Below are 56,580 nucleotides of genomic sequence, written 5' to 3'. Positions count from 1 at the left end.
ACCGCCCACAGCGCGATGACCACCACCAGCCCCAGCACGATATATGCAGCCATTTTCACCCACCCTCTATTGCTATAGATGCCTGCATCATACCGAGCGCATGAGGCACACCCTAGGGCGTTGCAAGTGCTGTTTTAGCCCACCGTCACAGGGCCGTGGTTGATGGCGCTGAGCGCCTCATTCACCGCAAAGATCTTGGCGCGCAAATTGCGCACACCCGCCTGCGTCAGGCGTGCCGTATGCATGTGCAGGTATTGCTGCGCGTGGGCATGGGTATCAAACAGATAAACGCCTCCGGCCTGCTTGTGGTCAGGGTCTTCGGTCCAGATTTTCCACAGCATGCCGGGTTCTTGGTTGATGCTGTGGGCCAAGCCGTCAAAGGCTTGCACCATGGCCTCACCGTAAGGGCCATCCATTTCAAAATCGACTTGCAGCAAAAAAGGCATGACGCTGTCCTTGTTGAAAACAAACTCAAAACCAACAAGCCTCCACCATACCGGCGAAGGCTTGTCCGCGTGCGCTACAAGCGCTTGCCTGATGGCTTACACGCCTTTGTTGCGCATCCAGTCGGCAGTTTGCATAAAGCTGTTTTTCAGGCGCTCGCGCAAGGCGGGCGGCACCTCGGTTTCGGCCATGGCTTGGTCCATGCAGGCCACCCATTGGTCGCGCTCCAAAATACCAATCGAAAAAGGCATGTGGCGCATGCGCAAGCGCGGATGGCCAAAGCGCTCTACGTAATGGTCAGGGCCGCCCAGCCAGCCGCACAAAAACCAGAACAGTTTTTGGCGCGCATCTTCCAGCGTGCTGCCATGGCTGGCACGCAGCGCGGCATAACCGGGTTCCAGATCCATCAGGTCGTAAAAGCGGTCTACCAAACGGCGCACGGGCTCTTCCCCGCCGATCCATTCAAACGGGGTATCGAAAGGGGGCTTTTCTTCAATCTGCATGCTTCGCTCTGCACAAAATGCCTGCGACATGCGCAGGCGTCACACCACACAAAACGGTGAGTGTGCCAGCCGTGCAAAGCAGTGCGTTGCCCCAAGGTTAAAAACGCGGCATCGCTGTTGATTTCAGGCGCGGCGCTTTTTGTCCTCGTGCAGCGTCTGGCAGGCAATGCAGCGCTTGGCCGAAGGGAACGCCTGCAGCCGCGCCAAGGCAATGCCTTTGCCGCAATCCATGCATTCACCGTAGCTGCCGTCTTCCATGCGCAGCAAGGCAGCACGCACGTCTTTGAGCTCTTGCTGATCGCGCATTTGCTCTGCGTGGCGTACCTCGCGGTCCGAGGTATCGCGGCTCTGGTTGGCATCCGGCTCAGGCGGCAAATCTTCGGTGTCGTGTACGCTTTGCGCCTGTTCACTGCGGGCAGTGTCCAGCTCTTGCAGCAGTTGCTGCGCACGCTGCTGCAAATGGGTTTTCAGGGCTTGGAGATGGGTTTTGGTGATGGTGCTCATGCGTTAAGCATGCGCCGGCCCATGCGGACTGGCAAGAGGGTTGCAATGGGCGGGTCGCACATATCCGCGTTCGTCTGACACAACGCAGCCCACACACTGTTTTTCTAAAAAATGAGCTACTAGCGCCTGATAGTGAATAGCTTCGGATATAAAACTATCTGAAGCCATTCATCTGCATACGCTAGCAGCTATCTTTTTTACTCAGCCGCAGAGCGCAAGGTATGCATGACCGGCCGCTGCAACACTTCGCGCAGGCCCCACCAGCCAGCCAGCAACGCCAGCACAGCGCCCGTCAAAGCGCCTGCCACGGGCACCCACCAGGCCGCCGTCCAGGCAAACTCAAACACCCAGCGGGCCAAGGCCCAGCCGACCGCCATGGCCACCGCGCTGGCCAAAAAGCCGGCCAGCAAGCCCACACCGGCCAGTTCGGCCCGCTGCACCTGGCGCAGCAAGCGGCCTTGGGCGCCCATGGCGCGCATGATGGCGTATTCGCGGGCGCGTTCTTCGCGCGTGGCCGTGACCGCAGCAAACAGCACCACCAGCCCCGCTGCCAGCGTGAAGGCGAACAAAAACTCCACGGCGCGAATCACCTGATCGAGCACGCGCTGCACCTGGGCAATGGTGCTGTCCATGTCCACATTCGTCACATTGGGGAAGGCGCGCAGCAAGCCGTTGTCAAAGCCCGCTTGGGTGGGGGCACGGTAGGCCGCCATGTAGGTCGCGGGCACATCGGGCAACTGCGCCACGGGGAACATGATGAAGAAGTTGGCGCGCATGCTGCCCCAGTCCACCTTGCGCAAACTGGTGATACGGGCGCTGTGGCGAATGCCGCCCACATCAAACACCAGTGCATCACCCAGCTTCAGGCCCAAGGTTTCGGCAATACCTTCTTCGACGCTGGCGCCATCGGCTTCACCCGGCACCCAGGCGCCCGCTGTCACGCGGTTTTTATCGGGCATGTGCTCGGCGTTGGAGAGGTTGAACTCCCGATCCACCATGCGCTGTGCGCGGTCGTCGGCATAGTCGTCCGGGCTGATTGCGCGGCCATTCACCTCCACCAGACGCCCGCGAATCATGGGGTACCAGTCATACTGGCTCACACCTGCTGCCCGCAAATGGCTCTGAAATGCATCCGCTTGATCCGGCATGATGTTGATGACAAAACGGTTGGTGGCATCGGCAGGCGTGGCTTGGCGCCAACTGCTCACCAAGTCCGTGCGCAGCAACACCAGCAGCACCAGCGCCAGCAGCCCCACCGCCAAGCTGCTGACCTGCACCACGGCATAGCCAGGGCGTGCTGCCAGTTGGCGTGTGGCCAAAATCAGCCAACGCGGTGCAGTGTTTTCTTGCACCACACGGCGCAGCAGTTTGACTGCCAGCCACGCCATGGCCGCAAACAACAGCGTGGCCACAGCAAAGCCCCCCACGGCAATGCCGCCCAGCTTGGCATCGCGGCTCACCGCCATCAGCAGCGCGGCAAAACCCAGCACCCCCACCAGCAGCACACCGGCAGACATGGGCTTGATGGCCCCCACATCGCGGCGCAGCACGCGCAGCGGCGGCACTTGTGCCAGTTGCAGCACGGGCGGCAGACCAAAGGCCAGCAGCAGTGTCATGCCCATGCCCACGCCAAAACCCACAGGCCACAGATTGGGCGGCGGCAGCCCATCGGCCACCAAGCCCGCCAGCAGCCAGACAAAACCGTGGTGAACGCCCCAGCCCAGAATCACGCCCAGCACACTGCCAAACAGGCCAACCAGCGCAAACTCCAGCACATAGGCGCAGGCAATGCTGCGCTGGGGCTGCCCCAGCACTCGCAGCATGGCGGCAGCATCCAGATGGCGCTGGGCAAAGGCACGCGCGGCCAAGGCCACGGCCACCGCAGACAACAGCGCTGCCAGCAACGCTACCAAGCTCAAAAATTTCTCACCGCGCTCCAGCGTGCGGCGCATCTCGGGGCTGCCGTTTTCCAGGGATTCCACCCGGCGCCCGCCACGGCCGTGCTCACCCACCTGCGCTTTGGCCCAGGCTTCATAACGCGCCAGCGCCCGGGCATCGTCACCAGCCACCGCCAAACGCCAGGTGATGCGGCTGGCCGGCTGCACCAAGCCCGTTGCATCCAAATCCTGCTGGTTGATCATCACGCGCGGGGCAAAGCTCATAAAGCCCGCGCCGCGATCGGGCTCGGCCGTAATCAGCCGGTCAATGCGCAAACTGGCGTCGCCCAGCAGCAAGGTGTCGCCCACTTGCAGCTCCAGTCCGGAGAGCAAGGCCGCATCCACCCACGCGTTACCGGGGGCGGGAATGGCATCAGTACTGGCATCCGGCTGGCCCACGCCTTGCGACACGTGCAGCGTGCCGCGCAGCGGGTAGCCGCCCTCAACCACTTTCAGCGCCACCAAGCGGGCATTGCCACCACGCTCATCGGTGCCGCGCCCCATGGTGGGAAAGACCAGCGTGGTCACATGGCGCAGACCCTCTTGCTGCGCCTGCTGCACAAAGCTTTGCAAATTGCCATCGTTGCTGGCAATCACCACATCACCGCCCAGCAACTGGCGTGCATCGCGCTCCAACCCGGCTTCCAAGCGGTTGGCAAAAAACGCCACCGACGTCAGCGCCGCCACGGCCAGCGTGACGGCCAGCCACAACAGGCGCAACTCACCCGCACGCGCATCGCGCCACAGTGTGCGCCACCCTAATTTCCAAAAGCTCATCGTCATGCTGTGCACGATACCGCATGCTTTCCATAACAGCTGCGCTTGGGCGAAACCCCTTGCGGGGCAATGCAATCATTTACAAGGGCATGAAATTTTCTCTTCGCCCCCTTGGAACGCGGGTTAAACGCCTAACGCCAGACCACCGCCATCACGACCATTGCTCGGCTTTACACGCTTTCACAAAAAATTGAGAAGAGAATCAAAACGGTTTGGCAACAAATCTACGACCCAATGAACAACATGTGGATCTCCACATTGTTGGCGGCCATTCCGGTCGTGGTCATGCTGGTGGGCTTGGGCTTTTTACACATGAAGGCCCATATTGCGGCAGGCGCGGGCTTGGTCGCGGCACTGATTATTTCGGTGTTCGTCTACAACATGCCCGCAGAAATGGCGGGGCGCGCTGCGCTGTTTGGGGGGTTCACCGGTCTGCTGCCCATCGGCTGGATCGTGCTGAACATCATCTTCTTGCACCAGCTGACCGAGCAAAACGGCAGCTTCAAGGTGCTGCAAGACTCACTGTCGGGCATCACGGAAGACCGCCGCATTCAGCTGCTGCTGATTGCCTTCTCCTTCGGCGCCTTCTTTGAAGGTGCGGCGGGCTTCGGCACACCCGTGGCGGTGACTGCAGCCATCCTGATTGGTCTGGGCTTTTCGCCGCTGGCAGCCTCTGGCCTGTCCCTGATCGCCAACACCGCCCCCGTGGCCTTTGGCGCGCTGGGCACACCAGTGATTACGCTGGCCAAGGTGCACGGCTATGACCTGATGGAAGTGACGGCCATGATCGGTCGCCAACTGCCCTTCTTCTCGGTGCTGGTGCCGTTCTGGCTGATCTGGGCGTTTGCCGGTCGCAAGGGCATGATGGAAGTCTGGCCTGCGATTTTGGTGGCGGGCGTGTCCTTCGCGATTCCGCAGTATCTGGTGTCGAACTTCATCGGCCCCGAGCTGGTGGACATCATTGCAGCCATCGTCTCCATGGCGTGCTTGGTCGGTTTCCTGCGTTTTTGGCAGCCCAAGAAGATTTGGACTTCTGCCTCGCTGCGCGGCAAAGACGTGAGCGCTTCCGAAGTGAAGCCCGCCCAGCCTGCCGTCAAGCACAGCCGCCAAGCGCTGATTGCCGCCTGGACACCTTGGGTGATCCTGTCGGTGTTCGTCTTCCTGTGGGGCATGCCTGCGGTCAAGGCCTGGTTGAACGGCATCTTCGCACCCGCCTTCCCCATGGAAGGTCTGCACCAAATGGTGTAGAAGATGCCTCCTGTGGTGCCGAACCCCACCAAGGAAGGCGCGGTCTACACCCTGAACCTGCTGTCGGCGACCGGCACCGGCATTTTGCTGTCGGCCATCCTCAGCGCGTTCGTGATGAAGTACAGCCCCGTAGCCATCGTGCGCACCTTCTTCAAGACACTGTGGCTGGTGCGCTACTCACTGCTGACGATTGTGCTGATGCTGGCACTGGGCACGCTGTCGCGCTACTCGGGCACTGACACCACCTTGGGTCTGGCCTTCGCCAACACCGGCATGTTCTACCCCTTCTTCGGCACGCTGATGGGCTGGCTGGGCGTGGCGCTGACCGGCTCTGACACCGCATCGAACGTGCTGTTTGGCGGTATGCAAAAGGTGGCTGCGGAGCAGCTGGGCCTGTCGCCGAACCTGATGGGCGCGGCCAATAGCTCGGGCGGCGTGATGGGCAAGATGATTGACGCGCAGTCCATCGTCGTGGCCTCGACCGCCACCCGCTGGTTCAACCACGAAGGCGACATCCTGCGCTATGTGTTCTTCCACTCCGTGGCACTGGCCTGCTTGATGGGCTTGTTCGTCACCTTGCAAGCCTATGTCTGGCCGTTCCATCTGATGGTGAACTAAGCCCTATCAAAACTCAGCTTTCTATAGCTGCTGCCGCTAGTCCACAAAGGGCTAGCGGCATTTTTTATGCTTAATCGCAGCCTGCAGCGAGTCACCAGACTGTCTGCACTACGGCACTACGGCGTTTGCCGGGGGCTGCCCAATACGGCCGGTGGATACAAGGTGTGGTCCGGCTGCGGCGCCGTGGCTGCGTCCGGCTCTGACCACTGCTGCATCCAGACATCCAGCGCATCGTTGGGCGCCGGGGGCGGCGGTGCTGCGGGCGCAGGCAAAGAGGGAATGGACTCCTCAATAGCCTCTGGTGGTAGTGGTACGGGCGCTGCGGGCTGGGGTGCGGGGATGGGCTGCACGGCCGGGCGTGCAGGCTGTGGTGACTGGGGTGCAGCCGGCTGCGGCTGCGGCTGGGACGGCCACCAGGCTTGCCACTCCTGGTGCAGGCTGCTGCCCCAGCGGTGCCACCACGCACTGTCAGCGGGGGCTTCAAAGCGGGCGTGGCGCTGCAGGTCTTTGCGCTGCAGTGCCTTGTGCGTAAAGTCACCCACAATCGGCAAGGCACTGCGCGCGCCCTGCCCCCAATAATCGCTACGCAAGGTGATGCGTGCATCGTTAAAGCCCACCCAAGCGCCCGCCACCAGATGCGGGTGCATCAAGATAAACCAGCCATCTGCATTGTTTTGCGTGGTACCGGTTTTGCCCGCCACGTCATCTTGAATGCCCCAGCGGCGGCGAATATCGCGGCCCGTGCCTTTATCCACCACGCCGCGCATCATGTCGATGAGTGCGTAGCTGTCTGCCTCATCCATCGCCTGCTCAGCGGGGGGCGGGGCAAATTCAGCCAGCACCTTGCCTGTGCGATCTTCAATGCGCGTGACCATCCAGGGCGCACGGTAAGCGCCTCCGCGCACCAGGCTGCCGTAGGCATTGGCCATTTCCAGCAAGGTGACAGGGCTGGCTCCCAATGCCAAAGCGGGCACGGCTTGCAGCGCACTCTCGCGCACACCAAGATTGCGCGCCAGGCGCCCGACCTTGGCGGGCCCCACTTCTTGTACCAGTTGCGCCGTGATGGTGTTCTTGGAATATGCCAGCGCGTCGCGCAGGCGCATGGCCTGGCCGCTGGGCGCACCTGCATCGCTGGGCCGCCACACCTCACCGCCGCGCAAGGTGATTTCTACAGCCGCGTCCACACGCTGGTCATCGGCAGAGATGCCTGCCTCCAGGGCTGCGCCGTAGACAAACGGCTTGAAAGTCGAGCCCGGCTGACGGCGCGCTTGCTGTACATGGTCGAATGCATCGGTGGCAAAGTCGCGGCTGCCCACCCAGGCACGGATGGCGGCGGTCTCTGGCTCCATGGCCACAAAGCCCGCTTCAATGCGTGTTTTGCTCTGGCGCAGTTGCTGCATCAAGGCCTTGTCTTGCAGCAGCGCCTGCAGAGCGGCTTGCTCACTTTGCCCTTTTTCGCGCAAGGCCACGTAGGCCGCACTCTCACGCACCAAGCTCTGCACCAAAGGGTTGTCCGTGCGCCAGCCATCGCGCTTGTTCCAGTTGGTCGTCGCAATGGCCTGCAAGGTTCGCGTGTGGTTGCGCACGGCCTGATTGGCCTGTGCTTGCAGGCGTGCATCCAGCGTGGTGTGCACCACCAGCCCATCGGTATAGATGTTGTAGCCCTCACTGTCGGCCCAGTCGATCAGCCATTTACGCACCTGCTGCGCAAAGTGCGGCGCCATGCCCGTGGGCACTTCCTGGCGCTCAAAATTCAGCCGCAGCGGGCGCTTTTTGAGCCGCTCGAACTCATCGGCAGCCAGCACCTCGCGTTTGACCATCTGCGACAGCACCGTGTTGCGCCGTGCCACGGCACGCTCCGGATTGCGCACCGGGTTGTAGTAGCTGGTGCCCTTGAGCATGCCCACCAAGGTGGCCGACTCAATCACACTGAGCTTGGCTGCCGGCTTGTCAAAGTAGGTGCGCGCAGCCATCTCAATGCCCCAGGCGTTGTAGAGGAAGGGCACGGTGTTGAGGTAGGTCTCCAGAATTTCGTCTTTGCTGTAGAGCGCCTCAATCTTGAAAGCCGTGATGGCCTCTTTGAGCTTGCGGTTCAAACTGGCAGCGCGGCCAATTTCTTCGGGGTAGAGGTTGCGCGCCAATTGCTGGGTGAGCGTGGAGCCCCCCTGCAAATCCCCTTGCAAGCTATAAAAAGCCGAGGACAGGGTGCGGCGCCAGTCCATGCCGTGGTGCGCATAAAAGCGATGGTCTTCCGTGGCAATCAAGGCTTGAACCACCGCTGGCGCCACCTGATCCAGCGTGACCCACTGGCGGTTACTGCGCTTGAACACCGCCAGTTCTTTGCCATCCGCCGTCAGCACCTGGGCGGGCTGCTCCAGCTTGGCTTTGCGGATGTCGCTGATGCTGGGCGTGAACGGTATCAGCAGCAGCACATACAGCCCCCCAGCGGCTGGCAGCGCCACCAGCCATTGCCAGCGCCATGCAGCAAGACGCCGCCATGCTGTCCCTAGGCGCCCTCCAAAAGCTTGGATACGGGGAGTATGCTGCACCGCATTGCGCTGCGCAGCCACATGCTGCTGCAGCGCTTGCCAGCGCTGTAGCAAGGCTTGTTTAGACAGTAGGCGGGCGGCCATGCGGCGATGGGTTGGCTCTTGTTCTTGCACGATCAACGGCAATGCCTGGGGCACTGCGCAATACAGAAGGCGCACAGCATGCCGCAAAAAAAGCGCCCCAGCGGAACTGGGGCGCTTTGCCTAAGATTTCAGCAGGGCTTCCTGGTGCGCAAGCCCACAGCCCCCGCAATCAGGTGTTCTGACTGATGGTGATGGTGGGAAACTTGGCCGAGAAGTCCTTGGCTTTTTGCGCAATCTTCACGGCCACATCGCGGGCCAGCTTTTTGTAGATCTGTGCAGCTTCGCTGTCGGGTGCCGCAGCCACGGTGGGCTTGCCGCTGTCGGCCTGCTCGCGGATTTGCATGGACAGGGGCAGCGAACCCAGGAAGTCCATATTCCACTCCGCAGCCAGCTTTTTGCCGCCATCTTGGCCAAAAATGTGTTCTACATGACCGCAGTTGGTGCACACGTGCATGGCCATATTCTCGACCAAGCCCAAGATGGGCACGCCCACCTTTTCAAACATCTTGATGCCCTTGCGCGCATCCAGCAAAGCGATGTCTTGGGGCGTGGTCACAATCACCGAGCCGGTCATAGGCACCTTCTGGCTCAGCGTCAGCTGAATGTCGCCCGTGCCAGGGGGCAGGTCGATCACCAAGTAGTCCAGATCCTTCCAGTTGGTGGAGCGCAGCATTTGCTCCAGCGCCTGCGTGGCCATGGGGCCGCGCCAGATCATGGCTTCATTGGGGTTGTTCAGCAGCAGGCCAATGGACATCAGCTGCACGCCGTAATTTTCCAGCGGCTCCATGGTCTTGCCATCGCTGCTTTCGGGCTTACCTTCCACACCAAACATCATGGGCACGCTGGGGCCGTAGATGTCAGCGTCCAGCACGCCCACACGCGCGCCTTCGGCGGCCAGTGCCAGCGCCAGGTTGGCAGCGGTGGTGGACTTGCCCACACCGCCCTTGCCCGATGCCACGGCAATGATGTTCTTCACGCCGGGCAGCAGTTGCACGCCACGCTGTACCGCATGCGCCTGCACCTTGGTGTAGACATTGGCCGATACGTTTTCCACGCCAGCCACGTTCTTGGCTGCAGCAATCAGTTGCTTGCGCAGCTCAGGGATGATGCTTTTCGCGGGGTAACCCAGTTCCACATCAAAAGCCACGTCGCCACCGCTAATTTGCACGTTGCGCACCGCACGGGTGCTCACAAAATCGGTAGCAGTGTGGGGATCAATCACGCTGGCCAGTGCCGCCAAAAGGCTTTGTTCAGTTAGAGACATGCAGTTTTGTACTTATGGTTGGTGGGGTCTGAGAAAATCAGCAGCGTCTGAGTCTATCGGAGCCTTGCAACCCATATGGTCAGCGGGTTCTTGTCCCTTGGGTGCATGGGCACCTTATTCTCCCTTTGAAAGATCTCCTGCCGTGAAATTCAAAATGGCCGAAAACTCCCTGTTTGCCATCCTGCTGCGCTCGCGCTGGTGGATCAGCTTTTTGGTGGGTGCCGCCTGGGCCTTGCTGGCAGCCGCGCTGGTGCCGCAGCCCTACAAAATGATTGCCATCTTGGGCTCTCTGCCGTTTTGGGCGGTCGGCTTTGTGGCCTTTGTGCGCCAGTATGACCAGCCCACCCCTGCGCAGCAGCAAGTGATTTTGGAAACTGCCGCACAACAAAGCTGGGGCGAGTTTTCCCAGCAACTCGAGCGTGCATGGCAGATTGAGGGCTATACCGTGCAGCGCAGCCAAGATCCTGCGGTCGATTTTGTCTTACAGCGCAACGGCAAGACCACTCTGGTGGCTGCCAAGCGCTGGAAAGCTGCCGCCCACGGCGTAGAGCCCCTGCGCGCGCTGCACCAGGCCATGCAGGCCCAGCAAGCCCAGGAATGCGCCTATGTCTGCATTGCCCCCCTGCAAGACAGCGCACAGCGCTTTGCCGATACCCAGCAGATTGCAGTGCTGAGCCAGTTGACCCTCGCCACCTTGCTGCAAAAGCCCATGATGCAGCAGCCGTAACCAAAGAAAAATAAAACGATAGCGCATAGCGCTCTACGACAAAGGGTTTGCACATTAATTCATGTGCAAACCCTTTTTTAATGCGCGCAAGCTGCTCGCCTTTTACAAATATTGTTTCAATGTGTTACTTAAAATAGCGCCCACTCACGATGTAGGGGCTGCTTTGCCACTGCGTCAAGCACTCCCCCTTTCACGCGCCAGCCCATGTCTATCTGTATGCAATTGCGTTCTCTCAAGCTGCGCCTGCTGCTGCCTTACGCTACCTTGATTTTGCTGCTGACCTGTGCAATTGGCAGCTTGACCTATTGGGCAGGCGCACGCACGGTGACGGGCTTGTCCGACCAGTTGCTCAAGGAGATGGCATCACGCATGCACCAGAGCATTGAGCACCATGTCAGCGGCTCCGCAGCTGTGCTGGAAGCCGCATTTCCCACCGGCATGGCCGCGGGCGCAGATATCCGCCATGACTGGAAAGCGTTGCGCGCCCGCCTGTGGGCCGCCACCACACTGGCCCCCCGCACGAATGACTATGTCTACTACGGCAATATTGCGGGGCAAGGCGTTGGCCTCAAGCGCCACCCCGACGGCACAGCCGAGCTGCGTGTACGCACCGATGCCAACCAGCACCGCCGCTACTACCGCCTGGACCGCATTGACGGCCCAGCGCACTACCTGCGTACCGAGGCAGCCATGTTCGACCCACGCCAACGCCCGTGGTTTCAGCTGGCATCCCGTGTCGACCAGCATATGTGGACTTCGGTGTACATCGATTTCGGCATCAAAGACCTGGTGCTCACCCGAGCCCGGCGCGTGCTCAATGCCCAAGGGCAATTCGAAGGCGTGGTAGCCACCGATGTCTCACTGTGCGCCTTGAACGATGTGGTCAACGATCTGGGCCGCAGCATCCACGGACTGGCTTTTGTGGTGGAACCCGATGGGGAACTGGTCGCCGTCTCGGGCATGGACAACGTGCGCTTTGCCGATGGCGGCCGCATCGAACGTTTGACCGCCACCACCAGCGGTAACCCCTTGGTGCACAGCATTTATTTGCAAGTGCGCAGCCATTTCAACGCAACAGTTGCCCGCAGTGGCCCCGACACGGAATCAGTGTCCGAAGTCCACAACCTGCAGCTCCAAGACCAAGATGGTGAGCCACTGCACGTAGCCTTTGTGCGCGTGACCGACCACGCAGGCCTGGACTGGATTGCAGCGGTCGCCGTGCCCCGCGCCACCATCTTGGCCGACGTCTCGCGCCTTGTAGAGCTGGTGATGGTGGCCGGTGCGCTGAGCCTGTTGCTGGCTTTGCTGGTCGGCATGCGCCTGTTTGGCCGTGTGGCCGATGACGTGCGCAGCCTCTCGAACGCCGTCCAACGTGTAGGCCGGGGCGAAATCAGCAGCTCCTTTGAAACCACGCGCCAAGACGAAGTGGGTGAGCTGGCGCGCAACTTCAGCCATATGCGCCATGAGCTGTTTACCGACCGCGTCACAGGCATCTCCAACCGCAGCGCCTTGCAGCATGTGCTCAGCAACATGGTCAGCAAGCCTGTGCACGGTGCGCCCCAACCCTTTGCCGTGTTGTTCATTGATCTGAAACTGTTCAAGCAGCTCAATGACCGCTGGGGCCACGACAACGGTGATCTGGCGCTGGCAGAAGTGGCACAACGCCTGCGCCATCAAATCCGCACCGATGACCACGTGGCCCGCCTGGGCGGCGATGAATTCGTGATGGTGCTGCGCGGCATTGGCCACCGTGAAACGGCGCAAGCCATCAGCGCCAAGATGGTGGACATCATCAGCGCCCCGCTCACCACGCTGCAAGGCATTCCTGCGGGCGAAACCGTGCAACTGGGCGCCAGCATTGGCATTGCCCTGTTCCCGCACGACGCACATGACGTACACAGCCTGCTCCAGCACGCCGATCAGCGCATGTATGCCCAAAAGGCCAACAACCCCTTATCAGCAAAGCGCTAACAGCTCATAAAAAGCAAGCAAAAAAGCAGCCAGCACGGGTACACGCCCGCATTTGCTGCGCTGCGCGGCCAGCGCCTTAAAATTGTGGGTTGCTTTTGCCAGCCTACGAGAAGACCTATGTCCCAACGCAAACTATTCGTTACCACCGCCCTGCCGTACGCCAACGGCAACTTCCACATCGGCCACATCATGGAATACATCCAGGCCGACACCTGGGTGCGTGCGCAGCGAATGCAGGGCAATCAGGTGAACTTCGTGGGCGCGGACGACGCCCACGGCGCGCCCATCATGATTGCCGCCGAAAAGGCCGGCAAGACGCCCCAGCAGTTTGTGGCGGACATCGCTGCTGGCCGCAAGCCCTACCTCGACGGCTTCCACATTGCTTTTGACAACTGGAGCAACACCGACAGCCCCGAGAACCACACGCTGTCCCAGCAAATCTATCTGGACTTGAAGGCCGCTGGTTTCATCGAAACCCGCACCATCGAGCAGTTCTTCGACCCCGAGAAGAACATGTTCCTGCCCGACCGCTTCATCAAGGGCGAGTGCCCACGCTGCCACGCCAAGGACCAGTACGGCGACAACTGCGAGGTCTGCAGCTCGGTCTACGCCCCCACCGACCTGATCAATCCATTTTCCGCGTTGTCCGGTGCCACCCCGGTGCTGAAAAGCTCGGAGCACTTTTTCTTCAAGCTGTCGGACCCACGCGCCGTGGAGTTTTTGACCGAGTGGACGCAAAACGGCAAGCACGTGCAACCCGAAGTGGCCGCCAAGATCAAGGAATGGTTTGGCGTGCGCACCAACCCCGATGGCTCGACCAGCGAAGGCCTGGACGACTGGGACATCAGCCGCGACGCGCCCTACTTCGGCATCGAGATTCCCGATGCACCGGGCAAGTACTTCTATGTCTGGCTGGATGCGCCCGTGGGCTACCTGGCTTCGCTCAAGGAACTGCTCAACCGCCGCGGCGAGGATTACGACGCCTACATGGCCGACCCCGATCTGGAGCAGTACCACTTCATCGGCAAAGACATCATCACCTTCCACACGTTGTTCTGGCCTGCGATGCTGAAGTTCAGCGGCCGCAAGACGCCCACCAAGATCTGCGTGCACGGCTTCATGACCGTGAACAACGGCGAGAAGATGAGCAAGAGCCGCGGCACCGGCCTGGACCCGCTGAAGTACCTGGCCCTGAAGATGAACCCCGAGTGGCTGCGCTACTACCTGGGTGCCAAGCTCAACGGCAAGAACGAAGACATCGACTTCAACCCCGAAGACTTCATGCTGCGCGTGAATGCCGACCTGATCGGCAAGTACGTGAACATTGCCAGCCGCGCGGCAGGCTTTATTGCCAAGCGTTTTGACGGGAAGCTGGGCCAGGTCTCTGAAGACGGCCAAGCCCTGCTGGCCGCGCTGCGCGACGCCAAGGACGGCATCGTGGCGGCCTACGAAGCCCGCGATACCGCCCGCGCCGCGCGCGACATCATGGCGCTGTGCGACAAGGTCAACAGCTATGTGGACGCCAACAAGCCTTGGGAGCTGGCCAAGCAAGAAGGCATGGACACGCGCCTGCAGGACGTGTGCTCCACCTGCATCGAGGCCTTCCGCCTGCTGACGATTTACCTCAAGCCCATGCTGCCCGCTGTGGCCGTCCAGGTCGAAGCCTTCCTGAACGTGCAGCCCCTGCAGTTTGCCGACGCCGACCGCCTGCTGGGCGCTGGCCACGGCATTGGCAAGTACGAACACCTGATGCAGCGTGTGGTGGTGGAGCAGCTGGACGCCCTGTTCGAGCCGCCTGCCGCCCCCGTGGTCGAGTCCGTGAAGCCCGGTGGCGAAGAGATTGCGCCCACCATCACCATCGACGACTTTGCCAAGATCGACCTGCGCATTGCAAAAATCGTCGAATGCAAGGCGGTTGAAGGCTCGACCAAGCTGCTGCAGCTGACGCTGGACGCCGGCGAAGGCAAGATGCGCAACGTATTCAGCGGCATCGCCAGCATGTACCAGCCTGAACAGTTGCAGGGCAAGCTCACGGTGCTGGTGGCCAACCTGGCACCGCGCAAGATGAAGTTCGGCATCAGCGAAGGCATGGTGCTGGCCGCCAGCCACGCCGATGAAAAGGCCCACCCCGGCATCTATGTGCTGGAGCCCTTCCCCGGCGCCACGCCCGGCATGCGCATCGGCTGATCCTTCGCATGTTCGCTTGGCACCGCCCCTTGCGCCTGCTGGTTGCAGGGGCTGTTGCATGCTGCTTGCTCTCCGGCTGCATCACCTACACCGTGGTCAGTGCGACCGCATCTGTGGCCAGTTTGGCGGTCGATGCGGCCGTCGGCACGGTCAAAATCGTCGGTAAAGGGGTGGGCAAAGCCGCCGACGCTTTGCTGGAAGATGAACAAGAGGCTGCGGACGCCAACCCTTCATCGGAATGACCTCGAAGTCAACGATGCCTCACCTCGCCTGACGCGATCTCCATCAGCTTGCCAGCGCATCGCCGCTTGCAAGCTTTTTTTATGGCCTAGCCTTTTCCCATCAAGCGCTTACAGCTATTGTTTTTCCCCATGCACTGCAATCGCCATTGATAAAGAAGCACCGCTTTGCACCCCTCGCGCGCAGATAGACGGCGCTTATATGCAGGGTGCAGATGCTTCTAACCAATGGTTGCAACTGCCTCCCTAGAATTCGTCCCTCTGACCGCTGCGCTGGCACGTGACTGCCGCCAGAACACAGCGCCCCACGTTGACACGCCGGAGCGCGGCACCGCCGCAAGACCGGCACGCGATCGATAGGAGACCGCATGCCTTTGTCACCCGTACACACCCTGCGCCCCGCCTTGTGGCTGGCTGCAGCTTTGCTGGCCCCTGCGGCCATGGCTCAGACCACCGCAACCGCAGCAGTCGCAGCCACTGCTGCTGCATCGACCGCAGGCCCCTCGGTACAAGATATTTCCCTGATTGCGGGCACCTGTGCCAATTGCCACGGGCCAGACGGCCGCAGCACCGGCGGCATTCCCAGCCTGCGTGGTGTGCATGAGCGCCACCTGCTGCAACGCCTGCAAGCCTTCAAAGCCGGCACAGCCACCGATGCCACCGTCATGACGCGCCTGATGAAAGGCTATGACGATGCCCAGATTCAAGCCCTCGCCCAGTGGTTCAGCAAGGAGGCCAACTAATGTCTTTCAATCGCCGTACTGTTTTAGGGAGCGCTGTTGCCAGTGCTGCCACGTTGGCTCTGCCCTCCATTGTGCGCGCCCAAGCGGGCTCTGCCCATGTCGTCGTCGTCGGTGGCGGCTTTGGCGGCGCCACAGCTGCGCGCTATCTCAAAGCCCGTGCGCCCCAGGTGCGCGTGACGCTGATCGAGCCCGCACAGACCTTCTACACTTGCCCGTTTTCCAACCTGTATCTGGCGGGCCTGCGCACCTGGGACAGCATTGCTCACGGCTATGACGGCCTGCGCAAAGCAGGGGTCGAAGTGATTCACGCCCGTGCCGACAATGTCGACACTGCGGGCAAGCGGGTGTTTTTGTCCAACGGCAAGCTGCTGCACTACGACAAGCTGGTGCTCTCGCCCGGCATTGACATGCGCTGGAATGCGCTGGAAGGTTATGACGAAGCCGCTGCCGAGCTGGCGCCCCACGCCTGGAAGGCCGGCGCGCAAACGCAGCTTTTAAAGAAACAGCTGGACGCCATGCCTGACGGCGGCAAGTTTGTGATGGTGATTCCGGCCAACCCTTTCCGCTGCCCGCCCGGCCCCTACGAGCGCGCCGCCATGGTGGCGCACTACTTCAAGCAGCACAAACCCAAAAGCAAGATTTTGCTGCTGGACAACAAGGACGCTTTCTCCAAGCAAGGCCTGTTCCTGTCGGGCTACAAGGCGCTGTATGGCGACATGATCGAGTGGGTCAAGCAATCCGACGACGGCCAGGTGGTGCGCGTCGATGCCAAGAACCTGGAAGTAGAAACTGCTTTCGGCACCAAGCACAAGGCCGATGTGCTGAACGTTATCCCACCGCAAAAGGCCGGCTTCATCGCCGAGCGCGCCGGGGTGACCGACGCCAGCGGCTGGGTGCCCATCAAAGCCGAGAGCTTTGCATCGCAACAGGTCAAAGACGTGTATGTGCTGGGCGATGCCACCCAAGCTGCGCCCATGCCCAAATCCGGCTTTGCCGCCAACACCCAGGGCAAGGTGGCTGCAGCAGCGATTGCTGCAGAGTTGCTGGGCCAGCCGATTGCCACCGGCGCTTTTGCCAACACTTGCTACAGCCTGATCGGCACGGACTACGGCATCTCGGTGGCGGGCGTGTACCGCAGCGAAGCCGGCAAGTTGATTGAGGTGCCCGGCTCCGGCGGTGTCAGCCCTGCCAACGCCGATGCAGGATTCCGCAAGGCCGAAGCCGATTACGGCGCGGCTTGGTACAAGGCCATCAGCGCGGATATCTGGGATAGATAACGAAGTTCATCCCCCTGAGGCGCTAACGCGCCTTCCCCCTCGCAACTTTCCGTTGCGGGAAGGGGGTACCGCCATCGCTGCGGGGCGGCCCTTGCTCGGCGGTTCTGGCGAAAGGGGGCTGCTTAAACATCTGCTGTTGCGCTGAGTTTGCCAACAGTCAACTTTGCCTCGCAACTTTTCAGGTGCGAGGCTTTTGCATCTGTGCAGCCGTGGTTTAGCATGCGCCCTGCTTGAGGATTGATATGTTGTTGTGGTCTACATTTTTTCTGGGTGTGGTGTTTGGCGTGTTTGCACGCTGGGGGCGTTTTTGTTTGCTGCGCGGCCTGCGCCAAGCCACGGGCCTGGATAGCAGCGAAGGGCGTGGCAACGCACCAGCGCTGCAGGCCTTTGCACTGGCGCTGGCCGTAGCCTTGCTGGCATCGCAGGGACTGCAATGGATGGGTGTGGTCGATCTGACGCAGGCCCAGATCGTGCGGCCCAACTTCTCTGCACTCGGCGTATTCATCGGCGGCGCTGTCTTCGCGCTGGGCATGGTGTTGGCCAATGCCTGCGGCGCGCGCTCACTGGTGCTGCTGGCAGGCGGCAACCTGCGCGCGCTGGTCACGGTGGTGTTTTTGGCGCTGGGTGCGCAGGCCAGCTCCACCGGCGTGCTGGTGCCGCTGCGTCAATGGTTCCAAGGGATTGCGCCCTCTGCGCTGGAGCACAGCACGCTCACCCAGCAATTACAATCAAATAGCCTCTCCGCCCTTACCATCTATGCGTTGACAGCTATCATTCCTGCACTTCTCTTGGTGATTTACGCCCTGTGGCGCCCTGCGCTGCGCCGCAGCCCGGCGCAGTGGCTCTCAGCCCTGGTGATTGGCGCCTTGGTGGCCGTGGGCTGGTGGATCAGCGCCCATATCGGGGTGGATGCGTTTGACCCCGCCAAGCTCACCTCGCTGAGCTTTATCTCGCCGATTGCTGAAACGCTGCTGTACGTGCAAGTCGCCGTGGGCCGGGAATTTGACGCCGCCAGCGCCTTGGTGCTGGGTGTGCTGGCCGGTGCTTGCGTGACGGCACTGGTCACAGGCACTGCACGCTGGGAGGGCTTTGACAGCCCCGCACATTTGGCCAAAAGCGCCATCGGCGGCTGGCTCATGGGCTGTGGCGGTTTGCTGGCCGCTGGCTGCTCCATCGGTCAGGGGCTCAGCGGTATGAGCACCATGGCCTGGGCAACATTTCCGGCCGTGGCAGGCATCGTGCTGACCACCGGGATCACCCTGCAGATCGTCGCCACGCGCCGTTCAATATGACAAAGCGGATGTTAACCCCTGCTCACTGAGCGCTATGCGTCCACCCTGAATGCAGCGCCTTCCCCTAGAATCGCTCGCATAGACAGCTCTGCTTGTGCCGCGTGTCGGCTAAGAGGGATTACCCCCCATCCTTGCCTGTGCCACCCCTGCTTCGTGCAGGAGCAACACATTCAACGCCCAAGCCTGCTTAGGAACCCGTTGATTTGCACAGGATGTGGCTTCTGCCACGCCAGGAGCCTGAACAATGCCCCCCCAACCCACCGATGTTTGCTTTGCACTGCAGCGCCCCGCGCGGCTGCGGCAGGGCAAGCGCTGTGCGTGCGGTCGGCATGGCCTGCCCCTTTCCCTTTGCTTCAAGTGCCAGCGCAAGCCCCGCGCTGGCCCCAGCACGCAAGGTCTGTCGATTGGAAACACCTATTTCCCACTCTGAGGAGCCACTATGACCATGCAACGTCGCCGTTTTTTAATGACCCCGCCCGCCATGGCATTGGGCGCAGCCGCTGCGGCAGCCCCGATTGCCACGCTGGCAGCCCCCACCATCATGACGCCCCAATCGCGCATCCTGCCCCGCACGGGCAAGGGCCCGCGCATTGTGATTTGCGGCGGTGGCTGGGGCGGAATGACCGCTGCGCGCTATCTGCGCGAGCTGATCCCGAACTCGGACGTGGTGCTGCTAGAGCGCAACCCCACCTTCTGGTCGGGCCCCATGAGCAACAAGTGGCTGATCGACATCGTGAACACCGATTTCATCAACCGCGACATGCTGCACCCCGCCAACAAGTACGGCTACCACCTGCTGCAAACCGAAGTGACCGGTTTTGAGCGCGACAAAAAGCTGGTGCGCACGGCCCACGGCCTGATCGAGTACGACTACCTGATTCTGTCCGGCGGTATCCGCAACGACTACGAAGCCTGGTTTGGCAACGACCAAAAGGCCATCGACTACACCCGCAAACACTTCCCCAACGCCTACATCCCCAACCAGGAGATGGTGGCGCTGAAGAACAAGGTGAAAAACTTCAAGGGCGGCACCATCGTGATGACGCTGCCCCCACCACCGCACCGCTGCCCCCCCTCGCCCTACGAGCGCGCTTGCCTGATTGCCTGGCACATCAAGGCCAACAAGATTCCCGGCAAGATTTTGATTCTGGACCCCAAGCCCAAGATCGCGCCCATCGGCGTGGGCTACAAACAGGCGTTTGAAGAGCTGTACCCGGACATCATCACCCACGTACCCAACGCCCGTGTGCAGGAAGTGGACCCCTTCAACAAGAAGATCAAGACCGCCGCCGGTGAATTCAAGTTTGATGACGCCATCTTGATGCCCCCCCACCAAGCTGCTGAAATGGTGTGGTGGGCTGATCTGATTGGCAAAGACCCACAAACCGGCAAGCCCACAGGCTGGGCCGATATGGACACCCGCTACTTCACCGCCAAGACCGACGACAGCGTCTACTTTGTGGGTGATTTGATGGGTGCCATCTCGCCCCAGTTTGGCCACTACCCCAAGAGCGCCCACGTGGCCAACTACATTGGCAAGATCGTCGCCAAGAACATCTCGCAGCGCGTGGCAGGCAAGGAAGTGACGCCGCTGCTGCCCGACAACCTGTGCTACATGATGGTCAACGGCGATCCGCAGGAAGAAATATCGGTGAAATTTGAGTACGAGATTGACGCCGCTTCGGGCAATGTGCACCAGACGCAAATCGATATGGACGTGCGCACCGCCGATTTGGTCAAGGAAGACTTCGCGTGGATCAATGGTAAGTTCAGCGACTTCCTGGGCATCTAACCCGGTCTGACGGAATCGCCGCACGCTGCCCCCGCTCTTGCCTGCTGCAAGAAAAGGGGCAACTTTGCATGTATACGCACCGGCGAGCACGCTCTGCCGCCCACACGCTCTGCTATGAAAACCGCAACTTCTCCGACCCTGACCCGCCGCCGCCTGGTGGCTGGCGCAGCCGCTGCTGGCGCCACGCTGGCCCTGCCCGGCATGGCCGCAGCACAAAACGCTGCACCCACGCCGCTGGTTGGCCCGTTGGCCCCCAACCCCGTGGAATTCAAGAAAACCATGGCGCAATTCATTGGCAGCGCCAAGCCACAGGCCGAGGGCTTGCAGCTGGACATTCCCGTGCTGGCCGACAACCCCAGCGCCGTTCCCGTAAAAGCCAAAGTCACCCTGCCCATCACCGAGCAAGACTGGTGTGAAGAGCTGATGATCGTGGCCGAACTCAACCCCATCCCCTTGGCCTGCCGCATGCAATTCACGGCCGAAACCGGTGCCGCGGAAGCTGCTGTGCGCATCCGCCTGAGCCAGTCACAGGCCGTGCATGTGCTCGCTCGGATGAAAAGCGGCGTTGTGCTGCAAGGCAAGCAAAACGTGACCGTGGCCGCCAGTGGCTGCGGCATGTAACAGGCAGGAGACACCATGAGCATGAACAAGCCCCCGCGCGTCTGGGTCAGCAATGAAAAGCCCAAAGCCGGCGACATTCTGCGCGTGCGCGCGCAGATGGAACACGTGATGGAAACCGGCCTGCGCAATGACCCAGCCACCGGCAAACCTCGCCCGCGCCACATCATGAATCACTTTGAAGCCAAGCTGGGCGGCAAGCTGATCTTCACGTGGGATCCCGGCACCTCGATTGCCCAAAACCCCTATATCGAATTCACCTTCAAAGCCCGCCGCAGCGGTGAGCTGACCATGCTGTGGAAGGACGATCAGGGCCAGACACTCACCGCCAGCAAAACCATTACCGTGGGCTGAGCGCACAGCAGTCACCCAACAAAAGCCCCGCTGCTTGCAGAGCCAGCGGGGCTTTTGCTTTTTGGCTGCACCAGGGTCTAGGCCTGTGCAGCGCTGGGCTCTACGGTGGTATCTGTGTGGATTGCCTGCGCACCATACACCACCACCTTGTTGCGCCCCGTTGCCTTGGCTTGGTAGAGCGCCTCATCCGTGTGCTGCAGCAGGGTTTGCACATCCTGCCCATGCGCAGGAAAACTGGCCAAGCCGCAGGACAAGGTCACGTGCAGCGTCTGCTGCTCCAGCCTTCTTGGCAGATGGGCAAAAGCCTCACACAGTTGCTGCGCACGGTCTTGAGCGACCTCTAAGGCCGTATCCGGGAAGAGCACCAAAAACTCATCTCCGCCATAGCGGAACACCATATCTTGCGAGCGGTTGTACTGCATCAAGTGGTGCGACAGCGCCAGCAGCAGATGGTCTCCGGCTGCGTGGCCATAGGTGTCATTGACCTCTTTGAATCGGTCCATGTCCAGCAGCATGACCGCCAGGGAAGTCCCCCGGGCTGCACATTGCTGCATCAATTGCGGTAGCTTTTGATCCAGCATGCGGCGATTGAAAAGCCCTGTGAGCGGATCGCGCGTTGCTTGCTCTGCCAGCAAATCTTTGAGCGCCTGAATTTCTGACAATTGCTGGCGCGTTTGGGCGCGCTGCTGGTAGAGCTTGGAGGCGCGTAAAAAAGCGTCTTGCGCAAATACGGTCAAGAACAGCATCAAGGTGAACATGCACAAGCCAGTGGCCCACATGCCGGTGTCGGGCTGAAAAGACAAGGGCTGCACACAGGCCACAGCAATCACCCCCAGGCCCATCGCCACAAGTGCGCTGGCCCAGCCCTTCCAACTGGCAAATGCAATCAAGTTAACGCTAGTGGCGATAAACATGGCAAAGCTAATCCACAGCGGAAAGCCCAGGCCTGCCGCCCAGGCCCCGAAGCCAAAGCCATCCAGCAGCATGTTGCGCACCTCCGCCCGGCGCGGGTTGGCAGCAAGGCAACCATGCACATATTGCAGCTGGGGGCCAATAAAAAATTGCAGTACCAGCAGCGCCCATGCCAAATCCGAGGCATGCATGGCGTGCAGATGAAAACCTACTGTCAGCCCCAAAAGCGCAAAACAGATGGAACGATTCTTCCAATTCATGCGCACGGCCCAATGCGCATGAGCGGGTTTAAAGTTATGAATCGAAACCATGCAATGACTTAAAAAAGGATAGGGAATCAGCGATAGGCGGGCGCGAAGTGAATTGCCAGACTGGCCAGACAGCAACAGCGGATACATCGGTAAAAGTGCTTTGGGATTCTGCGGTGCGACCCGATGCGAGTCACACGCGGGTAAACCCTAATCAATCGAAATTAAAGGCAAATCAACGGCAGGTGACTTGGCACAACTCGACCGTCCTCACGCCTGCTTCGCAGCCCTCCACGCCTGCGGATTTTTAAGAAGAAAATATGCTCAAAGCGCTTATAGATAAAGCACAAGTAGCTATCTAAATTCACTGTGCTTACCCGTCTCCCACATCTGCCGGGCGATAGGTGCCCGCCTTCTGCGGTAACGTCAATCTTGCCGCTCATCTGGGCACACAGTTTTTGCCACGGCAAGACTACGGGCCGTCAGAGCACTTACAGCCCCAGCGCACGACCCAAGACTTCATACGGATGGAAGCGGCATGCTTTGCGTCAGCGCCATGCCAAAGGCCACTGGCCGCTAACCCGGCATAACAAAGAAAGGGCTCGGCACCGCCAGTGCAGATTCCCCAACCAAGGCGCCAGCGCATCCCGGGCCAATCTATGGGAGCTTCTATACATGCGCCCCTAGCAGGCCCAACAAAAAGCCCCGCAGGCTTTTCAACCTGCAGGGCTTTGTGCTTTATGCATTCAATAAGCCGCTATCGCTGATGCAGTAAACGCTAGCAGCTATCAAATTATTTTCCGTGATAGCGCCCGGGGCGATGGCTGACAGCCAAGAAAATGCCCATCACCACCGCTGCCAAGATGGACCACAGCACCCGCTCCAAGGGCACTACCCACAGCGCCAGTGCCACCACCGCGCAGTCAATCGCCATCTGCACCTTGCCTGCGGGGATGCCCCATTTGTCTTGCACATACAGCGAGACAATCGTTGCGCCCCCCAGGCTGGACTTGTGCCGCGCCAAAAACAGCACGCCGGTGCCCATCAGCAAGCCACCGGCAATGGCGGCAAAAGCCGGGTGCAAATAATCGATGTGAATCAGGCGCGGGCCCAACTCCGTAATCAACGAAAGCAGGGCCACCGAGACAAACGTCTTGACCGTGAACTCTTTGCCCACATACTTCCATGCAAACCAGTAAAACGGAATGTTGATCGCAAAGTAAATCGCGCCAAACGACCAGCCCGTGGCGTAGTGCAGCACAAAGGCCAAGCCCGCCGTGCTGCCCGTGAGCAAACCTGCCTGCGCATACATCATCATGGTGATGCCCACAAACAGCGAGCCCGAAAACAGCGCTTGCGCGTCTTCATACGGGCCGTGTTTGACTACGGCGACGGGGGCTGGCGCAGCCAGGGAAGAAGCCGCAGACGCGCTGAGCGCGGGCTCCGAGACAGGCGAAGAGGTGGTGGTGCTCATGGCGGATACCGGTTTTTCACACTGCCAGCTTGTGGCCGCAGCGCAAACGTACATGCAAATTGCTAAGCAAGAAGCACACCACCAGAAGTTCTTTCTGGGGGGCGCAATGCCTACAACGCAGCACCGGGTCACGGCGCTGACAGGTTTTTGCTGTAATGCAGCAATTACACCACCGTCCTGCGCCGCTGCTTAGATTTCGCCACGTTTTTTCAACAGGTGCTCAGCGATCACCCTGGGGCAGCTTGATGCGGCTGCCACTTTTTTTCACTGTGCCATTGGCACCAAAGGTCACGGTAAATTCCATCTCCTGATTGGGCGGGTCAATCCAGTTCCAGTCCCAATCCGTTTCTTGCTTGAGCTGGTAGGTCATGCGCTGGGCGGGCTTGCCCAGCATGCGGCGCACCTGCTCCTGCGTCATTCCGGGCTGAATCTGCTCGAACACATGCGGAGTCAGCACCTGGCGCAGCGCCGTCATCACGCCATCGCTGCCGATGGTGATCATGTAGTTACGGTGACCCATGGGCTGGCGAGGGTATTCGAAGGTGCGCGAACCATCGGGCTCGGGCCAAATGGTCTCGGGCTCGCCGAAGGCTTTGCGCACATCAATCTCGGTAGACAGCCCTTCTTCCAGGGTGTCAATTTTTTGCTGGTCACAGCCAAGCAGCGCAAAAACGCTGGTGGCCAGTGCGGCCACCGTGGCTACGACACGGTTCAGTAGGTTCATGGACGGTGTCCCGCTAGAATCGTCGATCTAGAGAGGTTACCAGTCCATGTCTATTTTTGCCCGCCCCCACTACACATCCGATGCCACCGATTTCATCAACCAGATGAAAAAGGACAACCCCCAGCTCGAAGCCCAGCAACTGGCTGGTCGCGCCCTGCTGTGGGACAAACAGGTGAATTACGAAGTGCAAGCCGACTCCGAGCAAGCCCGTGTGGCCCAGCAACCCTACGTGTACCAGTCCAACCACTGATTACGTATTAGCAGTGTTTTTATGGCCCAGCCCTTGATATACAAGCGCTGGGCGCTCTTATTTATTAAGCTGCATGAGCGAAAGCGCTTCTGACAACGCCCAATCCGAGCTGCCTGTTACGGCGGCTTCGGACAGCCCAGACCTGATGCCCACCGTGGTCGATCAGGTGGCACTGGCGCGTCTGTACGGAGAGCCGCTGTTCAAGCTGCCCAACGACCTGTACATCCCCCCGGATGCACTGGAAGTTTTTTTGGAGGCGTTCGAAGGTCCGCTGGACTTGCTGCTGTATTTGATCCGCAAGCAGAACTTCAACATCCTCGACATCCCCATGCTGGCGGTGACCCAGCAGTACCTGCGCTATGTGGACGAGATCCGCAGCCGCAACCTGGAGCTGGCGGCCGAGTACCTGCTGATGGCAGCCATGCTCATCGAGATCAAGTCACGCATGCTGCTGCCGCCCAAGAAGAAAGAGGGCGAGGAAGAGGCCGAAGACCCGCGCGCCGAGCTGGTGCGCCGTCTGCTCGAATACGAGAAGATGAAGCTGGCCGCGCAGCAGATCAACACTCTGCCGCAGTACGGGCGCGATTTCCTCAAGGCCCAGGTGCACATCGAGCAAAGCCTGCAGCCCCGCTTTCCCGATGTGGCGGTGGGCGAGTTGCAAGCCGCCTGGCGCGACATCCTCAAGCGCGCCAAGCTGGTGCAGCACCACCGCATCACGCGCGAAGAGCTGTCGGTGCGCGAGTACATGAGCCAGATCCTCAAGCAGCTGCAAGGCCAGCGCTTTGTGGAGTTTGAACGCATCTTCGACCCCAGCAAGGGCAGCACCGTGCTGGTCGTCACCTTCATTGCCCTGCTGGAGCTGGGCAAGGAAACCCTGATCGAAATCACCCAGGCCGAGGCCTACGCCCCCATCTACGTGCGCCTGGCCTACCGCCCGGCCGCGACAACCGCCAGCGCCCCGCTGGAACTCGAAGAAGAGCTGTACGAGCGCGACTGAGGCGCCCAAAGGCGAAAGGCCAGGTACTGGCCCGCGCAGCGCTCCGTCGGGCATCGCCCCTCCCGCCGCCTCCGCAAGACGGCCCACCGACCCCTTCTACCCGGACACCGTTGCACACTGCGCCGTGCTGCGCGCGGCCACCAGGAACTCCGGCCCGCCCCACGGTTCACCGTGCACTCCTGCACGGGGCATCGCCACACCACCTGGTTGCCGGAAAAACTGGGCCGGCCTGGGCGCCCCCCACCGCACCCTGCTGCTGCGGCGCTGATGGCGCCATTCCCGCCGCCGCCCCGCAAGACCGCCAGGCCTTGTCGGCCTGGTGACGCGCACCCAGCCCCTATCGGTGCCGCGCAGTCACCATCCAAACAGGCTGCATACCTTGCAAGACCTACGCCTTCAGCTATGGTTTTTCAACACCCCGGCACCACACCGCCATTCCCCATAGATTCACTCAACTTTTAAGCACTGTTTTTCAGTGGCTGCAGTTTTTTTCATTTCACAATACAAAATATTTTGGCTTTTTTTGCCAAAAAACCGTAACTACTGCCAATTCATGCCGATAAATGCCGCCTTTCTGCAGCAATTGATGCAACTGCGGCACGTCCACTCCCTGCAATTGAGCGCCAATCGCTGCACGTTGCACACAAAAGCCAAAGCCCGCTGACAAAACCCCTGCAAAACCAGCCAACTTCCTTTATTCAACCGCCAAAATTAACCCAATCCACAGCATCTCCTGCCAAACCCAGCCACCAACTTTTCGCTGCGGACAATCGATTTTTTTGTGCTGACAATGAATGGCATCCCTGCTTGCAGGCTTTTCGAGGAACCATTCCCATGTCCCACCCCAGCGAGACTTGCGCCCCCCCCGTGGCCCAGCCCATGCACTGGCACCAGCCTGCCGCCCCCGTCACCGACAGCGGTCACCAGCGCTGGTCGGTCGAGGCCGTCCAGCAACTGCTGGACCTGCCCTTCATGGAACTGCTGTACCGCGCCCAGACCGTGCACCGCCAGCACTGGCCCGAGGGCGAGATCGAGCTGGCCACGCTGCTGTCGGTGAAGACCGGCGGCTGCCCCGAGAACTGCGGCTACTGCCCGCAGGCGGCCGAGTTCGACACCGGCGTGAAAGCCGAAAAGCTGATGAGCGTGGAGGAAGTCACCCGCGCCGCCAAGGCCGCGCAGGATGCCGGGGCCACCCGTTTTTGCATGGGCGCCGCCTGGCGCGCGCCCAAAGACCGCGACATTGAGAAGATGAACGCGCTGATCGGCGCGGTGAAAGGCCTGGGCCTGCAGACCTGCGCCACGCTGGGCATGCTGCAGCCCCACCAGGCCCAGTCGCTGCGCGAGGCGGGGCTGGATTACTACAACCACAACCTGGACACGGCGCCCGAGTACTACCAGGACGTGGTCAGCACCCGCCAGTACCAGGACCGCCTGGACACCCTGGCCGCCGTGCGCGGCGCAGGCATCAGCGTGTGCTGCGGCGGCATCATCGGCATGGGCGAAGCGCCGGTGCACCGTGCCGGGCTGATCGCGCAGCTGGCCAATCTGAACCCCTACCCCGAGTCTGTGCCCATCAACAGCCTGGTGCGTGTACCCGGCACGCCGCTGGCCGACAGCGAACCGGTGGACCCGCTGGACTTCGTGCGCGTGATTGCCGTGGCCCGCATCACCATGCCCACCGCGCGCGTGCGTCTGTCGGCCGGCCGCCAGCAACTGGGCGAAGCCGTGCAGACGCTGTGCTTCATGGCAGGCGCCAACTCCATCTTCTACGGCGACAAGCTGCTGGTAACGGGCAACCCCAATGTGGAAGCCGACACCACGTTGCTGCGCAAGCTGGGGCTGCAGGGGCTGAAGACCACGACCACGGCGGAATGAAGATCGCTTGAAAAAGAGGAGCTGATTGCGACGGTAGGTAGTGGGTTTGACGCTGATTTGGTTTGCATCCGCCCATGGACTGACGTCCATTCCTCATGCAGGGGCAGAGGCCGGGAGTTCGCCCCGGCGGGCGAGTCGCTTTCTTTTGCTTCGCCAAAAGAAAGTGACCAAAGAAAAGGCGAGCCTGGCAGGCGGCTGTCCGGCGGAACTCGCTACGCGCCTACGTCGCTCTGCTCACACAGCCGCCGGAAATCAGAAGGACATCCTTGTGGTGCGCGACGCTTGCGCGCGCACGGGTGGCGCTGTGCCTCTTTACGTCTGCATGCTTCGTCACAGCGCTGGCTCTTCCCGCAGGCCTGTCGCAGCAGCGCTGCGAGACAGGACTGCCACCCGCCACCTGGCTTGCCGTGGCTGTCTGAGCGCAGCGCCTGCGGCGCGTAGCGAGTTCCACGGCAAAGCGCTCGGCAGAGTCGCCTTTGCTTTACCTCCTTTCATTTGGCGAGACAAATGAAAGGAGGTCACCCGCCGGGGCGAACTCCCGGCATCCGTCGAAAAAGCCCGCAAAGCATCCCCAAAAGTTCAAAGCCATTCAGCCATCCACCCCAATCCCAACCAGCGTCAACCGCTCTACTTTTTACAACCAAGCGGCTCAAGCATGCATCTCGCCACACGTTCAGGAGTTATTGCAATGACCCCCTCTGACCTCGCCACCCGCAGCCTCGCGGCCGTCTGGCACCCCTGCACCCCCATGAAGCGGCACGAGACCGAGCCCCTGCTGGCCGTCGCACGTGCGCAGGGGCCGTGGCTGTATGACACCGCAGGCCACCGCTACCTGGACGCCATCAGTTCCTGGTGGGTCAACCTGTTCGGCCACAGCCACCCACACATCCGTGCCGCGCTGACCGATCAGCTGCAGCAGCTGGACCACGTCATGCTGGCCGGTTGCACCCACGCGGCCGTGGTAGAGCTGTCGGAAAAGCTGGCCGTGCTGACCGGCCTGGGCCATGCCAGCTATGGCAGCGATGGCGCGTCGGCCACCGAAATGGCACTAAAGATGAGCACCCACTACTGGCGCAACGTCGGTCGGCCCGAAAAAAACTGCTTTGTCGGTCTGGCCGGGGGCTACCACGGCGAGACCGTGGGGGCGCTGTCCGTCACCGACGTGCCCATCTTCCGCAGCGCCTATGCGCCCCTGGTGCGCCTGTCCGCCACCGTGCCCAGCCCCGATGCGCGCGCGGCCCCGCCGGGTGAAACTGCGGCCGACGTGGCCCGGCGCGCCGCTGCGGCGCTGGAAGCCTGGCTGCAGGAGCACCACGCCCAGACCGCCGCGCTGATCGTGGAGCCGCTGATCCAGTGCGCCGCCGGCATGGCCATGTACGACGCCATCTACCTGCGCCAGGCCCGTGCGCTGTGCGACCGCTACCAGGTGCACCTGGTGGTCGACGAGATCGCCACCGGTTTTGGCCGCACGGGCAGCCTGTTCGCTCACCAGCAGGCCGGCATCACGCCGGATTTCATCTGCCTGTCCAAGGGCCTGACCGGCGGCACCCTGCCGCTGTCGGCGGTGCTGACCACCGACGCCGTGTACCAGGCCTTCTACGGCACCGAGGCGGCACGGGCCTTTCTGCACTCGCACTCCTACACCGGCAACCCGCTGGCCTGCCGCGCCGCGCTGGCCACGCTGGAGCTGTTCGAGCAACTCGACACCCTGCAGGCCAACCGCGCGCTGGCGGCGCAGCTGACCACCGCCTTCGCCCCGCTCAACGCCCACCCGCGCGTGCGCCACGCCCGCCAGATGGGCATGGTCTGGGCCTGGGATGTGGAGACGGCGCTGCCCGACTTTACCCAGCGCTACCACGCCGCCGCGCGCGCCCGTGGGCTGCTGCTGCGGCCCATCGGCCACACGCTGTACTGCATGCCGCCGTATGTGCTGGATGCCGACGAGGTACAGCACCTTGCAACCCAGGCGCTGGCAGCGCTGGAGGACTGCTTGCTGCAAGAAGCAGAGCTGTCAGCGTAGGTGCATCAAGCGCTAGAGGCCTAAAAGATGCATAAGCAGCGTGTTTTCTTTCATGGACAAGTGGGTCTATCCAAGCGCGGAGGCCGGGATTTCGCCCCGGCGGGCGAGCTCCTTTCTGGTGGCGCCCAGAAAGGAACCAAAGATGCGCTCGGCAATTCCTGCCGTGGAACTCGCTGCGCGCTGGTGCGCTGCGCTCAAACAGCCACGGCAAGTCAGGCCATCGATGGCAGACCTGTCTCGCAGCAAAGCTGCGGCAGGCCTGCGGGAAAAGCCAGCGCTGTGACGAAGCATGCAGACGTAAAGAGGCACAGCGCCACCCGTGCGCGCGCAAGCGTCGCGCACCGCAATGATGTCCTTCTGATTTCCGGCGGCTGTGTGAGCGTAGCGCCACAGGCGCGCAGCGAGTTCCGCCGGACAACCGTCGGCAGACGCGCTTCTTTGGTGACTTTCTTGTCGCGGACAAGAAAGTCACTCGGCCGCAGGGACGAACTCCCGGCCCCTGCCGTCAAATCAACCACACCCCACCTAAAAAATCACTGATCAGGAGCCCCCAACCATGATTGCCTGCTTTGTCACCGGCACCGACACCGGCGTCGGCAAGACCCTGTCCAGCTGCGCCCTGCTGCACGCCCTGGCGCGGCACCACCGCCGAGTGGTGGGCATGAAGCCGGTGGCGTCCGGCGCCGAGCCGGATGGCCAGGGCGGCTGGGCCAATGAGGACAGCCTGGCGCTGCGCGCGGCCTCCACCCTAGTGGTGCCGCCGCAGCTGGACAACCCGGTGCTGCTGCCCGACCCAGTCTCGCCCCACATCGCCGCCGAACGCGCGGGTGTCACCGTGCAGCTGGCGCCCATCTTGCAGGCCTACCAGCAACTGGCGGCCCAGGCCGATGCCGTGGTGGTGGAAGGCGCAGGCGGCTGGCAGGTGCCGCTGTCCCCCCACCTGCGCATCGCCGATCTGGCCGTGGCGCTGCAGTTGCCGGTGGTGCTGGTGGTCGGCCTGCGGCTGGGCTGCATCAACCACGCCCTGCTGACGGCCGATGCCATCCGCGCCAGCGGGCTGCCGCTGGCGGGCTGGATCGCCAGCCGCGTCGATCCGCAGATGCGCGAACCCGAAGCCAACCTGGCCTACCTGCGCCAGCACCTGGGTGCACCGCTGCTGGCCGACCTTCCCTGGCAAGCGCAGCCCGATGCGCTCTCCGTCCCCGTCCAACTGCCCCCGGCGTGGCAATGACTCCTCCTTCCCAGCCATGAACACCCTCTCCCCCACCTCCTGGCTGCAGGCCCTGCCCCGGCAGCTGGCGGCGCTGGATGCCCAGCAACTGCGCCGCACCCGCCGCACCGTGGCGCCGCAGCAGGGTGCACACATCACCGTCAACGGCCAGCCCATGCTGCAGTTCTGCAGCAACGACTACCTAGGCCTGGCCCGGCACCCGGTGCTGATCGAGGCCGCACGCGACGCGGCGCTGCACTTTGGCGTCGGCTCGGGCGGCTCGCCCATGGTCAGCGGCCACAGCACGGCGAATGCGGCGCTGGAGCAGGATCTGGCGCAGTTCCTGCAACTGCCACGCGCGTTGTACTTCTATGCCGGTTTTGCCACCAATGCCAGCGTCATCCCGGCCCTGGTCGGTGCGGGCGATGGCATTTTTTCGGACACGCTGAACCACGCCAGCCTGATCGACGGCTGCCGCCTGTCGCGCGCCAGCATCCAGCGTTACCCGCATGGCGACCTGGCCGCCCTGGAGGCGCTGCTGGCGGCCAGCCCCTGCGCACGCAAGCTGGTGGTCAGCGATGCCGTGTTCAGCATGGATGGCGATGTGGCCGACATCCCCGGCCTGCTGGCCCTGTGCGAACGCCATGACGCCCTGCTGATGCTGGACGACGCGCACGGCCTGGGCATCCGCGGCCCGCAGGGCCGGGGCAGTCTGGCCGCCGCCGGTCTGACGGGCGCCCACGCCAGCCCGCGCGTGCTGTACATGGCTACGCTGAGCAAGGCCGCTGGTGCGGCCGGCGGACTGGTGGCCGGCAGCGAAGACCTGATCGAATGGCTGCTGCAGACCACGCGCAGCTACACCTTCGCCACGGCCGCGCCGGCCCTGCTGGCGCGCGCGCTGCAGGCCAGCCTGCGGGTCATCGAAGACGGTGATGCCCTGCGTGCGCAGCTGCAGGCCCGCATCCAGCAGCTGCGCACGGGGCTGCAGCCGCTGCTGGCGCGCACCGGCTGGCGCCTGCTGCCCTCGGACACGCCCATCCAGGCGCTGGTCATCGGCGACAACGGTGCCGCCCTGGCGCTGATGGAGGGCCTGCGCCAGCGCGGCCTGTGGGTGCCCGCCATCCGCCCGCCCACCGTGCCGACGGGCACGGCGCGCCTGCGCATCGCCTTGTCGGCCGCGCACACGGCTGCGGATGTGGCCGCCCTCGTGCATGCCTTGGGGGTGTTGGCCGATTCCATGCCGCCGGTCGAGGCACAATGAGCGCCAAATTTGACACCACAACCAGGAGAACACCATGCCCCACATGACCGTGGAATACACCAACAACCTGCAAGGCATCAACGAAACCACGCTGATGGCTGCACTGACCAACGCCGTCTGCGACCACCCCACCGTGGCCGATGAAGCCGATGTCAAAGCCCGTATTGCCGCGCTGAGCAGCTACCAAATTGGTCGCAACAACGCAGGCCGCGCCTTTGCCCACGTGGAACTGCGCCTGATGGCCGGGCGCACGGCTGAAGTGAAGAAAGAGCTGTCAGACCGCCTGGCTGCAGTGCTGAAAGCAGAGATTCCTGCGCAAGCCGGGCTGCAGGTGCAGTTGAGCGTAGACATTGTGGACATGGACAAGCCCAGCTACTTCAAGGGCAAGCTGTAAGGATGCGCCCAACCTGCCCGGCTGCGCTACTTCGCTCCCGGGCGAGGCGCTCTGAGCACTGAACGTTGAGCGCCACGTGCTCCCGCAAAAAAGGCCATGGTCCAACGACCATGGCCTTTTTGATGCCCTGTGTGCAGGGCTGCCGCCTGTTTCACACGCTACGAATGCACGCCACCGTGGATGTAATGCTCCAGTTGCGCAATGGTGAACTGCTGTGCCGAGATGATTTGCTTGACCAGGTCACCAATCGAGATCAGGCCCACCAGCTGCCCGCCGTCCATCACGGGCAAGTGGCGCAGGCGTTTGGAAGTCATCAGTTGCATGCACGCATCGGTGGTCTGAGAAGGCTCCACAAACAACACGGCATCGGTCATCACATCGCGCACACGGGTCTGGTCAGACGTACGCCCCAGCAGTGCCACTTTGCGTGCGTAGTCACGCTCGGTGAAGATCCCCACAATCGTGTCCCCCTCTTTGACCAGCAGGGCACCAATACCCTTGTCAGCCATCAAGCGCAACGCGCTATACACCGTATCCGATGGGGCGGCAGCATAAACGGCAGGGTCTGCCTTGGATTTGAGAATCTCTGCAACTGTGGTCATAAAACACCTCTCTGCAAAAAACATATGCGTGCTTGCATTTCAGCCTGTCCTTGTGCGCAGTGCAACAGGGCTTTCCACCCATCAGGCTGTCATCCGCCCTCGCCATCGCCATCGCCGCTTTGCGGCGCAGCAACCATCTGGGCCGGCACCCAGCCTCTCAAGCTGTTGATAAACGCCCACTGCTGAATATGGGGAATATCCGCCACGCGGATCACCCCCTCCACCAGGCGGCCTTCAGCCAGCGCCACCTGACGGCCCACGCCGTTGAGCAAACCGCAGTGCAGCGCAGGCGTCACCCATTGCCCATCGATCCACGCCGCCACATTGCCGCGCGTGCCCTCGGTGATTTCGCCCGCTTCGTTCCACAACACGGTGTCCAGCAGATGGGGCGGCGGTGCAAAGCGCTCGTAATGCGCACGGCGGCTGGTTTTAAAGCGCACAAACTCGCTGTGTGCCTCTGCCAAAGGGGCAGGCGCCAATTGCAGATACGCCAGTGGCGGCGCAGGGCTGCACACCTCCACCCGGCTGTCGAACAAACCGTTCTTGCCCAAGGCGATACGCACGCGCCACACACCGCTGGGGTGGGTGGCTTGGATGTGCTGCAGGGTGAGCTGCAAAGCCGCGTCGTGGAAGGGGTAGCCAAAATGCTGCGCCGCTGCTTGCAGACGCTGCACATGCCAAGGCAGGTGGCGAAAGTGTCCTGCTTCCAGCGCCAGGGTGGTGATGACTTCAAAGCTCATGCTCACTCTTTCCACAAATGCACGCTTGGCGTGCCATTCTTGCCATTCCCCCTTCGCATGCGCGCTGGCAGTGATGCCGCTGCCAATACCGCAGCGCAGCGTTTGCCTGGCCTCGCCCTGCACCACCACGGTGCGAATCGGCACGTTAAAGGTGGCACGGATGCCGCCTGCGCCGTCCGAATGCACCACCCCCAGCGCCCCGCAGTACCAGCCACGCGGCTCGGCCTCCAGCGCAGCAATGGCCTGCATGGCGGCCCGCTTGGGTGCACCCGTGACAGAGCCACAAGGAAACAAGGCTTTCACCACCTGTAGCAACGAGGTGCCTTGGGGCAAGCGTGCGCGCACATCCGACGTCATCTGCCACACACTGGGCAGGGCCTGCACATCAAACAAGCTGGGCACGTGCACGCTACCCACCTCGGCCATCTGGCCCAAGTCATTGCGCAGCAAATCCACAATCATCACGTTCTCGGCCCGCTCTTTGACCGAGGTTTGCAAATGCTGCGCCTGCGCGGCGTCTTGTGCAGACGTTGCGCCGCGTGCGGCAGTGCCCTTCATCGGCCGGGTCAAAATGTCGCCGCTGCCGGTGGCGGGCTGGTGCCAGTCAAAAAACAGCTCGGGGGAGACCGAGGCCACTTGCTCAGCCCCCATGTCGACATACAGCGCATAACCACCCGGCTGTGCCTGCTGCAAAGCAGCGAACAACGCTGCGCCATCCACCGCCTGAGAGGCATGGCCGTGCAACTGCTGGGTGAAGTTGATTTGGTAATAGTTGCCTTGTGCAATGCCGCTGTGGATGGCCTCGATCACTGTTTCAAACTGCGCATAGTTCAAGCCACTTTCCCAGGCTAGCGGAGGCGTGGCTTGGCATGCACCATCATTTTCAGGAGCGCTATCCAGGGGCCCATCAAACACGGCAAACCACGCCAAAGGCGCTGCGGCAGGCTGGGTAGGCAATGCTGCATTCAACGCACTGGCCGCCTCATAGCGCAAGCCCCCCACGCACCAGGCACCGGTGCGGGCTGCTTGCTCCACTTGCTGCAAAAGGTTTTGCAGCGCCTGCGGCGTGTGTGCTTGCAGGACTGCGCGGGGATGGGAAAAAGCGTGGCGCAGGCGTTCCGTGCCAGCCCGCAGGGGCTGGCTCATATCGACATACGCGGTGGCGGGGACAATGGCTGTCATACAGGTCACCAGCATAGCGAGATGCGCACTAAACCTGGGTTGCTTGCCGCGAAGCACTGCACAAAAGTACGCCACGCACTGCAGCACAACCCGCGCATTTTTCAGCGCCAGACTTGCGCGCCCTCAGGCCCTGCCGAAGGAAGTCGGCAATAATTTGCGCCGGAGGTGTGCACAATGACGGATTCGCTTGCTACTGGATTGGACTTTGAGGACATGTTCAATCTCGCGCCAGTTTCGCTGTGGATGGAAGATTACAGCGAACTCAAACGGCTGTTTGACCAATGGCGTGCCGAAGGCATCACCGATCTCCTGGCCTTCCTGCAAGCCGACACCTCCCGGCTGGCGCGCTGCAGCGCCGCCTTCAAAGTGCTGCGCGTCAACCAGTACACGCTGGAGCTGTTTCAAGCCCCCGACCAGGCCACGCTGCAAAGCCGTTTGGGCGAAGTGTTTCGGGACGCCATGCTCGACAAGCTCATGCCCGAGTTGCTGGCGCTGTGGGATGGGCAGATGCGCTTTGAAAACCGCTCCATCAACTACGACCTGCGGGGCAATCCGCTCAACGTGCAGATCCGGGGTCAGATCTTGCCCGGCTATGAACACTGCTGGAGCCGTGTCCTAGTCTCTTTGGAAGACATCACCGCCGAAGTGCGAAGCACCGAGCAGTTGCAGCGTAGCGAGCACTACGCCCGCGATTTGTTTGAATACTCGCCCGTCTCCCTGTGGGTGGAGGATTTCCGGGAAGTCAAACGCCTGCTCGACGAGGTGCGCAGCCGCGGCATCAGCGATTTCAAGACCTTTTTGAAAGTGCACCCCGAGTTTGTGACGCGCTGCATGCAGGAAATCCGCGTGATCGACGTGAACCAGCAAACCCTCAAGATGTTTGGCGCGCACAGCAAGCATGAGCTGATGCAAAACCTGCGCCAAATTTTTCGTGGCGAGATGTACAACTCGTTTGCCGAGCAGCTGCAAGATTTGTGGGACGGCAAGCTGGTGCAGCAGCGCGAGGTGGTGAACTACGCGCTCTCCGGTGACCTGCTGCACATTCACCTGGAGTTTTCGGTGATGTCCAGCCATGCCAGCGACTGGGGGCTGGTGCTGCTATCGCTGGTGGACATTACCGCCCGCAAAAAAGCCGAGGCGTACCTGGAATACCTAGGCAAGCACGATGTGCTGACCCAGCTGCGCAACCGCGCTTTTTACTCGGAAGAGCTCAACCGCCTGACACGCAAAGGGCCGTGGCCGGTCTCCGTGATTGCCTTGGACATGAATGGCCTCAAGGCCATCAATGACGAGCATGGCCACGCGGCGGGCGACGCCATGCTGCGGCGCATTGGCGAAGTGCTGTCCAAAGCCGTGGATGCGCCCGACTGCGCTGCACGCATCGGCGGGGATGAGTTCATGGTGCTGATGCCCGGCACGGACGAACGCGGTGTTCAGGCCATGCAAGAGCGCATAGCCTCACTGCTGGAGCTGAACAACCAGTTCTACGCCGGCCAGCCCATCCACATGGCCATGGGCTCCACCACCGGCCATGAGGGCACGCCTATCGAAAATGTGGTGCACCGCGCAGACCAGGCCATGTATGCCGAGAAAGTGCGCTTTTACCAGTCACGCACCCACTTTTTCCAGTCTTCCGAGCACGACCGGCGCATACCGCCTTCCAGCGAAGGCTGAGTCGGCAGCCCGTTGCCACCGCAGGGCTTGGCAGCCGCGCTACCCACGCAAAGCCAAGGGCATATGCATGCGACTGGCGGATTGAAAAATTCAAGCAAAATCAGCCTCCAGCGCTTACCAGACAAGCGCTATCAGCTATCAACTTTTACAGCTACCGCTTTGTCTCCACGCCCTTTGTGCCCCACCTGTTTGCGCCCCTTGCAGGCCTGCTGGTGCCACTGCATCCACACCGTAGCCAGTCCGGTGCAACTGCTGGTGCTGCAGCACCCGCTGGAAGTAGGGCACGCCAAAAACACGGCGCGCCTGCTGCACCAATGCGTAGCAGGCAGCCGCCTGGAAGTAGGAGAAGTTTTTGCGGCAGCTGACTTGCAGCAGTGGCTGCATGCTCCCTGGCCCGGTCAAGCAGCAGATGCCCCGGTGCACACCGCCCTGCTCTACCCCGCCACTGCGCCCGATCCACAGCTGCCGCTGCTCGCGCCTCCCGCACTGCCGGGGGCATGGCTTGCGCAGCCGCAGCAGCTGCGCTTGGTCGTGCTGGATGGCACCTGGCGCAAAAGCCGCAAAATGCTCTACCTCAACCCCGCCTTGCAGCAGCTGCCACGCCTTGCGCTGCACGATGTGCCTGCGGGCCGCTATGTGATTCGCAAAGCCCATGCGCCGGGGCAACTCTCGAGTTTTGAAGCCGCAGCGCTGGCACTGGCCCAGCTGCACGGCTGGAGTGACTGCCACCCGGCATGGCGGGCGCTGATGCAAAGTTTCGATCACGCCATGGCCCACCACCAGCAGTTGCAAGCGCAACACCGCGCCAAGGTGCAGCCTCCAGAGGTCTGAGGGCGCCCCTTGGCCACCTAGGGCAAAGGCCTCTGAGCGCGCCTCAGCACTGGTAAGCCCCTACCTTGTCTGCCCCCTGCAAAGGGTGAATCGACAGCCCATCGCAGCGCACATGGACCACGCCCCCCTGGGCAAACTCCAGCTCCATGGTCACCACCCCTTGCAGTTCGCAAGGCAGGGGCAATTTCTGAATGCGCTGGCTGGCGTGCAGCACAAAGCCTTGGCGCAGACGCCCCATGCATGCCGAGGTGTCCAAGGCCTCCCAAGGCTCTGCGTGCTCGGCCGTCAGCACCACCGGGGCCCAGACCGTATCCGCCCGTGGGTCATTCGCATCGCGCAGCCGTGCTGCTGAAAAATGCAGCTGCAAACGGCCATCCTTGCAAGCGCAGCGGGATACTTCAGAATCCGCAAATTCAAAAATCATAGAAAAACCCCTTTCTGTGCCACATGCGCAGCGCCGCGTGACCACTGGGCCACTGCTGCCCACATCTTTTCCATGGCGGGCAGCGGGAACACCGCTCGCCACGTCCAGCAATTCCAAGGTATCACGGGTATTGAGAACGTCGGTGGTCAGCAGTTTGGCCCATCCAACGAAGGCCCACAGCCCGCTTTGCACGGGCACCAAAGGCTGGATCAGGCCTGCGGCGCACGCACCGTGTGCGCGGTTTCCTCCAGCGCCTGCACCAGCCAGTCCACCTCAGGCACTGCGGGTCGGTGCAAGGGCAGCAGCATATGCACTTGAAACGGAATGGAAAAAGCCAGCCGCCGCACCACCAAGCTGCTGCCTGCACAGGCCTGCGCAGTGAGAGGATTGACAATCGCCACACCCAGCCCGTGCTGCACCATGGCACACACCGCCACGGCACTGAGCGTTTCCAGCAGCATCTTGCGCTGCACGCCTGCCTGGGCAAACACCGCATCAATCTGCATACGGTAGCTATCGTCACGCGCCAGACTGATGAACGCTTGCCCCTCAAAGTCTTGCGCACTGAGCACCTGCTTGGCGGCCAGCGGGTGCTGTGCAGGCAGCACCGCCACCTCATCCATGGCGGGCAGGGAACGCATGCGCGTGCCCGGCGGTGGCTCGGCCACTTCGCTCAGGCCCAGGTCAAAGCGCTGGGCAGACATCCACTCTTGCAGGAGCGGGCCGTCTTGCGTGGCCACACTGACCGCCACCTCACCGTGGTTGCGTTGCAAGCGCTCCAAGGCACCGGGCAGCAAAGCGTGGCTCAAGGCGGGCATGCTCAGCACGCTCAAACTGGCATGGTGGGGCTGGCCCAGCGCCATGGCGTGTTCCACCACACGATCCAGCCCGGCCCAGCTGCGTTCCACCTCATCCCACAGCCGCAGGGCACGGGCATTGGGGCGCAAGCGGCCTTGGCTGCGCTCGAACAGCGCATAGCCCAGCAAATGCTCCAGCCGCGCCAGCTCACGACTGACCGTGGGTTGCGAGGTAAACAGCAGCTGCGCTGCACCCGTGGCACTGCCCGCCAGCATCAGGGCACGAAACACTTCAATATGGCGATGGCCAATGCGTTCCGGATTGGGAGAAAGGGGGGGGGGCGGCATGCCCAAAGCATATCCAAAGTGAATAGTACTTTGATAAAGAAGCATTGGACTGCATGCAAAAAAATAGAGAAGATGGCTGCAGTTATCCCCCTCATAGGCCCCCAGCGCTTGCCGGACAAGCGCTAGCAGCTACGGAAATTAAAGTTATGTCTTGCTCTTTCTCGCCCGAACAACTGTGGAATTTGGCTGACGAATTTGGCACCCCGCTGTGGGTGTACGACGCCCAGGTGATTCGTGCGCGCATCGCCCAGCTTAAGGCGTTTGACACCATCCGTTTTGCGCAAAAGGCCTGCTCCAACATCCACATCCTCAAACTCATGCGCGAGCAAGGCGTGAAGGTGGATGCGGTATCGCGGGGCGAAATCTTGCGCGCCGTGGCAGCGGGCTACGTGGCTGGGGGCGAGCCTTCAGACATCGTCTTCACCGCCGACGTGATGGACGCTGCCACCCTGGCCACCGTGGTCGAGCACCAGGTGCCGGTGAACGCGGGCTCCATCGACATGCTGCACCAGTTGGGCGCGGCATCGCCCGGCCACCACGTCTGGCTGCGCATCAACCCCGGTTTTGGCCACGGCCACAGCAACAAGACCAACACCGGCGGCGAGCACAGCAAGCACGGCATCTGGCACACCGACCTGAATACGGCACTGGACGCGATCGCCCAGCACGGTCTGCACCTGGCGGGCCTGCACATGCACATTGGCTCGGGCGTGGATTATTCCCACCTGCAAGAGGTGTGCGGCGCCATGGTGGCACTGGTCAAGCGCGCCAAAGAGCACGGCCATGACCTGCAGGCCATCTCGGCGGGCGGCGGTCTGTCCATCCCCTACCGCGAAGGCGATGCCACCATCGACACTGCGCACTACTTTGGCCTGTGGAACGAAGCACGCAAGCAGGCCGAAGCCATCATCGGTCACCCCTTGGGGCTGGAAATTGAACCCGGGCGCTTTTTGGTGGCCGAATCCGGCGTGCTGCTGGGCACCGTGCGCGCCACCAAGGGCGCGGGCAGCAACCACTTTGTGCTGGTCGACACCGGCTTTAACGAGTTGATGCGCCCCAGCATGTACGGCAGCTACCACGGCATGCACATCCAGCGCCGCGGCGTGGGCGTGCTGCCTGTCACCCGCGACAGTGTGGTCGCCGGCCCGCTGTGCGAGTCGGGCGACGTATTCACCCAAGGCGACGGCGGCGTGGTGCTGCCGCGCGCGCTGGGCGATGCGCAAGTGGGCGACTTGCTGGTCATTCACGACACCGGCGCCTACGGCGCCAGCATGTCCAGCAACTACAACACCCGCCCGCTGGCAGCGGAGGTGCTGGTCGATGGCGCGCAGGTGCGCCTGATTCGCCGCCGCCAGACGGTGGAAGAGCTGCTGGCGCTGGAGTTGGGCCTGTAAAGCTTTTTGCAGCGCAGCGCGCAGCAGGCAAACAAAGGGAGTCGATAGGCTCCCTTTTTTGCAACTTTCATAGCTGTCAGCGCTTGCTGCACCTGCGCCAGCGGCTGATTTGGCTTATTAGAGACCCTCTTGCTTGGGATCGCGCGCCATCAGGCGCTGCACTGCGGCCTGCGGCGTGATGTGGCCGTCCAACAGCTCCACCACCGTGGCGGCGATCGGCATCTCCACGCCCACGGCCTGGGCGCGCTGCACCACGGTGCGCGCGCTGTACACACCCTCGGCCACGTGGCCCAGCGAATCCACGGCCTGCGCCAGCGTCAGGCCTTGCGCCAACAGCAGGCCGACCTTGCGGTTGCGCGACAGATCGCCCGTGGCGGTCAGCATCAGATCGCCCAGCCCGCTCAGGCCCATGAAGGTCTCGGGCTTGGCACCCAGGGCCACGCCCAGGCGCGTCATTTCCGCCAGGCCCCGGGTCAGCAAAGCCGCGCGTGCGTTCAGGCCCAGATCCAGCCCATCGCACAGGCCTGCGGCAATCGCCATCACGTTTTTCACAGCGCCGCCCACTTCCACGCCCACAATGTCTTCATTGGCGTACAGGCGCAGCGGCCCGGTGTGAAAAGCCGCCAGCAGTGCTTGGCGCACAGCGGGATGTTGGCTGGCTGCCACCAACAAAGTGGGCTGGCCTTTGGCCACTTCCTGCGCAAAGCTGGGGCCGCTCAAAGCACCGGCCAGCAAACTGGGCGCCACCTGTGCACACACTTCATGGGGCATCAGCCCCACGCCGCTGCCGCCTGCAGGCACGGCTTCAAAGCCTTTGCACAGCCATGCCACGGGCACCGACACCTGGGCTTGGGCCAGCGCTTGCAGGGTGCTGCGCAGCGCCGACATGGGCGTGGCAATGATGATGAGGTCCATGCCCTGCACCGCCTGGGCCAAAGGGGCCGCGCTGCACTGCAGCCCTTGCGGAAAGGCCATGCCCGGCAAATAGCGGGCGTTGCTGCCAGCGGCTTGCATATCCGCCACCTGCTGCGCATTGCGCGCCCACAGCGTGACATGGTGCCCCGCCGTGTGCCGCGCCGCCCCAATGGCCAATGCCGTGCCCCAGGCCCCGGCACCAATCACAATCAAATTCATAGCTTCTAGCGCTTATATGTATTGGCCCAGCGGCCAAAAAAGCATAAAAAAAGGCCCCGCACGCGGGACCCTCTTTTGTAGCACGCCCACAGGCTGGCAGTGTGACAGTGGCTTACTGCACGGTGCCTTCTGTCTGCGCTGCAGCGGCAGCGTTTTGCTGCTCGTACATGGCTTGGAAGTTGATTTCTGCCAGGTGCACAGGGGGAAAGCCTGCGCGGGTCACGATGTCGGCCACGGTGGCACGCAGGTAGGGGTAAATGATCTGGGGGCAAGCCACGCCAATCACGCCACCCATTTGTTCTTCGGGAATGTTACGGATTTCAAAAATACCGGCTTGCTTGGCTTCCACCAGGAACAAGGTCTTGTCTTCAATCTTGGTTTGCACGGTGGCGGTCACGGCCACTTCAAACAGGCCTTCAGCCACGGGTGTGGCTTCAACACCCAGTTGAATATCAACATTGGGCTGCTCTTGCTGCAGCAAGATACCGGGGGAATTGGGTTGCTCCAGCGACATGTCCTTCAGATAGACACGTTGAATCTGGAAAACGGGAGTGGCTTGTTCGGACATGGTGTCAGTCTTTCTTGCGCAAAGCTGCGTTCATAAAAAGGCCCGCTCTGCAGTGGCTGCGAGAGCGGGCACCTTAACCAGCCATTATGCAGGCACGCGACCTGCCTGCAAATAATCAGCTTAGGCGTTGAGCAGTGGCACCAACTCTCCCTTGGCATCCAGAGCCACCAAGTCATCGTGACCGCCCACATGGGTGTCGCCAATGAAAATCTGCGGCACCGTGCGGCGACCCGTGATTTCCATCATCTGCGCGCGGGCGGCGGCATCACTGTCAATGCGGATTTCTTCAATCTGCTCTACACCCTTGGACTTGAGCACTTGCTTGGCGCGCACGCAGTAGGGGCAGACGGCGGTGGTGTACATCTTCACGGCTTGCATGACAGTCATCCTTTTCTTCGAAAAACAGCGGCCACAAAAAAGGGGCCTCTTGTATAAGACCCCTTGATGGTAGGACAGTTGAATTAATCCAGCAGCCTTAAGCCTTTGTCACCGGCAAATTGGCGTCGCGCCATGCCTTCATGCCACCCGCCAAAGCCTCGGCCTTGTCGTAGCCCAGTTTCTTGGCCTGCTGCTGTGCCCGCACCGCACGGGGGCCTTTTTCGCACACCAGCACTACCGGCAAAGCCTTGTTCTTGGCGACCTGGGGCAGGCGCTCGTCCAATTGCGACAGCGGGATGTTTTTCGCATTTGCAATGTGGCCTTTGACATATTCCTCAGGCTCACGCACGTCCACGATGACCGCTTTTTCGCGGTTGATCTTGGCTACAGCATCGTTGGGCTGCAGCGAGCCAGCACCCGCGCCCTTGAGCGTTGGCACCAGCAGCAGGCCACCGGAGACCACTGCAAGCAAAATCAAATACCAGTTTTCAACAATGAAAGTCACGTCAGTCCTTGGGTTGGCAAAGCTGGTGATTTTAAAGGCACAGCCATCCCCCTGAACAACTCACCCTGTACAGCGTGCACCTGCGGCCTAAAATAGCGGGCTACGCCCTTATCCCTTTGTGTTTTTTGCGCAGAAAGAAGCCATGTACAAGCTCGTACTGATCCGCCACGGTGAGTCCACCTGGAACCTTGAAAACCGTTTCACTGGCTGGACCGATGTGGACCTGACGCCCACCGGCGTCTCTCAGGCCATGTCGGCCGGCAAGCTGCTGAAGGCGGAAGGCTTCGAATTTGACCTGGCCTACACCTCGGTGCTCAAGCGCGCCATCCACACCCTGTGGTACGCCTTGGACGAGATGGACTGCACCTGGCTGCCTGTGCGTAAAGACTGGCGCCTGAACGAGCGCCACTACGGCGGCCTGCAAGGCTTGAACAAGGCCGACATGGCCAAGCAGTATGGTGACGCCCAGGTGCTGCAATGGCGCCGCAGCTACGATGTGCCGCCACCAGCGCTGGAGCCCACCGACGCCCGCAGCGAACGCAGCGATCGCCGCTATGCCGAGCTGAACCCCGAGCAGGTGCCGCTGACCGAATGCCTCAAAGACACCGTGGCACGCGTGGTGCCGTTCTGGACCGACACCCTGGCCCCCCAGATCAAGGCAGGCAAGCGCATCGTCATCGCCGCGCACGGCAACTCCATCCGCGCCTTGGTCAAGTATTTGGACAATATTGCAGATGACGCTATCGTTGGGGTCAACATTCCCAATGGCATCCCCCTGGTGTACGAGCTGGATGAAAACCTCAAACCCATCCGCAGCTACTATCTGGGCGATGCCGAAGCTGCCGCCAAAGCTGCAGCAGCTGTCGCCGCACAAGGCAAGGCTTGAATCGGTAACACCCTACCTGCCTACGGGTGGATGGGCCCTTGGCCAACCACCGGCAAGGCAGCGCCGTGTATATTTGTCCACGCTGATCTAAAACTAAAGTCTCTATGAGCCAAAAACTCAAAATTGCTGGCTGGGTATCGCTGGGCGTTCTAGCGGGTGCATTGACCACGGTGTCTTTGCAAACGGTTGCGCGTGGCGGTATCTCTCCGCTTCCTCTGGAAGAAATCCAGCAGCTGTCGGCTGTATTCGGCATCATCAAGACGGATTACGTCGAGGCTGTGGACGATAAAAAGCTCATCACCGATGCCATCTCCGGCATGGTGTCCAGCTTGGACCCCCACTCGCAGTATTTCGATAAAAAAACCTTCAAGGAATTCCGCGAAGGCACCTCCGGCCGCTTTGTGGGCGTAGGTATTGAAATCACGCAAGAAGATGGGCTGATCAAAATTGTCTCGCCCATTGAAGGCTCTCCCGCAGACCGCGCGGGCCTGAAACCTGGCGACCTGATCACCAAAATTGACAGCACCGCTGTCAAAAGCTTGAGCCTCAACGATGCCGTCAAGCGCATGCGGGGTGAGCCCAAGACCAAGGTGGAACTGACCATCCTGCGCAAGGATGAAAGCCGCAGCTTCCCCGTCACTATCACGCGCGAAGAAATCAAGACCCAGTCCGTCAAGGGCAAATTGATTGAGCCCGGTTACGGCTGGGTACGCCTGAGCCAGTTCCAGGAACGCACGGTCGACGACTTTGTGCGCAAGATTGAAGAAATCTACAAAGAAGACCCCAACATCAAGGGCTTGGTGCTGGACCTGCGCAACGACCCCGGTGGGCTGCTGGACGCTGCAGTCGCCATCTCTGCCGCCTTCTTGCCTGAAGGCGTGACAGTGGTCAGCACCAATGGCCAACTGGAAGAAAGCAAGGCCACCTTCAAGGCCACACCAGAGTTCTACGCACGCCGTGGCTCGGGTGATCCGCTGCAGCGCCTGCCCGCCGCACTCAAAAAAGTGCCTCTGGTGGTGCTGGTGAACGAAGGCTCAGCTTCGGCCAGCGAAATCGTGGCCGGTGCTTTGCAAGACCACAAGCGCGCCACCATCATGGGCAGCCAGTCGTTTGGCAAGGGCTCGGTGCAAACCGTGCGCCCCCTGGGCCCCGACACGGGCCTGAAGCTGACGACCGCGCTGTACTACACCCCCAGTGGCAAATCCATCCAGGCCAAAGGCATCGTGCCCGACGTGATGGTGGACGAGACCGCCGAGGGCGATGTCTACGCTGCCCTGCGCATGCGCGAATCTGACTTGGAAAAGCACATCGGCAACGGAGACCCCAGTGCCGAAGCCCAAGCCGTGGCAGCACGCGAGAAACTGCGTGAAGAAGCGCGCAAGCGTCTGGAAGAGGACAGCAAAAAGCCCGTGACGGAGCGCCGACTGCCCGAGTTTGGCTCCGCCAAGGACTTCCAACTACAACAGGCCTTGAACCAGCTCAAGGGCCTGCCCGTCAAAGTCAGCAAGACTTTGACCGAGCGTGAGCCCGAGAAAAAGGACAAGGACGAATAAACAAAGATAGCAGCCAGCGCTTATCTTTTCTTGACTTCACTATCCAAAGTATCTGAACGCCAAGAAATAAAAGCGCTAGCAGCTCTACTTTTTTTTTCAAAACAGCCGGGTATATATGCCCGGCTTTTTTCATGGACACCCCATGAACGACGACCAACTTCTGCGCTACTCGCGCCACATCCTGCTCGACGAAGTCGGCATCGAAGGCCAGCAAGCCATGCTGGACGCACGCGCGCTCATCATTGGCGCCGGTGGCTTGGGCTCCCCGGCTGCGCTTTATCTCGCCGCCTCTGGCGTGGGCCACATCACCTTGGTGGACCATGACGCCGTCGATTTGACCAATCTGCAGCGTCAAATTGCCCACACCACGGCACGTGTAGGCCAACCCAAGGTGCAGTCTGCTGCACAGGCACTGCAGGCGCTCAACCCCGATGTCCAAGTGCAATGCATTCAGCAACATGCCGACGCTGCTTTGCTTGACGAACTTGTCTCACAGGCCAGCGTCGTTTTGGACTGCTGCGATAACTACCGTACACGGCAAACTGTGAATGCGGCATGTGTCAAACACCGTGTTCCTTTGGTGGCTGGCGCCATCATTCGCTTTGATGGGCAGATCACGGTATTTGACCCGCGCAAAGACACCTCACCGTGCTATGCCTGTCTGTTTGCCCCTGAGGATGAGTTTGAGGAAGTGCAGTGCTCCACCATGGGCGTTTTGGCACCATTGGTCGGTGTTATTGGTGCTATGCAAGCGGCTGAAGCGCTGAAAATCATCACTGGCATTGGTGACCCGCTGGTCGGCAAGCTGTTGATGTTAGACGGAAAAAGTATGGAGTGGTCGCGCATGCGCACCAGCCGAAATCCAGAGTGCTCCGTCTGTTGTAACAACAAGTAGGAGATTGACTACACCTTCTGCGAAATGAGCAATGCAAAATGGCCCCTCAGTTTTCACTAACCCCCTTTTACTTGCCCTACTAGCACCGTGACACTCAAGACTTTTTTCGTGGAAGACAATGCCACGATCCGCGAAAATTTGATTGAGACGCTGCTCGAACTCACGGATGTTGAGCCCGTCGGCTATGCAGAAACCGAAGCCGAAGGTACTGCATGGCTCACGGATCCACACAACGATTGGGATTTGGCCATCGTCGATTTGTTTTTGCGGCAAGGCAGTGGCCTAGGCGTGGTGGCTGCCTGCCAAAAACGCAAACCCAGCCAACGCGTGATCGTCCTCAGCAACTACGCCACCTTGGACGTCAGGCAGCGATGCACCGAATTGGGGGTGGACGCCATTTTTGACAAATCCAATGAAATCGAGTCCTTGCTGGATTTCTGCATGGAAATGGGCTGAGTCTGGCAGCAAGCAACATGGGCATAAAAAAAGCTGGGTGATACCCAGCTTTTTTGTCCTCACTACAGCCAGCACTGAATCGATGGCTCAATGATCAATCGATCAGCTTGTTCTTCAAAGCGTAGTACGTCAAATCGCTATTTGAAGACAAGGCCATCTTTTCCATCAAGCGGGTGCGATAGGTACTTACCGTCTTCACGCTCAAAGACAGCGACTTGGCAATGTCTCCGGCTGTTTCACCCTTGGCCAGCTTCAGAAACACCTGAAATTCACGTTCAGAAAGCTGCTCATGTGGCGGCGCGTCATCTTTGCGATTGAGCTGCTGGGCCAGCAAATCGGCCACTGTAGGCGTCAGATAGCGACGACCCAAGGCAATCGTGCGAATGGCCTCAGCAATCTCCTTGGGCTCGCACTCTTTATTCAGGTAACCACTTGCGCCTTGGCGAATCAGATTGATCGCATAGTGCTCTTCAGGGTAGCCACTCAAAATCAAAATGCCCATGTCTGGCGCCTTAGCGCGCAGCATCGCCAACGCATCCAAGCCACTTTGCCCTGGCATGGACAAGTCCATCACCAACACATCAATGTCTTGCTGACGCACCAGATCAATCGCTTCACGCCCATTGCTTGCCTCCCCTGCAACGCGCAAGTCCACGTGCTCAGACAAATACTGGCGCAGTCCCGAGCGCACAATCGCATGGTCATCCACGATACCTACTTTGATCATCGAAGCCTCTTTCCTGTTTTCAGGGACACATCCCTATACGTTCTAAGTTTCGCAATACAAATGCTTGCAGCACACAGCGCTAACCCTGTCTCAAAGCAACTTGATTATGTCCACCATCTGCCCCAAACTGAACGTCAGTTGGAGGAATCACTGTGAATTGGACAACGTTACGCCGTATGGCCATTAGTTTGCCGCTGGCAATCCTTGCGGCATGCCTCATGATTGGCGTCAGCGAATACGGCTACAAACAAACAAGCGAATTACTTACAAACCTGACGCGTGCATACGACATTCGCACCTCGATTAGTGTGCTGATGAAAGACATGCTTAATGCCGAGACAGGTTTGCGCGGCTATTTACTGACCAATGACCCTAAGTATTTGGAGCCTTATCAAGAAGCCAGCAAAGATATTTCCAGGTCTTTAGAAAACATTCGTAAAAACATCGAGAACGACCCCAGCAAATCCGACGTTTTTCTGACATTGGGCCAGAGCATTGCGAGAAAAACTGCGGAAATGGATTTAAGCCTGAAGCTGTTTCGCGAAGGCAATGCCGATGCGCTGAAGTTTGTCATGTTCACCGACATGGGCAACAGCGATATGAACAGCATCCGTACCCTCTCGCGTGAGTTGGAAGAGTCTGTCGTGCAAGAAGCCCAGCGCTATCAAGATGAAGTGCAGTCTTCCCTGGTGTGGGCGCGTGTGGGCGTTGCCACGATCACCCTCATAGGTCTGCTGGCTTTTTACCTGTACCTGCGCCAGCACAATATCGTCGAGCGCTTGCACAAGCGGGAGCAAGCCCTGCTGTCGGAAGAGCGCACACGCTTGGAGCAACTGGTGCGCGAGCGTACTGCCACCCTGACAGAGTTGGCCAATCACTTGCAACAAGTCCGCGAAGACGAACGCGGGCATTTGGCACGCGAGTTGCACGATGAACTGGGCGCCCTGCTGACTGCCGCAAAACTTGATGTCGCACGCTTGAAGTCCAAGATCGAAATGTCCAACCCCGAAGTTGCCGACCGCGTCAAGCACCTGACGGAAACGCTGAACAGCGGGATTGCGCTCAAGCGCCGCATCGTGGAAGACCTGCGCCCTTCGTCATTGGCCAATCTAGGCCTCTCTACATCCTTAGAGATTTTGACCAACGAGTTCTCTCAGCGTATTGGTGTGGAAGTCGAAGCGAATTTGGAAGCTGTAGAACTACCAGACGCGACCGAATTGACCATCTACCGCTTGGTGCAAGAGTCGCTGACCAATATTGGCAAATACGCCAAAGCCAGCAAAATTGCAGTCAGCGTCCACAACTACCCCACCTATGTCGCAGTGCAAATTCAAGATAACGGTGAGGGTTTTGACCTGGCATCTATCCGGCCCAACTCCCACGGACTCGCCGGCATGCGCCATCGCGTTGAAGCCACGGGTGGGCGCCTGACCATCAATTCTGCAATCGGCGAGGGGACCACTATTTCAGCGGTCATCCCTACCGGCGCCAGCACCACCGAGGCACTGGCCACAGCCTGAGTGGCATCTACGCCCCACCACCAAGCCACCTCAGGGTGGCTTTTTTGCGGAACGATGCACCTTGAAACACACCGGCACTAGCGTAGGCCATCACGCACACCAGCGCAGCGCAGCAACCTGACACACATGCGCAAGCAGTACTGGCACAGCTGCGTTCTGCATCTCACTACAGTGAAGGTACTGGTGAAAGCGCTGTACGCAACATGCGGCGCTGCACATTGCAAACACTTGAGGAGGCTAGTCCATGCTGCATTACGCCGTTGTATTTCTCATCATTGCTTTGATTGCTGCCGTTTTTGGTTTTGGTGGCATTGCATCTGGGGCTGTCGGTATTGCCAAAATTTTGTTCTTTATCTTCGTGGTCATGGCCGTGGTTACGTTCGTCATGAGTCTGCTGAAGAAAAAGGGCTGACCCCACCATGTGTTTTGCGCTGCGCTGTACGCGCACCGCGCTCTATCCCTATGAATATGTACTGAGAAAGTTGTTATGACCCATATCGAAGACTCAAAGAAGAAAATTGCGGAAGCTGCGGATGCCACCAAGGAGGCTGTGAAAGACGCAGCGGCCACCGCCAAGGCCAGTGCCAAAGAGTTTGTACAAGACACTGAAAACTCGGCCCAAGAAGCCATTCACACTACCCGTGAAGCTGCACGCAATGCGTTCGATCAGGCGCAAGAAGGTATTCGCGCTGTAGAAAAAGAACTCAGTCCCGCAATTGATGACTTGACAGCACGCGCCCAAGAGTTTTGCCACAAAAGTATCAATTTCTGCGCCGAAAGCTCTGACCGTGCACGCCGCCAGTTCCAGCAAGCCGCAGAAAGCACCACACGCTATGTCGTGGAACAGCCTTGCAAATCCATGCTGATGGCCGCAGCGGCAGGAGCGGCGGTAGCCGCTGCTTTCCTCATGGGCCGCCGCCGTTAAACCCTTCCGTTTCCCTCTGGGTGCTCGGATGCCACATGGCGTCTTCCATCACTTACTTCCAACGCAGAAAGGCAACTATGAATAAAACCACCCGTGCTATTGCTTTTGCAACCTTGGTCGGTGCCACCATCATTGGTGCCACAGGCTGCTCCGTCGCCCGCAACCAGCAAACCGTAGGCTCTTATGTGGATGATGCAGGCATCACCACAGCGGTCAAGGCCAAGTTTGCCGAAGACAAGAACGTGGCTGCCACATCTATCAGCGTAGAGACGTTGAAGGGCACCGTGCAGCTGTCTGGCTTTGCCAAGAGCCAGGCCGAGAAAGACCGTGCAGAATCACTGGCACGCAGTGTGAAGGGCGTGGTATCCGTGCGCAACAGCATCGTGGTACGCCCTTAAATCCAGCCCCAGCGTGTGAACGCCGCCTTTGCACAAAAGGCGGTACCCGCTAGACACTGCCGACCTCAATGAGGTCGGCATTTTTTATTTCCCGGATTCCTCGCTAAGCTCAACCTCTATGCGCGCTTTTAACTGTGACCATTGCGGACATCTGGTGTTTTTTGAAAGCACCAGCTGTGTGCATTGCGGCTGCTCTCTGGCTTTTGTGCCAGAACAGATGCGCATGGCAGCACTGGCACCATCAGGCAGTACACCGGGCATGTGGGTGCCACAATCGCCCGCATTGCAGCAAACCACGCCTTTGCTGCGCATGTGCCACAACCGCAGCAGCCAAGGTGCTGCCTGTAACTTCACGACGGATGCTGATGGCAGCCAGCCCTATTGCGTCTCTTGCCGCCAGACCCGCTGGTTGCCCAATTTTGAAAATCCACAGAACCTGCTGCGCGCCAACCAACTCGAGAACGCCAAACGTTATCTTTTTTATACGCTGTCCTGTTTGCAACTGACCTCATTGCAAGGTCTGCCGGCCCCTGTGTTTGATTTTTTGGAAGATCAGCTGGGGCAAACACCGGTCATGACGGGGCATGCCAGCGGCACCATCACCCTGAACGTGGCAGAAGCAGATGATGACGAACGGGCACGGCGCCGATTGGCCATGTTTGAGCCTTACCGCACGCTGCTTGGGCATTTGCGCCATGAGTCTGGTCATTTCTTTTGGGATGTGCTGATCAAAGACTCTGCATGGTTGCCCCGTTTTCGCGCTTTATTTGGTGACGAGCGCCAAGACTATGACCAAGCCTTGCAAGCCCACTATGCACGTGGGCCCGCAGGCCCCGATGGCTGGCAGCAACAGCACATCAGCGCCTATGCGGCAACCCACCCCTGGGAGGACTGGGCAGAGACATGGGCCCATTACCTGCACACCATGGACTTGGTAGAAACTGCCGCCAGCTACCGGGTGCAGTTACGTCTTCCGGGGCATTTGGCCAGTTGGCCGCCGCTGGAAGATCCGTTCACCCCCATCCACACACCGTTTGAGCACATCTTGCAACAGTGTGTGCCGCTCACCCTGATGCTCAACAGCCTCAACCGCAGCCTGGGGCACAGCGATGCCTACCCCTTTGCGCCGTCACCTGGCGCAGTCACCAAGCTGCAGTTTGTTCACGAAGTGGTCATGGAGCACCGCATGCGGTGGGCTGCCAGACAGTAAGGCAGCAGCCTTGCTGCCCACGCGCTAGCGACAGAACGAGAAGTCAGGTAGCCCTCTTCCAAGGACCTTCCCTTCAGCGTGCAAGCTTTGCCAGCAGGGCTTGCAGCACCGTAGGCGATACAAACTTGCGCACCTCGTCGCCACCCAGCGTAGCAATTTCGCGCACCAAGGTGCTGCTGATGAACATGGTTTCCGCGCTGGGCGTGAGGAACACGGTCTCTGCCGTAGGCAGCAAGTGTTTGTTCATGCCCGCCAGCTGAAATTCGTAATCAAAGTCGGTGCCTGAGCGCAAACCACGCACCATCACCGTGGCGCCCTGTGCCAGCACAAAATCACGCACCAAGCCATCAAAGCTTTCCACGCGCACGTTCGGTACATCGGCAAACACGGCCCGCGCCAATGCCATGCGCTCGTCCAAGGTGAACATGGTTTTCTTGTGGTGGGCCATGGCCACGCCCACCACCACCGTGCCAAACATGGCGCTGGCGCGGCGGATCATGTCTTCATGCCCCAGAGTGATCGGGTCGAATGTGCCGGGGTAAACGGCAACCACGTGCTCGGCCATAGCGGTCTCCATGCTTTTTTCAATGATGGCGGGCATTATGCCTTTGGAAGTTTTAGGCATAAAAATAGCTGCTAGCGCTTATGTGACAAGCGCTAGCAGCTATAAATTTAAAGACACCGCGTTTTAAACAGCGATCTTTTTCAGCAAATGTGCGTGCACTGCACCCGCCTTCAAATAACGGTGCTGCTGCAGCCCAAATTCAGCCAACGCCTCATCCGTCCACGCTTGGGGCGCTTCCAGATAGATCAAGCCATCGTCGGCCACCGCATGGGCTGCGGCCTTGATGGCAGGCACAAACAGCGCTTCGGCACCAAAAGGCGGATCCACAAAAATGGCATGCCAATGGCCCGGTGCGCTCTGCGTCAGCGCGGCAATGCCATCACCGCGCTGCACCTGCACACCTTCGGCCTTGAGCTGCTGCGCCAAACGCTCCAGCTGCAGGGCCAGCCCTGCATCGTTTTCCACCAAGCGCACCTGCGCCGCACCACGTGATGCGGCTTCAAAGCCCAAAGCGCCCGTGCCCGCAAAGGCATCGATACAGCGCCAGCCCCCCAAGTCTTGGCCCAGCCAGTTGAACAGCGTTTCACGTACACGATCGGGCGTGGGGCGCAGGCCCGGGCGCTGCGCCACAGCCAGTCGTGTGCGGCGCCACTGGCCGCCGATGATGCGCACTTCCCCCGCGCCAGCGCTGCCCGGCTTGGCAGGCTTTTGCGCTTTGCTGCCCGGCTTTTTGCCGGCAGCCACGGCCAAGGCTTCGGCTTCTGCTTGCTTGAAGGCTTCGCGTTTTTTCAGGCGCGCTTCCAACGCCAAGGCTTCTTCGATCGTGCGATAACTGTTGCGACCCATTATTTCTTTTCCCCTAACACCACGGTCACCATGCGATCCGGCTGGATCGCACGCTGCATGGCGCTGCGCACATCGTTCACCGTCAAGGCTTCGATCTTGTCCGTCCAATGGTCCAAATAGTCCAAGGGCAAATCGTTCCAAGCGATGTTGGCCACATTGGCCAACAGCTTGCGATTGCTGTCGATGCGCAGCGCAAAACTACCAATCAGATTGTCCTTGGCATCACGCAGTTCTTGCTCCGTAGGGCCTTCGGCCACAAACTTGGCCAAGGTTTCCTGCGCCACCTGGCGCGCTTGCTCCGCCTGATCGGGGCGGGTTTGCAGGCTGACCACAAAGGCCCCCGCATGCAGCCCGGGCGAGAAGCTGCTGGAGACGCCATACGTCAGCCCCCGCTTTTCGCGCACCTCTTCCATCAGGCGCGAGACCAGCCCGCCCCCGCCCAGAATGTGGTCGCCCACCAGCAGGGCCAGAAAATCTGGGTCATTGCGTTTGATGCCGGGCTGGCCGATCAGCACCTGCGCCTGCGCAGACTGGAAGGGGATGCGGACATCTTGCGCGGCCTTCAGCGCAGGCACCTCGGCCACGGCTGGCAGCGGCTGGCAGCCTTTGCCATCGTCTTTGGGCAATTGCGACAGCAGTTGCGTCACCAAGGCATCGGCCTGTGCTTTGTCTACCGCCCCCACCACGCTGACTTTGGCGCGGCAAGCCTGGATGTACTGGTCGTGAAACGCCCGGATGGCTTTCACATCAATCTTGGCCAGCGTTTGCTCCGTGGTGCGCCAGCCGTAGGGGTGGCCGCCATACACCGCTTGGGTAAAAGCGCGGCCTGCGACGGTGCCGGGTCGGGTGTTCGACTCTGCAATCGACGCGCTCCAGCGTGCACGGTCACGCTGCCACACGTCGGCAGGCAAGCTGGGGTGGGCAATCTGGCGGGCCGCCAGTTGCACCGAACGCTGCAGCAAATCAGGCACGGTCAGGCTGCGCAGCGAATAGTTGAAGCTGTCTTTGCCGGCCCCCGCGTCAAACGAGGCCCCCAAATCGGCCCACGCTTCACCCAAGGCGTTTTCATCCAGTGCGGGCTGCTGGCCCTGGGCCTTCACACCCTTGTCCGTCATCATGGCCAGTGCGGTGGCCAGCCCTGCTTGGTCTTGCGGCTCACGGCGCGCACCGGCATCAAACGCCACCTGAATGTCCACCATGGGAATGCTGGGGCTTTCCACCAACCACACCTTGGCGCCCGAAGCTTGTTGCCAGTGCTGAATGGGCAGCACGGCCCAGGCAGAGTTCACGCCCAAACCAGCCAAAGTGCAAGCCAGCCAAGCGCCGGCAGCTATTGTTTTCGTCTTCATCATCAAGCTTTCCGTGGGGTTCAGTGCTGGAGCGTGTTGGCATCCACAGGCGATGCGGGGCGTGCGGCCTGGCCTGCAGGACGCGGCTGGGGCACCAAGGTGCCAACGGTCAACTGATCCGCCCGGAAGTACTGGCCGGCCACGCGCTGCACATCGGCGGCGCTGATGTCCATCAAGGCCTTGACCAGCAAGTCATCGGCATTCACCGGCATGCCCAGCACCCAGTAATTACCCAAGCCCTGGGCTTGCCCCATCACGGAGTCGCGCTCATAAATTTGTGAGGCCAGCCACTGTGTTTTGACGCGCTGCAGCTCTGCCGCGTTCACGCCCTCCTTGGCAATTCTTGCAATTTGCGCCTGCAATGCTTTTTCCAGCTGGGCAGGCGTTTTGCCCTTGGCGGGCACGCCCGACAAGATAAACAGCGCCGGCCCACGCCCCATGACGCTGGCAGAGCTGCTGGCGCTGTCGGCCACGCGGTCTTTGCCCTGTACCAAGGCGCGCTCGAGCCGGGCACCGTCATAGCCGTCCAGCACCGCAGAAAGCACCAGCAGCGCCAGGGCGTCTTTGTCTTGCGCAGTCAGGTTCTCAACATTGCGGATGGAGGGCACGCGGTAGGCCATGGCCACAAAGGCCTGCTCCGCGGGCTGCTTGACTTCAATGCGGCGCACACCGATTTGCTGCGGCTCTTCGCGAGGCTTGCTGATGGCCGATGCGCGGGCAGGAATCTGGCCATAGGTTTCCTCGGCCCAGGCTTTGACCTGCGCCACATCCACATCCCCCGCAATCACAATGGCGGCATTCGCAGGCACATACCAGTCGCGGTGGAAGTTACGCACGTCATCGGCCGTCATGGCGTCCAAATCGTTCATCCAGCCCACCACAGGGCGGCCATAGGGGTTGGCCATAAAGACGGCTGCCGACAGCTGCTCAAACAACATGCCGCGCGGGTTGTCTTCGGTGCGCATGCGGCGTTCTTCCTTGATCACCTCGATTTCCTTGGTGAACTCGGCATCGGGCCATTGGTTGTGGGCAAAGCGATCTGCCTCCAGCGCCATCACATCGCGCAGGCGGCTCGAAGGGATTTGCTGGTAGTAGCCGGTGTAATCACGGTTGGTGAAGGCGTTTTCCTGCCCGCCCAAGGCCGCCACACGGCGCGAAAACTCACCCGGCGCCAGTTGCTGGCTGCCTTTGAACATCATGTGCTCCAGCGCATGGGCCACGCCGGTGGTGCCATCCACCTCCTCCATGGCCCCCACGCGCAGCCACAGCATATGCACCGCCGTGGGCGCACGGCGGTCGGGCTGCACAATCAGCTGCATGCCGTTGGCCAGCGTGAACTGCTGCACCGCCGTGGCCGGATTGGCTTTTTGCGCGCTGGCCCACGCATTCAGCGATGTGGAAATCGTGCCCGCTGGCGCCGAATTCTCGGCTGCAGCACTCAGGCTGGCCACCAGCATTAGGAGGGATAAAGTTAGTTTCATAGAATGCAGGATTCTGTGCGACACGTGTCGCGCCGTTTAGTGGCTTTATGCCACCTTTTAAAAGTGAGTTTTAAGCCTTATAGGCCCAAGCTCTATTGCTACCTAATAGATAGCAATCTCAAACTGCAGCCGGATGGCTCAATTCGGCTGCGAGCCCTCCCTCAAAAGGGGAAGGTAAGTATTAGCACATCCTTTTTCAAGGATTTGCGCGCCGTTTTGGCTGATTTTCACGACAGCAATGTTGTGAGGATGATACACGTCTGAATTTTCCTGATGTGTGGCTGTTACAGCAAAAGGGCGCAAAGCTCTGATCGACCTTGTCATGCATTCCAGCGATGGACTGCCATGACCTTGTGTACGACCACAAGTAGCCTAAGAAAGCATGCAGGAGCAGTAATGCACCTGTGTGAAGCCTTTCTGACAATGTACCCCAGCGCAAGCGGCAGATGTTACCCGTGAGGGTGCTTTTGGACACCGCCAGTAGAAGGAGGTGAAGGGGCTAGGCTAGTTCTGTATGGACAACGCAAGTGAATCATCGTCTGAACCTGGGTCAGCATTGAATGGCCAAATCTGCTGATAGGCCATAACCAAAAAGGTGTGCTGTAGGTTGTGCCTGTGGAATCTAGACACACGTCGTCAATCAACAGCCCCAGGATAGATGAGTCCTAAACAGACAGGCAAAAGCAACGCAAGTTGTTG

The 56,580-nt window shown here is 60.7% G+C and carries 53 protein-coding genes and 1 pseudogene (1 of these 54 only partly in view); 30 read left to right on the top strand and 24 right to left on the bottom strand.

Annotated elements, in window-relative coordinates; translation table 11 throughout:
- The 5 genes from QEP12_RS10175 to QEP12_RS10155 form a co-directional block, all read right to left on the bottom strand.
- Positions 1 to 53, bottom strand: the beginning of a protein-coding gene (locus QEP12_RS10175; protein ID WP_284214152.1) for a LemA family protein. Its footprint begins 535 nt before the window's first position; the window shows 53 of its 588 coding nt (coding positions 1-53); the start codon lies at positions 51 to 53; the stop codon falls past the left edge of the window.
- 81 nt (positions 54 to 134) lie between these two features.
- Positions 135 to 446, bottom strand: a complete 312-nt coding sequence (locus QEP12_RS10170; RefSeq protein WP_284214151.1) for a monooxygenase — start codon at positions 444 to 446, stop codon at positions 135 to 137.
- Between the two features lie 96 nt (positions 447 to 542).
- Positions 543 to 947, bottom strand: a complete 405-nt coding sequence (locus QEP12_RS10165) for a group II truncated hemoglobin (protein ID WP_174863922.1) — start codon at positions 945 to 947, stop codon at positions 543 to 545.
- Positions 948 to 1,070: 123 nt separating this feature from the next.
- Complete coding sequence (locus QEP12_RS10160; RefSeq protein ID WP_174863920.1) at positions 1,071 to 1,451, bottom strand: TraR/DksA family transcriptional regulator; 381 nt, start codon at positions 1,449 to 1,451, stop codon at positions 1,071 to 1,073.
- Positions 1,452 to 1,648: 197 nt separating this feature from the next.
- Positions 1,649 to 4,171, bottom strand: a complete 2,523-nt coding sequence (locus tag QEP12_RS10155) for an ABC transporter permease (RefSeq protein WP_284214150.1) — start codon at positions 4,169 to 4,171, stop codon at positions 1,649 to 1,651.
- A gap of 195 nt (positions 4,172 to 4,366) precedes the next feature.
- On the opposite strand from QEP12_RS10155, the pseudogene QEP12_RS10150 reads away from it, so the two are divergent.
- A pseudogene (locus tag QEP12_RS10150) lies at positions 4,367 to 6,031 on the top strand (L-lactate permease).
- A gap of 116 nt (positions 6,032 to 6,147) precedes the next feature.
- Here the strand turns inward: QEP12_RS10150 and QEP12_RS10145 are convergent.
- Together QEP12_RS10145 and apbC are read right to left on the bottom strand one after the other, a co-directional pair.
- Positions 6,148 to 8,664, bottom strand: a complete 2,517-nt coding sequence (locus QEP12_RS10145) for a penicillin-binding protein 1A (protein ID WP_284214149.1) — start codon at positions 8,662 to 8,664, stop codon at positions 6,148 to 6,150.
- Positions 8,665 to 8,833: 169 nt separating this feature from the next.
- Positions 8,834 to 9,928 carry an iron-sulfur cluster carrier protein ApbC gene (gene apbC, locus QEP12_RS10140; protein WP_174862927.1) on the bottom strand — a complete coding sequence of 365 codons (1,095 nt, stop codon included), beginning with the start codon at positions 9,926 to 9,928 and terminating at the stop codon, positions 8,834 to 8,836.
- Between the two features lie 142 nt (positions 9,929 to 10,070).
- On the opposite strand from apbC, the gene QEP12_RS10135 reads away from it, so the two are divergent.
- The 10 genes from QEP12_RS10135 to soxZ all read left to right on the top strand — a co-directional run bounded on the left by QEP12_RS10135 (position 10,071) and on the right by soxZ (position 21,128).
- A complete protein-coding gene (locus QEP12_RS10135) occupies positions 10,071 to 10,655 on the top strand; it encodes a restriction endonuclease (RefSeq protein ID WP_284214148.1) in 585 nt (194 codons plus the stop codon).
- A 216-nt stretch (positions 10,656 to 10,871) separates the two neighbouring features.
- A complete protein-coding gene (locus tag QEP12_RS10130) occupies positions 10,872 to 12,626 on the top strand; it encodes a diguanylate cyclase domain-containing protein (protein WP_284214147.1) in 1,755 nt (584 codons plus the stop codon).
- A 117-nt stretch (positions 12,627 to 12,743) separates the two neighbouring features.
- Positions 12,744 to 14,813, top strand: coding sequence for a methionine--tRNA ligase (gene metG / locus QEP12_RS10125; protein WP_284214146.1), 2,070 nt, complete (start codon positions 12,744 to 12,746; stop codon positions 14,811 to 14,813).
- Positions 14,814 to 14,821: 8 nt separating this feature from the next.
- The gene (locus QEP12_RS10120) at positions 14,822 to 15,055 is read left to right on the top strand and encodes a hypothetical protein (RefSeq protein ID WP_284214145.1); all 234 of its coding nucleotides are present in this window, start codon (positions 14,822 to 14,824) and stop codon (positions 15,053 to 15,055) included.
- 365 nt (positions 15,056 to 15,420) lie between these two features.
- A complete protein-coding gene (locus QEP12_RS10115; RefSeq protein WP_284214144.1) occupies positions 15,421 to 15,795 on the top strand; it encodes a c-type cytochrome in 375 nt (124 codons plus the stop codon).
- Entirely contained in the window at positions 15,795 to 17,072 is a 1,278-nt protein-coding gene (locus QEP12_RS10110; RefSeq protein WP_284214143.1) for an NAD(P)/FAD-dependent oxidoreductase, read from the top strand. The genes QEP12_RS10115 and QEP12_RS10110 overlap by 1 nt, the downstream gene beginning before the upstream one ends.
- A gap of 242 nt (positions 17,073 to 17,314) precedes the next feature.
- Entirely contained in the window at positions 17,315 to 18,364 is a 1,050-nt protein-coding gene (locus QEP12_RS10105; RefSeq protein WP_284214142.1) for a YeeE/YedE family protein, read from the top strand.
- Positions 18,365 to 18,809: 445 nt separating this feature from the next.
- Positions 18,810 to 20,156 (top strand): FAD-dependent oxidoreductase, encoded by a 1,347-nt coding sequence (locus tag QEP12_RS10100; RefSeq protein ID WP_284214199.1) that lies wholly within the window; start codon positions 18,810 to 18,812, stop codon positions 20,154 to 20,156.
- A 114-nt stretch (positions 20,157 to 20,270) separates the two neighbouring features.
- Positions 20,271 to 20,777, top strand: coding sequence for a thiosulfate oxidation carrier protein SoxY (locus tag QEP12_RS10095; RefSeq protein ID WP_174864062.1), 507 nt, complete (start codon positions 20,271 to 20,273; stop codon positions 20,775 to 20,777).
- 21 nt (positions 20,778 to 20,798) lie between these two features.
- Positions 20,799 to 21,128 (top strand): thiosulfate oxidation carrier complex protein SoxZ, encoded by a 330-nt coding sequence (soxZ, locus tag QEP12_RS10090; protein WP_284214198.1) that lies wholly within the window; start codon positions 20,799 to 20,801, stop codon positions 21,126 to 21,128.
- A 77-nt stretch (positions 21,129 to 21,205) separates the two neighbouring features.
- Here the strand turns inward: soxZ and QEP12_RS10085 are convergent, their stop codons facing one another.
- The 3 genes from QEP12_RS10085 to bamE form a co-directional block, all read right to left on the bottom strand.
- Positions 21,206 to 22,300: a sensor domain-containing diguanylate cyclase gene (locus QEP12_RS10085; RefSeq protein ID WP_284214140.1), complete on the bottom strand. Its 1,095-nt coding sequence runs from the start codon at positions 22,298 to 22,300 to the stop codon at positions 21,206 to 21,208.
- 781 nt (positions 22,301 to 23,081) lie between these two features.
- Positions 23,082 to 23,762 (bottom strand): YitT family protein, encoded by a 681-nt coding sequence (locus QEP12_RS10080; RefSeq protein ID WP_174862921.1) that lies wholly within the window; start codon positions 23,760 to 23,762, stop codon positions 23,082 to 23,084.
- 220 nt (positions 23,763 to 23,982) lie between these two features.
- Positions 23,983 to 24,486: an outer membrane protein assembly factor BamE domain-containing protein gene (gene bamE, locus QEP12_RS10075; RefSeq protein ID WP_174862920.1), complete on the bottom strand. Its 504-nt coding sequence runs from the start codon at positions 24,484 to 24,486 to the stop codon at positions 23,983 to 23,985.
- 46 nt (positions 24,487 to 24,532) lie between these two features.
- On the opposite strand from bamE, the gene QEP12_RS10070 reads away from it, so the two are divergent.
- Together QEP12_RS10070 and QEP12_RS10065 are read left to right on the top strand one after the other, a co-directional pair.
- Positions 24,533 to 24,736 (top strand): DUF3460 family protein, encoded by a 204-nt coding sequence (locus QEP12_RS10070; protein WP_174862919.1) that lies wholly within the window; start codon positions 24,533 to 24,535, stop codon positions 24,734 to 24,736.
- 145 nt (positions 24,737 to 24,881) lie between these two features.
- On the top strand, positions 24,882 to 25,733 hold the full coding sequence (locus QEP12_RS10065; RefSeq protein ID WP_431308080.1) for a segregation and condensation protein A: 852 nt from the start codon (positions 24,882 to 24,884) through the stop codon (positions 25,731 to 25,733).
- Between the two features lie 496 nt (positions 25,734 to 26,229).
- Here the strand turns inward: QEP12_RS10065 and QEP12_RS10060 are convergent, their stop codons facing one another.
- A complete protein-coding gene (locus tag QEP12_RS10060; RefSeq protein ID WP_284214138.1) occupies positions 26,230 to 26,421 on the bottom strand; it encodes a hypothetical protein in 192 nt (63 codons plus the stop codon).
- Between the two features lie 191 nt (positions 26,422 to 26,612).
- Between QEP12_RS10060 and bioB the strand changes: the two genes are divergently transcribed.
- The 5 genes from bioB (at position 26,613) to QEP12_RS10035 (ending at position 32,493) form a co-directional block, all read left to right on the top strand.
- Complete coding sequence (gene bioB, locus QEP12_RS10055; protein WP_284214197.1) at positions 26,613 to 27,608, top strand: biotin synthase BioB; 996 nt, start codon at positions 26,613 to 26,615, stop codon at positions 27,606 to 27,608.
- Positions 27,609 to 28,296: 688 nt separating this feature from the next.
- Entirely contained in the window at positions 28,297 to 29,628 is a 1,332-nt protein-coding gene (gene bioA / locus QEP12_RS10050) for an adenosylmethionine--8-amino-7-oxononanoate transaminase (protein ID WP_284214137.1), read from the top strand.
- Between the two features lie 556 nt (positions 29,629 to 30,184).
- Positions 30,185 to 30,859, top strand: coding sequence for a dethiobiotin synthase (gene bioD, locus QEP12_RS10045; protein ID WP_284214136.1), 675 nt, complete (start codon positions 30,185 to 30,187; stop codon positions 30,857 to 30,859).
- 16 nt (positions 30,860 to 30,875) lie between these two features.
- A complete protein-coding gene (gene bioF, locus QEP12_RS10040; RefSeq protein WP_284214134.1) occupies positions 30,876 to 32,099 on the top strand; it encodes an 8-amino-7-oxononanoate synthase in 1,224 nt (407 codons plus the stop codon).
- Positions 32,100 to 32,133: 34 nt separating this feature from the next.
- Positions 32,134 to 32,493: a 5-carboxymethyl-2-hydroxymuconate Delta-isomerase gene (locus QEP12_RS10035; RefSeq protein WP_219162637.1), complete on the top strand. Its 360-nt coding sequence runs from the start codon at positions 32,134 to 32,136 to the stop codon at positions 32,491 to 32,493.
- 158 nt (positions 32,494 to 32,651) lie between these two features.
- Here QEP12_RS10035 and QEP12_RS10030 read toward each other — a convergent pair whose 3' ends face one another.
- Both QEP12_RS10030 and QEP12_RS10025 read right to left on the bottom strand, forming a co-directional pair.
- The gene (locus QEP12_RS10030) at positions 32,652 to 33,095 is read right to left on the bottom strand and encodes a CBS domain-containing protein (RefSeq protein ID WP_174864219.1); all 444 of its coding nucleotides are present in this window, start codon (positions 33,093 to 33,095) and stop codon (positions 32,652 to 32,654) included.
- Positions 33,096 to 33,184: 89 nt separating this feature from the next.
- Positions 33,185 to 35,017: a chorismate-binding protein gene (locus QEP12_RS10025; RefSeq protein WP_174864218.1), complete on the bottom strand. Its 1,833-nt coding sequence runs from the start codon at positions 35,015 to 35,017 to the stop codon at positions 33,185 to 33,187.
- Positions 35,018 to 35,191: 174 nt separating this feature from the next.
- On the opposite strand from QEP12_RS10025, the gene QEP12_RS10020 reads away from it, so the two are divergent.
- Entirely contained in the window at positions 35,192 to 36,691 is a 1,500-nt protein-coding gene (locus QEP12_RS10020; RefSeq protein WP_219162640.1) for a sensor domain-containing diguanylate cyclase, read from the top strand.
- Positions 36,692 to 36,850: 159 nt separating this feature from the next.
- Positions 36,851 to 37,522 (top strand): tRNA-uridine aminocarboxypropyltransferase, encoded by a 672-nt coding sequence (locus QEP12_RS10015; RefSeq protein ID WP_219162641.1) that lies wholly within the window; start codon positions 36,851 to 36,853, stop codon positions 37,520 to 37,522.
- Between the two features lie 43 nt (positions 37,523 to 37,565).
- Here the strand turns inward: QEP12_RS10015 and QEP12_RS10010 are convergent, their stop codons facing one another.
- Positions 37,566 to 37,946, bottom strand: coding sequence for a hypothetical protein (locus QEP12_RS10010; RefSeq protein ID WP_174864216.1), 381 nt, complete (start codon positions 37,944 to 37,946; stop codon positions 37,566 to 37,568).
- 209 nt (positions 37,947 to 38,155) lie between these two features.
- Complete coding sequence (locus QEP12_RS10005; protein ID WP_219162642.1) at positions 38,156 to 39,091, bottom strand: LysR family transcriptional regulator; 936 nt, start codon at positions 39,089 to 39,091, stop codon at positions 38,156 to 38,158.
- 146 nt (positions 39,092 to 39,237) lie between these two features.
- Here QEP12_RS10005 and lysA point away from each other — a divergent pair, with 146 nt between their 5' ends.
- The gene (gene lysA / locus QEP12_RS10000) at positions 39,238 to 40,485 is read left to right on the top strand and encodes a diaminopimelate decarboxylase (protein ID WP_284214133.1); all 1,248 of its coding nucleotides are present in this window, start codon (positions 39,238 to 39,240) and stop codon (positions 40,483 to 40,485) included.
- A gap of 117 nt (positions 40,486 to 40,602) precedes the next feature.
- On the opposite strand, the gene QEP12_RS09995 is transcribed toward lysA, so the two are convergent.
- The 4 genes from QEP12_RS09995 to QEP12_RS09980 all read right to left on the bottom strand — a co-directional run bounded on the left by QEP12_RS09995 (position 40,603) and on the right by QEP12_RS09980 (position 43,070).
- Complete coding sequence (locus tag QEP12_RS09995) at positions 40,603 to 41,619, bottom strand: NAD(P)H-dependent glycerol-3-phosphate dehydrogenase (protein WP_174862916.1); 1,017 nt, start codon at positions 41,617 to 41,619, stop codon at positions 40,603 to 40,605.
- Positions 41,620 to 41,731: 112 nt separating this feature from the next.
- Positions 41,732 to 42,187 (bottom strand): protein-export chaperone SecB, encoded by a 456-nt coding sequence (gene secB, locus QEP12_RS09990; protein ID WP_219162645.1) that lies wholly within the window; start codon positions 42,185 to 42,187, stop codon positions 41,732 to 41,734.
- A gap of 120 nt (positions 42,188 to 42,307) precedes the next feature.
- Positions 42,308 to 42,565: a glutaredoxin 3 gene (gene grxC, locus QEP12_RS09985; protein WP_174862914.1), complete on the bottom strand. Its 258-nt coding sequence runs from the start codon at positions 42,563 to 42,565 to the stop codon at positions 42,308 to 42,310.
- Positions 42,566 to 42,662: 97 nt separating this feature from the next.
- Positions 42,663 to 43,070 carry a rhodanese-like domain-containing protein gene (locus QEP12_RS09980; protein WP_174862913.1) on the bottom strand — a complete coding sequence of 136 codons (408 nt, stop codon included), beginning with the start codon at positions 43,068 to 43,070 and terminating at the stop codon, positions 42,663 to 42,665.
- Between the two features lie 142 nt (positions 43,071 to 43,212).
- Between QEP12_RS09980 and gpmA the strand changes: the two genes are divergently transcribed.
- The 4 genes from gpmA to QEP12_RS09960 all read left to right on the top strand — a co-directional run bounded on the left by gpmA (position 43,213) and on the right by QEP12_RS09960 (position 46,860).
- Positions 43,213 to 43,956, top strand: coding sequence for a 2,3-diphosphoglycerate-dependent phosphoglycerate mutase (gene gpmA / locus QEP12_RS09975; protein ID WP_174862912.1), 744 nt, complete (start codon positions 43,213 to 43,215; stop codon positions 43,954 to 43,956).
- A gap of 104 nt (positions 43,957 to 44,060) precedes the next feature.
- Positions 44,061 to 45,509, top strand: coding sequence for a S41 family peptidase (locus QEP12_RS09970; protein ID WP_284214132.1), 1,449 nt, complete (start codon positions 44,061 to 44,063; stop codon positions 45,507 to 45,509).
- Positions 45,510 to 45,651: 142 nt separating this feature from the next.
- A complete protein-coding gene (locus QEP12_RS09965) occupies positions 45,652 to 46,404 on the top strand; it encodes a HesA/MoeB/ThiF family protein (protein ID WP_219162647.1) in 753 nt (250 codons plus the stop codon).
- Positions 46,405 to 46,491: 87 nt separating this feature from the next.
- Positions 46,492 to 46,860, top strand: a complete 369-nt coding sequence (locus QEP12_RS09960; RefSeq protein ID WP_219162648.1) for a response regulator — start codon at positions 46,492 to 46,494, stop codon at positions 46,858 to 46,860.
- A 94-nt stretch (positions 46,861 to 46,954) separates the two neighbouring features.
- On the opposite strand, the gene QEP12_RS09955 is transcribed toward QEP12_RS09960, so the two are convergent.
- The gene (locus tag QEP12_RS09955) at positions 46,955 to 47,587 is read right to left on the bottom strand and encodes a response regulator (protein WP_219162649.1); all 633 of its coding nucleotides are present in this window, start codon (positions 47,585 to 47,587) and stop codon (positions 46,955 to 46,957) included.
- A 152-nt stretch (positions 47,588 to 47,739) separates the two neighbouring features.
- Here QEP12_RS09955 and QEP12_RS09950 point away from each other — a divergent pair, with 152 nt between their 5' ends.
- The 5 genes from QEP12_RS09950 to QEP12_RS09930 all read left to right on the top strand — a co-directional run bounded on the left by QEP12_RS09950 (position 47,740) and on the right by QEP12_RS09930 (position 51,640).
- Complete coding sequence (locus QEP12_RS09950) at positions 47,740 to 49,107, top strand: CHASE3 domain-containing protein (protein ID WP_284214131.1); 1,368 nt, start codon at positions 47,740 to 47,742, stop codon at positions 49,105 to 49,107.
- A gap of 244 nt (positions 49,108 to 49,351) precedes the next feature.
- Positions 49,352 to 49,519: a DUF1328 domain-containing protein gene (locus QEP12_RS09945; protein ID WP_174864200.1), complete on the top strand. Its 168-nt coding sequence runs from the start codon at positions 49,352 to 49,354 to the stop codon at positions 49,517 to 49,519.
- Positions 49,520 to 49,594: 75 nt separating this feature from the next.
- Positions 49,595 to 50,032, top strand: a complete 438-nt coding sequence (locus QEP12_RS09940; protein WP_174864199.1) for a hypothetical protein — start codon at positions 49,595 to 49,597, stop codon at positions 50,030 to 50,032.
- Between the two features lie 77 nt (positions 50,033 to 50,109).
- A complete protein-coding gene (locus QEP12_RS09935) occupies positions 50,110 to 50,430 on the top strand; it encodes a BON domain-containing protein (RefSeq protein ID WP_219162652.1) in 321 nt (106 codons plus the stop codon).
- Positions 50,431 to 50,548: 118 nt separating this feature from the next.
- A complete protein-coding gene (locus tag QEP12_RS09930; protein ID WP_284214130.1) occupies positions 50,549 to 51,640 on the top strand; it encodes a zinc-binding metallopeptidase family protein in 1,092 nt (363 codons plus the stop codon).
- Between the two features lie 73 nt (positions 51,641 to 51,713).
- On the opposite strand, the gene coaD is transcribed toward QEP12_RS09930, so the two are convergent.
- The 4 genes from coaD to QEP12_RS09910 all read right to left on the bottom strand — a co-directional run bounded on the left by coaD (position 51,714) and on the right by QEP12_RS09910 (position 55,881).
- Positions 51,714 to 52,205 (bottom strand): pantetheine-phosphate adenylyltransferase, encoded by a 492-nt coding sequence (coaD, locus tag QEP12_RS09925; protein ID WP_174864202.1) that lies wholly within the window; start codon positions 52,203 to 52,205, stop codon positions 51,714 to 51,716.
- A gap of 123 nt (positions 52,206 to 52,328) precedes the next feature.
- Positions 52,329 to 53,051 carry a 16S rRNA (guanine(966)-N(2))-methyltransferase RsmD gene (gene rsmD, locus QEP12_RS09920; protein ID WP_284214129.1) on the bottom strand — a complete coding sequence of 241 codons (723 nt, stop codon included), beginning with the start codon at positions 53,049 to 53,051 and terminating at the stop codon, positions 52,329 to 52,331.
- On the bottom strand, positions 53,051 to 54,403 hold the full coding sequence (locus QEP12_RS09915; RefSeq protein ID WP_284214128.1) for a M16 family metallopeptidase: 1,353 nt from the start codon (positions 54,401 to 54,403) through the stop codon (positions 53,051 to 53,053). Before QEP12_RS09915 ends, rsmD begins: the two co-directional genes overlap by 1 nt.
- Before the next feature lie 17 nt (positions 54,404 to 54,420).
- Positions 54,421 to 55,881 carry a M16 family metallopeptidase gene (locus QEP12_RS09910; RefSeq protein WP_284214127.1) on the bottom strand — a complete coding sequence of 487 codons (1,461 nt, stop codon included), beginning with the start codon at positions 55,879 to 55,881 and terminating at the stop codon, positions 54,421 to 54,423.
- Positions 55,882 to 56,580 lie beyond the last annotated feature (699 nt).

The sequence above is a fragment of the Comamonas jiangduensis genome (assembly GCF_030162955.1).
Classification (GTDB): domain Bacteria; phylum Pseudomonadota; class Gammaproteobacteria; order Burkholderiales; family Burkholderiaceae_C; genus Comamonas; species Comamonas jiangduensis.
Note: the sequence above shows the minus strand (reverse complement) of the source record. Positions and strands in the feature narration are given on the sequence as shown.

Excerpts from the sequence above, each read along its gene's own strand:
- QEP12_RS10165 (WP_174863922.1), bottom strand. The coding sequence starts at position 947 with ATGCAGATTGAAGAAAAGCCCCCTTTCGATACCCCGTTTGAATGGATC.
- bioD (WP_284214136.1), top strand. The coding sequence starts at position 30,185 with ATGATTGCCTGCTTTGTCACCGGCACCGACACCGGCGTCGGCAAGACC.
- QEP12_RS09915 (WP_284214128.1), bottom strand. The coding sequence starts at position 54,403 with ATGATGAAGACGAAAACAATAGCTGCCGGCGCTTGGCTGGCTTGCACT.
- QEP12_RS10065 (WP_431308080.1), top strand. The coding sequence starts at position 24,882 with ATGCCCACCGTGGTCGATCAGGTGGCACTGGCGCGTCTGTACGGAGAG.
- apbC (WP_174862927.1), bottom strand. The coding sequence starts at position 9,928 with ATGTCTCTAACTGAACAAAGCCTTTTGGCGGCACTGGCCAGCGTGATT.
- QEP12_RS10080 (WP_174862921.1), bottom strand. The coding sequence starts at position 23,762 with ATGAGCACCACCACCTCTTCGCCTGTCTCGGAGCCCGCGCTCAGCGCG.
- QEP12_RS10070 (WP_174862919.1), top strand. The coding sequence starts at position 24,533 with ATGTCTATTTTTGCCCGCCCCCACTACACATCCGATGCCACCGATTTC.
- QEP12_RS10025 (WP_174864218.1), bottom strand. The coding sequence starts at position 35,017 with ATGACAGCCATTGTCCCCGCCACCGCGTATGTCGATATGAGCCAGCCC.
- QEP12_RS09995 (WP_174862916.1), bottom strand. The coding sequence starts at position 41,619 with ATGAATTTGATTGTGATTGGTGCCGGGGCCTGGGGCACGGCATTGGCC.
- QEP12_RS10100 (WP_284214199.1), top strand. The coding sequence starts at position 18,810 with ATGCAACGTCGCCGTTTTTTAATGACCCCGCCCGCCATGGCATTGGGC.
- QEP12_RS10105 (WP_284214142.1), top strand. The coding sequence starts at position 17,315 with ATGTTGTTGTGGTCTACATTTTTTCTGGGTGTGGTGTTTGGCGTGTTT.
- QEP12_RS09940 (WP_174864199.1), top strand. The coding sequence starts at position 49,595 with ATGACCCATATCGAAGACTCAAAGAAGAAAATTGCGGAAGCTGCGGAT.
- QEP12_RS10110 (WP_284214143.1), top strand. The coding sequence starts at position 15,795 with ATGTCTTTCAATCGCCGTACTGTTTTAGGGAGCGCTGTTGCCAGTGCT.
- QEP12_RS10120 (WP_284214145.1), top strand. The coding sequence starts at position 14,822 with ATGTTCGCTTGGCACCGCCCCTTGCGCCTGCTGGTTGCAGGGGCTGTT.
- QEP12_RS09935 (WP_219162652.1), top strand. The coding sequence starts at position 50,110 with ATGAATAAAACCACCCGTGCTATTGCTTTTGCAACCTTGGTCGGTGCC.
- gpmA (WP_174862912.1), top strand. The coding sequence starts at position 43,213 with ATGTACAAGCTCGTACTGATCCGCCACGGTGAGTCCACCTGGAACCTT.
- QEP12_RS10020 (WP_219162640.1), top strand. The coding sequence starts at position 35,192 with ATGACGGATTCGCTTGCTACTGGATTGGACTTTGAGGACATGTTCAAT.
- QEP12_RS10095 (WP_174864062.1), top strand. The coding sequence starts at position 20,271 with ATGAAAACCGCAACTTCTCCGACCCTGACCCGCCGCCGCCTGGTGGCT.
- QEP12_RS09945 (WP_174864200.1), top strand. The coding sequence starts at position 49,352 with ATGCTGCATTACGCCGTTGTATTTCTCATCATTGCTTTGATTGCTGCC.
- metG (WP_284214146.1), top strand. The coding sequence starts at position 12,744 with ATGTCCCAACGCAAACTATTCGTTACCACCGCCCTGCCGTACGCCAAC.
- soxZ (WP_284214198.1), top strand. The coding sequence starts at position 20,799 with ATGAACAAGCCCCCGCGCGTCTGGGTCAGCAATGAAAAGCCCAAAGCC.
- QEP12_RS10160 (WP_174863920.1), bottom strand. The coding sequence starts at position 1,451 with ATGAGCACCATCACCAAAACCCATCTCCAAGCCCTGAAAACCCATTTG.
- lysA (WP_284214133.1), top strand. The coding sequence starts at position 39,238 with ATGTCTTGCTCTTTCTCGCCCGAACAACTGTGGAATTTGGCTGACGAA.
- QEP12_RS09955 (WP_219162649.1), bottom strand. The coding sequence starts at position 47,587 with ATGATCAAAGTAGGTATCGTGGATGACCATGCGATTGTGCGCTCGGGA.
- bioA (WP_284214137.1), top strand. The coding sequence starts at position 28,297 with ATGACCCCCTCTGACCTCGCCACCCGCAGCCTCGCGGCCGTCTGGCAC.
- QEP12_RS10130 (WP_284214147.1), top strand. The coding sequence starts at position 10,872 with ATGCAATTGCGTTCTCTCAAGCTGCGCCTGCTGCTGCCTTACGCTACC.
- QEP12_RS09965 (WP_219162647.1), top strand. The coding sequence starts at position 45,652 with ATGAACGACGACCAACTTCTGCGCTACTCGCGCCACATCCTGCTCGAC.
- bamE (WP_174862920.1), bottom strand. The coding sequence starts at position 24,486 with ATGAACCTACTGAACCGTGTCGTAGCCACGGTGGCCGCACTGGCCACC.
- bioB (WP_284214197.1), top strand. The coding sequence starts at position 26,613 with ATGCACTGGCACCAGCCTGCCGCCCCCGTCACCGACAGCGGTCACCAG.
- bioF (WP_284214134.1), top strand. The coding sequence starts at position 30,876 with ATGAACACCCTCTCCCCCACCTCCTGGCTGCAGGCCCTGCCCCGGCAG.
- QEP12_RS09910 (WP_284214127.1), bottom strand. The coding sequence starts at position 55,881 with ATGAAACTAACTTTATCCCTCCTAATGCTGGTGGCCAGCCTGAGTGCT.
- rsmD (WP_284214129.1), bottom strand. The coding sequence starts at position 53,051 with ATGGGTCGCAACAGTTATCGCACGATCGAAGAAGCCTTGGCGTTGGAA.
- QEP12_RS10115 (WP_284214144.1), top strand. The coding sequence starts at position 15,421 with ATGCCTTTGTCACCCGTACACACCCTGCGCCCCGCCTTGTGGCTGGCT.
- QEP12_RS10005 (WP_219162642.1), bottom strand. The coding sequence starts at position 39,091 with ATGCCGCCCCCCCCCCTTTCTCCCAATCCGGAACGCATTGGCCATCGC.
- coaD (WP_174864202.1), bottom strand. The coding sequence starts at position 52,205 with ATGGCCGAGCACGTGGTTGCCGTTTACCCCGGCACATTCGACCCGATC.
- QEP12_RS10035 (WP_219162637.1), top strand. The coding sequence starts at position 32,134 with ATGCCCCACATGACCGTGGAATACACCAACAACCTGCAAGGCATCAAC.
- QEP12_RS10010 (WP_174864216.1), bottom strand. The coding sequence starts at position 37,946 with ATGATTTTTGAATTTGCGGATTCTGAAGTATCCCGCTGCGCTTGCAAG.
- QEP12_RS10030 (WP_174864219.1), bottom strand. The coding sequence starts at position 33,095 with ATGACCACAGTTGCAGAGATTCTCAAATCCAAGGCAGACCCTGCCGTT.
- QEP12_RS09930 (WP_284214130.1), top strand. The coding sequence starts at position 50,549 with ATGCGCGCTTTTAACTGTGACCATTGCGGACATCTGGTGTTTTTTGAA.
- QEP12_RS10085 (WP_284214140.1), bottom strand. The coding sequence starts at position 22,300 with ATGAATTGGAAGAATCGTTCCATCTGTTTTGCGCTTTTGGGGCTGACA.
- grxC (WP_174862914.1), bottom strand. The coding sequence starts at position 42,565 with ATGCAAGCCGTGAAGATGTACACCACCGCCGTCTGCCCCTACTGCGTG.
- secB (WP_219162645.1), bottom strand. The coding sequence starts at position 42,187 with ATGTCCGAACAAGCCACTCCCGTTTTCCAGATTCAACGTGTCTATCTG.
- QEP12_RS09970 (WP_284214132.1), top strand. The coding sequence starts at position 44,061 with ATGAGCCAAAAACTCAAAATTGCTGGCTGGGTATCGCTGGGCGTTCTA.
- QEP12_RS10155 (WP_284214150.1), bottom strand. The coding sequence starts at position 4,171 with ATGACGATGAGCTTTTGGAAATTAGGGTGGCGCACACTGTGGCGCGAT.
- QEP12_RS10170 (WP_284214151.1), bottom strand. The coding sequence starts at position 446 with ATGCCTTTTTTGCTGCAAGTCGATTTTGAAATGGATGGCCCTTACGGT.
- QEP12_RS10145 (WP_284214149.1), bottom strand. The coding sequence starts at position 8,664 with ATGGCCGCCCGCCTACTGTCTAAACAAGCCTTGCTACAGCGCTGGCAA.